Origin of the sequence: Pseudomonas sp. JDS08PS003, from assembly GCF_045013505.1 — a bacterium.
Classification (GTDB): domain Bacteria; phylum Pseudomonadota; class Gammaproteobacteria; order Pseudomonadales; family Pseudomonadaceae; genus Aquipseudomonas; species Aquipseudomonas protegens_B.
The window spans coordinates 4,735,371-4,791,595 of sequence record NZ_CP120724.1; the positions used below are offsets into that span (position 1 = coordinate 4,735,371).

A 56,225-nucleotide genomic window follows, 5' to 3' on the forward strand; every position below is an offset into this window, starting at 1 on the left:
AGGCGCGTGTCGTCGCGGGTTACTGCTGGCCATGGAGCAGCAAGAAAGACCCTAAAGCCAAAGACATTGAAATCGGTGAACACTACGCCCGCCAATGGAACCTGGATCAAGACGGCAGTCTGTGGATCATCGCGGATAAATCCGTGGATCAGGTCGGCTGTATTCACACCTGCCAAGGGCTAGAGGTGGATTACATCGGTGTGATCATCGGACCGGATTTGATCGTGCGCGATGGAAAGGTAGTGACATCCCCCAAAGCGCGAGACAAATACGACAAGACGATTCGTGGTTGGAAAAGGCTGATGAAGGAACAACCCGACTTCGCACAGCAAGAGATTGATCTCATCATCAAGAACACATACCGGACCTTGATGACCCGAGGGATAAAGGGCTGCTATCTGTACTGTACAGACCCAGAGACGGCGCAGTACTTCACCAGTCGAGTTTCGAAGAGTGCGTCGACCCTATAACTATATGACCAAAGTGGCATTGCAATCAGAGCCATCATTGGATGGATAAGCCAAACACACACAAATGCGATGCCCCTTCAGGTTCTTAAACTGAAATCTATAAAATACCGACCATAGGTAATCCTTTTCATACATGTGTAGAGTACTACCTTCTCCCACCTAAATATTCGATCTATGCACTGCGGCGAAAAATCATTAACCTTCCCATTTCTGTCAATCAGCAAACCAAATTTTTCTGGCATTTCGAAGTATTGCAAAATGCCATCATTAACCTGTATCTTCGTGAGCTATCAGGTTAGCGCCTTTGGGGCCAAGCTCTAGACACTATCCACCCTACAATGCGTGCCTGATTTTTGATCAAATACTCATTTTAACCTGGATAAAACCAAAAAATAAATAAATATCACAAGCATCAAAATATAAGATTTTATAATTTTAGATACTACCTGATAAAACTTTCATAGCCTTATGCGATTTTTAGAAACCATTAAAACCCACTTAGACAGCATAAAAAACTAGAACACGGATTGGTATATGAATTCTGAATTTGAACGTGCAAGAGCTCAGATTTTAGCTCGAGAACTTGACTTAAAAAAAAGAGAGCGACTGAGCCCATGCATCAAAGAATACGACTCTCTTCTAGGCAAATTAAAAATTGAGGGCCATCCCAAGGGAGAGATTGAGGCATTATCGCAAATAACATCCATATTTAGAGGAACCTATACAGACGTACTTGGACAGATTGAGCGATCTGGAAAATCTGGTATAGGAGCGATAAACGCAATAAAAAGGTCAGCAGGCACAAACTTTCAAGGATTATGTGAGTATGCAATTATCCAATGGCTAAAAACTACCAACATGCCGTTCAATATTGGACCTAACGCTCCCAAGTCAATGAAAAATGAGTTAACTATTTACGGGGAGGACGCTGATGGTGGCTCATTCTCTGTTGAGCCAGATATTGATATTTCTTTATGGTTGGAGGATGAAAACCCAATATCACCAGTTATTTTCATCTCCGCAAAAACATCCTTAGTTGATAGAGCGGGACAGGCAGCCAGATGGAAAATGTATCTCGACCTACACCAGACATCATGCATGCATATAAAGTCTGTGACTGACTGCCCGATAAATAGAACCAATATTCGAATCAGAACTCAACATCCGATTACACATTCCATCGTAACAGCAAATATATATAAGATTGACAGCACACAGCCTTTTGGAGAGCTGGAGTCAGGCCAATGCAGAAACAACACATATATGTTCAAACACAAATATACAACCCGGAATGACTCAATAGAACGCCGCCCGCAATCCTGGAAGAGCTTCTCTGAGTTCCCAGAACTAGTTAAGCAAGTATATTTTGAGTACAAGAAGATTCAGAATATACATTTACCACCTCATTGACTCCGGGAGCCCACTGGCGCTTAGCTCCAGTTTTCCCTGCAGCTTTCCAATTTACCAAATCAGGAAGGCCTAAGGTCTTAGGCTGAGCGTCATCAATTGGAAGACTAATAGATCTCCCATGCGTATCGTAAAGGCTGATACTACTAACAGAGTCAAGTGCATAACCAGTAAAGCCTGAGCTTCCACGAAGCCATTTATGGCGATTCCGACGCACAATTTTACTTCTAATATCAACATGATCCGCGCCCAGCAACTCTACTACTTGAAAGCCTATTGCCCTAGCCAAAAGAGGAGGTACTGCATTACCAACCTGAGTATATTGAGGTACGTCGTGTTTTCTATCCGTAAAGCCAGATGTTCGTTTCCCGATAAAGACGTAATCATCATCGAAAGATTGAAGCCTTGCCATCTCACGCACCGTTGGAATTCGATGTTGTGCGTAGTGAATCAAATCATCTGGCAATGCAAGTACAGTATTTGAAATATGCCTCCTATCTAACCTTGCCATTGTTTTTTTTGCACTCTTATACTCATCAGGCACATTACCAATGGTCCCCCCTTCCGGAATGTAGGAAAAGGTTAACTCGGCTTTTTCTCTGTGCTTAGTAGCAAGATGATTAAACAATCTCTGGTAATTTCCACGCCGCGCAACTTGATAGTCCGAGAGCGCACCCAACTTGTGCGCATGAGCCTCATAGCCGGGCTTAACAAAGCCCAGATCAGAGATAGCTTCTTCAACACTCACATGCTTTTTTAAACGAGGCCCAAAAATATCAGCTTCTACTTCAGGATTTTGGTGCGTAGGTTTCGGCCATTCGAACTTTAACTTAATATCTTCTCTTACACCAACCATGATAAAACGCTTTCTACGCTGAGGGACTCCATAGTCGACAGCATTCAATATACTGTCTACAACCTTATAACCAAGAGCACTGAAGCTATCAATGGCCTCTTCATAAATTCTGCCGTCATACATTTTTTTAAACCCTGTGACATTTTCCAATATCACAACCTTTGGTTTAAAATAACTTACAACATTACAAAAATTTTTAAACAACCCATTCCGAGGATCGTTTTCGTTTTTCTTTCCGGCAGTGCTGAACCCTTGACATGGCGGACCACCAACCACGACATCAATTTCCTGCCCTGGATATCTTTTACTAATCATTTCCTCCATAATATCCAAATCTAAACTTCGTATATCACCCACAACAACAGACGTATCTGGATGGTTAAACGCAAGTGTAAGAGCAGGTTGAGGATGAAGTTCTTGAGACAGAGCAACTCTAATTCCACTAGCCTCTAGACCCTCAGAGAAACCACCAGCCCCACTGAAAAGGTCAATTGCAAGTAGTGGCTTTTTTGAATCAGTTTCCATGCGAATATTTACCTAAGGGACTAAAAGCGTTATGCTGAGCAGCATTATACACAGCAACCAATGCAAAACAAGGAAAAGCAAGAAATAATGTCACTCAGGATGAAAAAAGGCTATGAATCGTGATAAAATGCCATCTTTCCAGGCTCATGGGTGAGCACAAAATGAATGTTACAGACGTTGCTCGAGCAACAGGGCTACACCGTAACACTATCAGTCTTCTATACAAAGAGACCGCCACTAGAGTTGATTTAGAGGCTATTGAGCTATTGTGCGAGCTCTTCTCCTGCACTATAGGAGAGCTTTTTGAAATAATCCCAAATAAACAATTAACTTTTTCTTAAAATCAAAAATCAAACACAGTTATAGTTAAAAAGAATTCCAGGTCATAGCAAAACAAGCAAAAAAACGATCCATCGACGTCATCTTTATCGGCACAACAAAAATACTATCTCCCATCAGAAAGTTTTATAAAAACCACAGCACAGATACTGCCTATCTTAAGCGCTAGACATTCTCAAAACCATAGAGATGGCATATCTTTATCGACAGTGCCTATTTTGCCTGAATTTGCTCCGACCAAATGCCAGGTCAGCGCACCTTCTAAAAAGGCCTCAATTGCGCACGCTCATGCGTTCCCCCGCGAACCACTCAAACCCCTCTGGATGCTGCTGCACCACATCCTCACGCGGGGTATTTGACGCCAACTCATGCAAAGTCGCCCTACTGCCATCGTGCTGTATCTGCAATAGGAACTCCATGGTCACGCTGCAAATCACCGAAAAGTCCCTTCCCATTAGACCAACAGCACCACCCGCCCTCCTTCCGACACGGGTTGTGGATTTCCTCCCTCATTGCGCCATTGGTGAAAGGCGTTCCCGACATGCTGGCTATAGAGCACAATGGGTCGACCAGCCCTAGCATCTTTTCAGTCACCCGTGGCAGCAACAGCCTCGGTGTAGGAATCAGCAGCGCATTACGTTATTGCTGCCCAGCCCCAGTTGTTCAAGCGCGGGGACCATCAGGAAGATCTGGCTGATGCGGGTGTTGTGCTCTCCGCCTTGGCGATGCACATCAGCCGGCCGATATTGGAGTTAAACAGACGGACGGCCTTGTATTGGTCCGAAATATGGGAACCCGCAGCCTAGGCGTGTTCCAAGGTCATGTGTTTGAACTCAAAGCCATCATTGTCCTTAAGAGTGGTGAATGAGTGGTGTTTGCCGGAGATTTGCAAGTTGACAAAGAAGGGTTGGTCCTTGGGTATGGCGCGCAGCAGGCGACCTCGCGATTTTGACATCTGCGGGCTATGGGACAAAGAACTGCACGCAGTCATGGATATCCAAAGTAGCGCAATTTCGGAGGAAGCGATTGTTAGCACTTTTCTAGGAGATCTGAGCCATGAAGTACCCCCACTCAATCATCAAAGCCCGCTTGATTAGTGGGGTAAGCTGCGATTGATATGGCTCCTTACTGTCGCCTTTATCGTCAATCGCGCAGTGCTTTTTTATGTAGGACAACCAATATCTAACCCTTATCTGCCGCCCAATTCACATTTCCGTGTAAGGCTAGTCCCTTTCTATTGAGCGACTTTTCCTAGAGAATCCAACCCGCTTGCGCCTGATACTTCGGCTGGCTAGGCTCGGTTCATCACTGCATATCAGTGATCGGGTTTAGCAGCTCGAAACATCACATTGGGCGCATCGACGTCACCTATTGGCAGAGTTTTTCTTCTGCTTTTTATGGTGGCTGTGCGCAGGGCACCTTCGGGTGCGCCGGTTTCCAATGTGACCGGTCTGCTAACCTGCGTACAGCTGCCACTCCTTCGTTTAGCAGCGATCGCTGGCAGCTCCATTCACATTGGAGATGCACCATGAAAAAGCTCGTTCCCGATCCACCCCTGTCCTTACCTGGACAGTTCAGAACCCCCGAACACGATATCGACACCCAGCGCATTCGCTTGGCCTTGGCGGCGAGTAACACTGAAACCTCGATCCTCAACAATCTGAAAGACACCGTACCTACGTCCGTAGGTCATCAATCCATGTTCAGCGTCCGCTCCGGCATCAATGCCGAAGAAGCCTTGGTGCATGTGTCGTTGCTGCTGGACTGTGCGGTACAGGTCAGCGATGAAATCACCGAGCGCGCCAGCGGTGTGGAGCGTGGGTTGATTTGGTCGATGATTCATTCGGTGGAGATGGCTAGAGCGGTGGTGGATTCGTTGCTGGATGCCAATAGACCGGCGCAGCCTCGGTAATCGACTAGATACTCAGAAGTCCGAAAAATATGGAAACGGGGTGAAGGATGATTTGCCCCGTTTCTGTTAGGCCTGCTTTCGCTGGCAAGCCAGCTCCTACAGATGCTGTAGCCCTTCGATATTGCTTAAGCTCTCTCACTGCCCAGCCACGGCCATAGACACGTGGTGAGAGGCAACGCGTCCCTCCCCTGCTACGTCCCCTTTCCTACTCATTGCTGAACTCCCAAACCTGTTGGGAAAAGAATATCCTTACGGCCTCTTACGCTGTTTCGTACAGCGAATCGGGAAACCTACGGATAGCCCCCCGCATGACCTCTGCACCTACCAGCAATCAATCCAACCCTGCTTGGAGCCGCGACGAGCTCGTTCTTGCCCTGAACTTGTACCTCCTTCACCGCAACGGTTTACCCGGTGTGAATCATCCGGATGTTTTGGCGTTATCGCAGTCTCTCAATCTCATCGGCAATGCCACCGGGGTGAGCAAGAATCAGAGCTTTCGCAATGCCAACGGTGTGTGCATGAAGCTCAACAACTTCCGGCGTTGGGACCCGAGCTACACCAACAACGGGCGTACGGGGCTTGCGAAAGGCAATAAGGATGAGCAGTTGGTGTGGCTGGAATTTGCCAATGACCCGGAGCGTCTTGCTGAGGTTGTGGCGGCGATCAATGCCAACGTTCAGACGATTCCAGCTAGCCCTATCGATTTAAGTGCAGCGGATGACCCGGGTTTCTTCGAAGCAGAGGAAGGTAAAGTGCTCACTCGGGTGCATCGGGTACGGGAAAGAGACAAGAAAATCGTTAAGCGTAAAAAGGAAAAGGCGCTGAAGCAGCATGGGGCACTGCAGTGTGAGGCGTGTGGTTTTAATTTCAGCCAAACCTATGGTGCAGATGTGGAGGGGGTGATTGATATACACCACACTAAACCTCTGCACACGCTCCAGCCGGGTGACAAAACTAAGCTCGCTGATTTGGCGTTGTTGTGTGCCAATTGCCATCGGGTGGTGCATTCGCAACGCAAGTGGCTGAGTGTGGCTGAAGTGAAAGAGCGGTATCAGGCCAATCTGAAGCAGATACAAATGTGATGGGGTGACTTCCTGGTTTAGGGAGTCAGAGTGGCTGGTTGGATGATTTGGTGGCGGTCTTGCGGCCGCCTTCGCTGGCAAGCCAGCTCCTACACGGGCCGGCGTCAACCGATGACTGTGCGGTGTCAGCGAACATTCCGATAAAACATCAACCGCGCCCCCTCATGCATCCCCCGCGTCAACTCCAACAACCGTTCAAACTCCTGCGGATGCTCCTGCGCCACATCCTCACGCGGTGTGTTTGACGCTAGGTCATGCAAGGTCGCCCCACTGCCGTCGTGCTGCATCTGCAACAAAAAGTCCTTGGTCACGCCGCCAATCACCGGAAAGGTCCCTTCCCTCAATACCAGCGGCACCACCCGCTCCCCCTCCGGCGCTGGCTGCTGAATGTCCCGCCCCATGGCGCCATTGGGGAAGGGCATCTCGGCCATACCGGCCACGGTGGGTAGCAGGTAGGCGAGGCCGACGGCTTCTTCAATCACCTTGGGCTGCAACATCCCCGGGGCATGAATCAACAGCGGTACGTTGTTGCTTTCCAGCCCTAGCTGTTCAAACGCGGGGGCCATGTGGGGGATCTGGCTGATACGGGTGTTGTGGCCGCCCAGCCGGCGTTGCCGCCGATCAGGTAGAGCTTGTGGTAGTCGATATTGCTTAAGCACTCTCGATGATCTGCCACACCCGTGGCCGCGTAGTGAGAGCATCCCGTCCCTCCCCTGCTCGTCCCCTTTCCTACTCACTGCTGAACTCCCAAACCTGTTGGGAAAAGAATATCCTTACGGCCTCTTACGCTGTGTCGTACAGCGAATCGGGAAACCTACGGATAGCTCCCGCATGCCCCCTGCACCTACCCGCAATCAATCCAACCCTGTTTGGAGCCGCGACGAGCTCGTTCTTGCCCTGAACCGGTATCTCCTTCACCGCAACGGTTTACCCGGTAAGCGCCAACCTGATTTGAAGATGGATACCTGCCCATCGTGACCGCCTGACGCCGACGTTGCTCGCTTGGTGCTCAGGTGCTGGCTTTCCAGCAACCCATTAGAGAAATCCATATGACCCCCAATCCGACAATCGATAACGTATTACGCGTCGCCTTGGTTACAGGATCCACTTCCGGTATCGGCGCAGCCATTGCACGTGTGCTAAGCCAGGCAGGCTATGCGGTGGTGCTCCATTCGCGAAATTCTGCGGATACGGGACGCGCTATGGCTGCCGAAATGCAGCAGGCTATTTACGTGCAAGCTGATCTTGCTGTCGAAGCTGACAGGGTCAGGCTGATTAACGAGGCGATCGCCGCGTGGGGGCAACTCGACGTATTGGTCAATAACGCCGGTATTAGCAAAGTGATTCCCCACGGCGACCTTGCCTCGGCCAACTCGACGGTGTGGCACGAACTTAACGAGGTGAATGTCGTGGCGCCGTTCCATCTCGTCACTTTGGCCGAGTCGGCATTGCGCAATGCCGCCCGTTACCGTCGAGCAGGTTGCGTCGTGAATATCAGTTCCCATGCCGGTATCCGTCCTAAGGGCGCATCGATTCCCTATGCGGTCAGTAAAGCCGCGCTTAATCACATGACCCGCTTGCTCGCGTTATCCCTGGGGCCAGATATTCGCGTAAACGCTGTGGCGCCTGGCTTGGTCGACACGCCTATGACCGCAGAGTGGACGGGGGCCCAAGAGCTATGGCGAACTCGCGCCCCTATGCGCAGGGCCGCTAGCCCAGACGACATCGCAAAAGCTGTTGTAATGCTGGTCGAGTCGGACTACTTGACCGGCGAGATACTCCTCTCAGACGGCGGGTTGAATCTGACCTAGGTTTAGCGTGCTCCGGTGTAGCGGATGAGTACCGGCAAGCCGGCTCCTACACATGAAATGACAATCAAGGAGATACCCATGGCCATGCCGGAACGGCTGAAACCAACACCCGCGACGCCAAAAATACGGGCGTTGATGAAGGCCTTGCTCAAGCAGATCCTCGATCAGATCTGGGACAACCAGGAACGGGAAAGCCCCGAGATCAGTGCGCTGATCGAGCAATGGAACAGCCACGCCGGCCGGCCTTTCGAGTTCCACGAATTTCGCGATATGCACAGCCATACCAGCGCGGCGAACTTTCTGCGCACGGCCTTTCATCAGCAGCGCTACGTTGACGACCTGAGCTTCGACGAGGCGTGCGCCGTGGCAGATTTCATCTGCCAGTGCGAGGGCACGGAGTCTGATACGGACTACGCTCTGGGCCTGCTGGAAACCAACTTCCCCGAGGCCAATGCCTCGGACCTGATCTTCTGGCCCAACGCGTGGTTCGGCGATGAAGGTCTGTTGCATATCGAGCTGAGCTCGGCGCAGGTCATTGGTTATCTGATGGCGAGGTCTTCGCGGCCTTTGCGGGACGCGCCGCCCATCACCCTGCCCTATGCCATTCCCCAGAACAGGTCATAGCGCCGCCGAGGCCGTCTCCACCCACTGTTCGGCTGTGGCCATTGGCTGCAGCGGCCTTAGTCTGCTTCATCCCCGGCTCTTTTTCTTCGATCGCCCCGCGCGCCCGTCGTACTCCGGGCGGCCCGACACCACCAGCCCGAAGAAGTAGGGATCAGCCCCTGGGTCTTCCAGCTGTCCGGCGGATTTGTTGTGCACTTCGATCACTGAAAACAGATCGACAAGACGGTCCTGGATCTCTTCGATTTCCGCCGCTTTGAGCGTGACCATCGCGCTGTACTTGAATGATCCGGATACGTTGAAATATTCGCTCTGCTCGGGCTTGGTCAACGATCGGTCGATCTCGTGACGCAGGAACCGGTCCTTGAGCGCCAGGGCCTCTGCGGTTCTGGGCATTCTCAAGGTGGGGGCATGGCGCACGAAGGGTGACTGCGGGGTGCTGCGCTCCTTGGCCACAAGGCTCAGGAAGGCTTCGGTACGCGCGTCGTAGGCCAGGCCGATCTGCTGGCACACCGCCTGGATTTCGGCCACCGAGGCGCTGTCCACCATGTACAGATAGGTCATCAACGGCAGCAGTTCGAAGTGTTCCTTGAAGGCTGCAATGATCTCTTCGGTGACGATGAACTCACGTTCGTAGCGGCTCAGGCTCAAGGCGCGACGCAGTAGCTTGGAGTCGTGCTCGCGCACCTCGAGCATGGCGGAAAGATCCTTGACCTCCACCCCTTTGCCAAACAGCATTTCATGCACGGGGGCCGGCAACAAATCACGAAAGTAATGCCAGTAGTAATCGAAACTCGACTTGCTGGAGGGGGCGATGCCCAGGTTGTCATGCAGCTCGACGGCCGAGTCGAGACTCAGGTGCTTGCGCCCTGCCTCGACGTCTCGGTAGTGGTTGGCGGAAAACGGAATGTTCACGCTGTCCAGGAAGGTTGAAATCTTCAGGTGGCCGCTTTCGAGGCGCAACTGGGTGAGAAACGCGCCAAAGGCCTGCTGGTTCTCCGACATTTATTCAGCCCCTGCAGCAAGCGTGACAGCGACCCGGGTGGTGTTTTTCCTGATTTTCATGCTGGCTGTGACGGCCCCTATCTCTCGCGTATTGCCGACATGCACGCCGCCACAGGGGATCGACCATTCGCCGCATTGCCACCAGCGATAGCCTGGTCCTTTGCCGGTATCGGCCTGGGTTCTGACGGCATGACCGGCCGCGCAGAAGCGATTCAGTTCTTGCGTGGCGCGCTCCAGGCTCTGTTCATCGAACTCGCCCATGAACTCATAGTGGTTTTCCCCGCCCTGGTCATTCAACGGCGAGCGGACCGGGTGTGGAATCGAGCGCCCCAGCGTCTGCTCCAGCAGGCAGTGCATCAGGTGCATGGCCGAATGAATGCGCATCTGCTGATAGCGCAGGGACCAATCCAGGGTCGCCGTCACCCCCTGCCCCGGCACAAGTGATTGCAGCTGGCCGAACCCGGCGTCCTCCAGCTTCAGGTAATGCCTGATCTCGTCGTCCTTCCTTTTGGTGGTGGTGATCTCGATCACCTGCGGCACATCACCGGCCCCGGGTTCGCTGAGGGTCAGCTGCCCCCGATCTCCCAGTTGGCCGCCGCCCTGGGGATAGAACACCGTCTCGCTCAATAGAGCGAAGGGCGCACCCGAATCGTCCCGTTCAAGCCGGTGGATCTGGCATTGCACGGTTTGCAGGTAGGGTTGCTGGTGAAACAAAGGAAGGGTTGGGTTCATGTGTGCCTCGCGTCCTTGAGCATTCACGGCCGGCCGGGGATTCCCATGAATAGCCGTTGCCTGTGCGATGTATTAAAAACCCTCTGCCGACAAAAATTCAACCTTTGGATTAATAATAAATCCACAGGATTAATTTTCAGCACGCACGATCCCCAACCTACCCCTCGTGCGAAAGCCAATCCAATACGTTTTTACCGTAGGAGTCGGCTTGCCGGCGAAGGCGATCTCGCGGACGCATTCGCCGGTAAGCCGGTTCCTACAGGTCGGTCATTCAGCAGGAGGTTGCCCCTCAGCCCTGGTCGCCACCGCCCACCGGCAGCACTGTGCCGGTGATGTAGGAGGCTTCGGCGGAGGCCAGAAACAGGATGGCTGAGGCTTGTTCGTCGACGTTGCCGTAGCGTTTCATCAGGCTGCTGTCGAGGGTCTGTTCGACGATCTGCTGGTACCAGACTTGCTCCACGGGACTTTGTTCAGCGCTGTTGCGCGGAATGCGCCGCGGCGGGGCTTCGGTGCCGCCGGGGGCGGTGGCGTTGACCCGCACGCCACGGCCGGCGGTTTCAAAGGCCAGGCACGCAGTGAGTGCGTTGATGCCGCCCTTGGCCGCGCCGTAAGGCACGCGATTGAGGCTGCGGGTGGCGATGGACGAGACGTTGACGATGGCGCCGCTGCCCTGCTCCAGCATCTGCGGCAAGGCGGCGTGGCAGCACCACAGGGTGGGGAACAATGAGCGGCGGACTTCGGCTTCGATTTGTGCAGGTTCGTAGTGCTCAAAAGGCTTGGCCCAAATGGTGCCGCCGACGTTGTTGATGAGGATGTCGAGGCGGCCGAAGTGGGCGATGGCCGCCGCCATGATCCGGCTGCATTCGCTGTACTGCTCCAGGTCGGCGGTGAGGGCCAGGACCGGGAACCGGGGGCTGAGTTCGGCGGCCAGCTCGAAGATCAGTTCGGAGCGGTCCACCAGCACCACCCGGGCGCCCTCTTCGGCCAGGCGTTCGGCAACGCGACGGCCAATGCCTTGGGCGGCACCGGTGACCAGGGCGACTTGGTTGTGGAAACGGTTCATGCAGACCTCGTGAATGCAAAAAGATGGGGAGGACGCTGCTCAACGTAGGAGCCGGCTTGCCGGCGAAGGGGCCCTTGAGCCCTGCAGCGCCCTTGTGGACGCCTTCGCTGGCAAGCCAGCTCCTACAACGTTATGCCTTGCCGTGCTGGGTTCAGTAGGAGCCGGCTTGCCGGCGAAGAGGCCCTTGAGCCTTGCAGCGCCCTTGTGGACGCCTTCGCTGGCAAGCCAGCTCCTACAGCGGTGAGGCGCTCTTCAGGCAGCGCTGGCGGCGAACTTCTCGTAATAAAAATTCGCCGGGGCGATGCCCTGTTCACGGATGAACTGGCTCACTGCCTCGACCATCGGCGGCGGTCCGCACAGGTAGACGTCCACATCGCCCTGGTTGAGGTGCGCCGGTTCGATGTGCTGGGTCACGTAGCCCTTGCGCGGGTACTGGCTCTCGGGGTTGGCCACGCAGGCGCTGAAGCTGAACTGGGGGATGCGCGCGGCAAAGTCTTCCAGGCGCTCCAGTTCCACCAGGTCGAAATCGTTGGTCACGCCATAGATCAAATGCAGCGGATGTTCGCTGCCCTGCTCGGCGATCTTCTCCAGCATCGCGGTGAACGGCGCCAGCCCGGTGCCGCCAGCCAGCAACAGTAAGGGCCGGCGAATATCCCGCAAGTAAAAGCTGCCCAGGGGCCCGGCCAGGCTCATGCTGTCGCCGGCTTTGGCGAGACGGGTGAGGAAGCTGCTCATCAGGCCGCCGGGCACGTTGCGAATCAGGAAACTGACCTCGCCATCACGCTGCAAGGAGCTGAAGGAATAGGCCCGGGTCTGCTCACTGCCGGGTACGCCGAGGTTGACGTATTGCCCCGGCAGGAACGCCAGCTGGCTCAGGGCTTCGCCTTTGATCGACAGGGCGATGGTGCTGGCGGACAGCTGGCGCACGGCGCTGATACTGGCCTGGAAAGTACCCTGCCCGGCGCGACAGACCTGGGACGAGGCCGGCACCCGCACCACGCAATCGCCGAGGGCGCGCATCTGGCAGGTGAGGACAAAACCCTGCTCGGCCTCAGCAGCGCTCAGGGCGTCTTCGATGTAGTCCTCCCCCAGCTCGTAGCGCCCGGCTTCGGCCAGGCACTTGCAGGTGCCGCAGGCGCCGTCCCGGCAGTCCAGGGGGATGTTGATGCCCTGGCGGTAGGCCGCATCGGCCACGGTTTCGCCCGGGTTGGCGTTGACGAAACGGGTCACGCCGTCTTCGAAATTGAGTGCGATTTGATGGCTCATGACAGTCGCCTCAGAGGTGGTAGATATCGACGACCTGGCGAACGTAGTCGTTCTTCAGGATGACTTTCTTGGCCAGAATCCGCGGGTTCTCGCCCCGCAGGTCGAGGGTGTAGAAGCTGCAGCCGAAGTAGCTGTCCACGGTCTTGTAGCGAAAGCTCAGGGTGTGCCAGTTGAAACGCAGCTTGCAGATGCCGTCGCCGTGCTCCAGCAGCTCGATGTTGCTCAGGTTGTGGGAGGTGCGGGTGTCGGGAATGCTGGCGCTGGAGCGCTCGGTCTTGATGCGGAACACCCGGTCTTCCAGGCCGCTGCGGTTGCCGTACCAGATCAGCGAGATTTCCCGCTGCGGGTCTTCGGTCAACTGGTCGCTGTCGTCCCAGGAGGGCATCCAGAAGGTCGCGTCCGGGGCATAGAGTTCCAGCCAGCTGTCCCACTCCTTGTCGTCCAGGTAGCGGGCCTCGCGGAACAGAAAATCCCGCACGGCATCGTAGGAAATGTTCATTGCACGGCCTCCACTGCTATCTGGCGTGAGGCTTCACGCTCCAGGGCCGCGAGCAGGGTTTGCTGCCAATACTTGTGCTGCATCACGAACAGGCCTTCGTCCTCGGTGCGCACGCCGCTGAGGAGCGGCTGCAGGTCGATTTCTTTCGCTGCGGCGTCCGCCCCCTGGACCCAGTGTTCGGCGCCGCGGGACATGTCGTTCCAGGCCGTGGTGCTGCCCTGATAGCCGAGCTGGCAGGAACGGAACTCCTCCAGGTCGTCCGGGGTGGCCATGCCGCTGACGTTGAAGAAGTCTTCGTACTGGCGGATGCGCCGGGCCCGGGCTTCGTCGCTCTCGCCCTTGGGCGCAATGCAGTAGATGGTGATTTCGGTGCGGTCCACGGAGATCGGCCGGGCAATGCGGATCTGCGAGCTGAACTGGTCCATCAGGTAGACGTTGGGGTACAGGCACAGGTTGCGTGAGTTTTCGATCATCCAGTCGGCGCGGGCCTGGCCGAAGTCCCGGGACAGCTCATCGCGACGCTCGTACAGCGGGCGGTCCTCGGGGTTGGACCAGCGGGTCCAGAGCAGCATGTGGCCCTTGTCGAAGGAGTAGAAACCACCGCCCTGCTTGGCCCAGGTGCCGGCGCTCATGGTGCGGATGTCTGCCCCGGCCTCGCGCTGCTTGCGCTGGTTCTGGGTGGCCGCGTAGTTCCAGTGCACCGAGCTGACGTGGTAGCCGTCGGCACCGTTCTCGGCGGTGAGCTTCCAGTTGCCTTCGTAGATGTAGCTTGAGGAACCGCGCAGTACTTCCAGGCCGTCGGCGGACTGGTCGACGATCATGTCGATGATCTTCGCCGACTCCCCCAGGTGTTCCACCAGGGGCAACACGTCGGGGTTGAGGCTGCCGAACAGAAAGCCACGGTAGGACTCAAAGCGCGCGACGCGGGTCAGGTCGTGGGAGCCTTCGCAGTTGAAGCTGGCCGGGTAGCCCGCGGCGGCCGGGTCCTTGACCTTGAGCAGCTTGCCGGTGTTGTTGAAGGTCCAGCCGTGGAACGGGCAGGTGAAGGAGGCCTTGTTGCCGGTCTTGTGCCGGCAGAGCATGGCGCCGCGATGGCTGCAGGCGTTGATGAAGGCGTTGAGCTCGCCGTTCTTGTTGCGGGCAATGAAGATCGATTGCCGGCCCATGGTGGTGCTGTAGTAGTCGTTGGGATTGGGGATCTGGCTGTCGTGGGCCAGGTACAGCCAGTTGCCTTCGAAGATGTGCTGCATCTCCAGGTCGAACAGCCGGGGGTCGGTGAACATCTCCCGCTTGCAGCGGTAGACGCCCTGGTCGGGGTCTTCTTCAAGCAGGGAATGCAGGTATTCGGGTCGCAGGGACATGGCCGCCGCCTCCATTGTTTTTATTCAGGCAGGGCCATGCTAGGACGGGGGTTGGCGGGGCAATAGCCGATGCGTGCAGACCTGTATCCGTATTCTGCAAAAGCGCCGACGGCGAGTTGTGTGGGAGCCGGCTTGCCGGCGAAGAGGCCCTTGGACGGGGCGCTGGGCCTGCCGGCCCTTTCGCTGGCAAGCCAGCTCCTACAAGAGGCCGATGCCTGAGGATCAGTGTCGACGCTTGAGGGTGTCGGAGGGCAGTTCGCCGTATTGCTGGCGGTAGCTTTGGGCGAAACGGCCCAGGTGCAGGAAGCCATAATCCAGGGCCAGTTCGGTGACGTTGCGCACCGGGCTTTGCGGGTCGCTGAGGCAGGCGTGCACCCGTTGCAGTTTCTTCTGGCGGATGTAGTGCTTCGGCGTGGTGCGGGCGTTACGTTCGAACAGGCCGTAAAGCGAACGCAGGCTCATGCGCGCCTGTTGCGCCAGTTCTTCGCAGCCGATGTCGTGCTTGAGGTTGCATTCGATGTAGTCGGCAATCCGTTCGAAGGTCGCCGCCGAGGCGCTCAGGGTGCCGCGCTGGACGTTGGTCTGCATCAGGCCCAGCAGTTTGCCCACCAGGATCTGTGCGTAGTGCTCCTGAACCTTGGGCATGGTCTCCAGGGCTTCGGCTTCCTGGCACAGCAAGCTCAGCAATGGCACAAAGCCTTCCAGCTCCTGCAGTTGGTAGCGCTGGCGCAGAAAGCGCACGCCCTGCCCCGGGTACTGCCAGCGCTGTTCCTGGCAGGCGTTTTCCAGCAGGCGGGTGGGAATCTTGATGATGAATTTTTCGCAGTCGTCGGAATAGGTCAGGTCCACCGGGTCGTCCGGGTTGATCAGCAGCAGTTCCCCCGGGGCGAAGGCGTGTTCCTGGCCCGGGCCGCGCCACTGGCAGTGGCCCCGCAGCAGCACTTGCAGGTGGTAGATGCTTTCCAGGGCCGGCGAGGTGACGCGCACGCTGCCGCCGTAGCTGAGGCTGCACAGATCAAGACTGGCCAGGGCCCGGTGGTTGAGGCTGGCCTGGAGGTGGCCGGCCCGGGGCAGGCGGATGCAGTGGCTGCCCACGTGCTGATTGACGTAAACGGACACGGCATAGGGATCGGCTTGAACAAACACGCGGCTGCGTTCACTCAACAGATGCATTTGCATAATCGGGTCACTCTGATTGTTCTTGTTGGGGCTGCACCGCGCGGTGGCAGGCCGCGCAGGCAGGCAATCACGCAAGGTCAAAAAGCCCAGGCCGACAACGACAAAAGCCACGGGCCGCACAAGGCGTCCGTGGCTCGGTCTTGCCGTGCTGGGGGTCAGGCCTCCAGGGCACGCACCCGTTCGTGGCGCTGCTGCTCTTGCGGCTGGGCCGAAGACTGCAGGGTGAAGTCGAAGTGAATTTCCGCGAAGCGGCCACTCACGCCCAGCGCCTTGGCCCGGGCCTGGTCTTCGCTGAAGGTGATCTGGGCGATCAGCTCGTCGCGGGTGGCGTAGGCGAAGTCGTCGTGCAGGTACTGATCGCCATCCAGGTTGATCTGGGTGGTCAGGTGGCGATGGTCATCGGCCGAGATGAAGAAGTGAATGTGCGCCGGGCGCTGGCCGTGGCGGCCCAGTTGGTCCAGCAGTTGCTGGGTCGGGCCATCCGGTGGGCAGCCGTAGCCGGACGGCACGATGCTGCGAAAACGGTAGCGACCCTCGGCGTCGGTGACGATGCGCCGGCGCAGGTTGAATTCCGACTGGCTGCCGTCGAAGTAGGAATAAGTGCCGCCGGTGTTGGCGTGCCAGACATCAACGATGGCGCCGGCCAGGGGTTCGCCGGCGGTGTTGGTCACCCGGCCCTGCATGAACAGCACCACGCCCGGGTCGAGGCCGTCGTCCAGGCGCGCTTCGCCCTGGCTCAGGGGCGCGCCGGCCACGTACAGCGGGCCTTCGATGGTGCGCGGGGTGCCGCCGGTCTTGCCGGCCTGCTCGTCGGCGGCGTCCATCAGCAGGTCAAGGTAATGCTCCAGGCCCAGGCCCGCAGCCAGCAGCCCGGCTTCCTGGCGGGCGCCAAGGACGTTGAGGTAGTTGACGGCCTTCCAGAACTCTTCCGGGGTCACGTCCAGGTCTTCGATGATGTTCACCGAGTCCCGCAGGATGCGGTAGATGATGGCCTTGGCCCGGGGGTTGCCGCCTTCGGTGAACTGGCCGCTGGCTTCTTCAAGAAACTGTTGGGCACTGGCAGTGTGGGAAATTCTGACGTTCATGACTAATCCTCATCTTGTATTTATTAGAGTGGTGAACGGGCTGGCACGGGCTCAGCGGTCATCCTCATGAATGGAAGAAGGATGCCTGCACATCGCATCAACTTCGATGGCCATGTACGGGTACAGCGGTAATTGCATCAGGGTGTCGTGCAGTTCCTGCACGCTGTCGACGTCGAACACGCTGTAGTTGGCGTACAGCCCGGCGATGCGCCACAGATGGCGCCACTTGCCTTCGGCCTGCAGGCGCTGGGCCAGGGCCTTTTCATCGGCTTTCAGTTGCGCGGCGCGCTCAGGGTTCATGTCGACCGGCAGGTTCACGGTCATTTTCACGTGGAATAGCATGCAGCCCTCCTCAGGTGTGGTGCAGCACGGGGGTGGTTTTGTCGCGACGGAAGAACGCCAGGCGCTCTTCGTCCAGGCTCAGGCCGAGACCCGGTGCCCGTGAAACATGCAGGTGGAAATCCCGGTAGACCGGCGCCTCGGCGAGGATGTCCTCGGTCAGCAGCAGCGGGCCGAACAGCTCGGTGTCCCAGCTCAGTTTGTTCAAGGTCAGGAAGGCGTGGGCCGAGGCCAGGGTGCCGATGCCGCCTTCGAGCATGGTGCCGCCGTACAGGCCGATGCCCGCCGCCTCGGCAATTGCCGCGGTGCGCAGGGTGGCGCGGGGGCCGCCGTTCTTGGCGATCTTCAGGGCGAACACCGAAGCCGCGCCTTCGCGGGCCAGGTTGAAGGCGTCTTCCACGCATTCGATGGATTCGTCGGCCATGATCGGCGCCGGGCTGATGGCGTTCAGGCGCACCATGCCCGCGCGGTTGTTGCGGGAGATGGGCTGCTCGATCAGGTCGATGCCGTTGCCGCCGAGGATGCGGCACGCGCGCAGGGCTACGGATTCGTCCCAGGCCTGGTTGACGTCGACCCGCACGCTGGCGCGCTCCCCCAGGGCCTTCTTGATGGCGATCACGTGGGCCAGGTCGCGGTCCACTTCACCGGCGCCAATCTTCAACTTGAAGATCCGGTGGCGGCGCAGGTCGAGCATTTTCTCGGCTTCGGCAATGTCCTTGGCGGTGTCGCCGCTGGCCAGGGTCCAGGCCACGGGCAGCGCATCGCGCACCCGGCCACCCAGCAGCTCGCTGACCGGCAGCCCGAGGCGCTTGCCCTGGGCGTCGAGCAACGCGCTTTCGATCCCGGACTTGGCGAAGGTGTTGCCGCGGATGCTCTGCTCCAGGCGCAGCATGGCGGCGTTGATGTTGCTGCTGTCTTGGCCAATCAGTAGCGGGGTGAAGAAGCGGTCGATATTGGTCTTGATGCTGTCCGGGCTTTCATTGCCATAGGCCAGGCCACCGATGGTGGTGGATTCCCCCAGGCCTTCAATGCCGTCGGCGCAGCGCAGGCGGATCAGTACCAGGGTCTGGTTCTGCATGGTGTGCATGGCCAGCTTGTGGGGGCGAATGGTCGGCAGATCGACGATGATCGTTTCGATCGACTCAATGGCAGAAGCGTGCATGTCCATACCCGTCAGGTTCTTGAAGTTCTGTGATCGATTCTGTCCCGGCTTTTTCCAGGGTTCCAATATAGAATTGGTCTGGCTTGATACCTTTAAGGTATGCACATCATCACAGGGGAGCTGTCATGGAACTGCGTCATCTGCGCTACTTCCAGGTGCTGGGGGAAACCCTCAATTTCACCCGCGCCGCCGAGCGCCTGCACATCGCCCAGCCGCCCTTGAGCCGGCAGATCCAGCAGTTGGAGGACGAGCTGGGGGTGCTGTTGCTGGAGCGTGGCCGGCCGTTGCGCCTGACCGCCGCCGGGCGGTTTTTCTATGAACATTCCAACCGGGTGCTGGAGCAATTGGGCAAGGTCTGCGACAACACCCGGCGCATTGGCCTGGGGCACAAGACCTGGCTGGGCATCGGCTTTGCCCCTTCGACTCTGTACGGCGTGCTGCCGCAATTGATCCGCCGCCTGCGCAGCAACGAGACCCTGGAGCTGGAGCTGGGATTGTCGGAAATGACCACCCTGCAACAGGTGGAAGCCTTGAAGGCGGGACGCATCGACATCGGCTTCGGGCGTATCCACATCGACGACCCGGCCATCGTGCAGAAGGTGCTGACCGAGGACCGGCTGGTGGTCGCCCTCCCCGCCGGCCACCCCTTGCTGGGACAAGCGGTGAGCCTTGAGCAATTGGCCAGCGAGCCCTTCGTGCTGTATCCGGCCAACCCGCGCCCGAGCTACGCCGACCATGTGATCGCGCTGTTCAACGCCCGCGGCCTGAACCTAAAGATCGCCCAGTGGACCAATGAACTGCAGACCGCCATCGGCCTGGTGGGCGCTGGGATCGGCATCACCCTGGTGCCGGCCTCGGTGCAGGTGCTGCATCGCGACGACATCGGTTTTTGCCCGCTGCAGGAACCCGAGGCCACCTCGCCGATCATCCTCAGCCGCCGGGTCGGCGAGCCGTCGCCGGGGCTCACCCACTGCCTGCACCTGATTGCCCAGTTGCGCAGCGAGATCGGTCGCGAACAGCCCGTGGTCAGCTGACTCGGTGCGGGTGTAGTAGGCCCCCGCCAAAACCACTGCTACACCTCGCCCTGCGGGGATTACACTGCGCCCGATGTGATGGAAAAACTTTGGAATCGACCATGGAAGTCTCAAGAACCCAACTGATCCTGCGCCGCGCCGCCGCCTTCATGCTCGACCAGGTGCTGGCGCTGGCGGTGTATTTGCTCCTGTCGCTGAGCCTGCACGAGGTGCTGGCGTTGCAACCGGTCAGACGCTTGCTCGACCTCGAGCAACAGACGGGGCTGGAGCCCTACCTCCATTCAATGCTGTTCATGCTGGTCTGGCCCTTGTACTTCGTGGCCTGGGAGTATTTCTTCAAGGGCCGCACGCCCGGCAAGTGCGCCCTGGGCCTGGTGGTGATCAACGCCGCCGGGACGCCGCCGACGCTGATCCAGGTACTGATCAGAAGCGCCACCCGCCATCTGGAGGCCGCGTTCGCCTTTGTCCCGCTGATGGCCTGTGCGGAATCAAGCCGCTGCCAGCGAATAGGCGATATGCTCGCCCGCACCTACGTGATCCCGCACAAGGATCTGCAGCAGATACGCAGTGAAATGCCAGAACATCCCCTGTCCCAGGCTTGATGCCTGAAGACTGCCCGTTCCCCTCAAGGAGCCCCGATGCCCGCCAATGCCCTGCACCACGAAATAGCCTTGGAAAGATTTCTCGCCGCCCGCCCCGAACTGCGCGAAGCCCTGGACAAGCTCAATCCGCTGGAGGCCCAGGCCAAGGGCGAGACGCCCGAGCAGTACCGCAATGAACGTCTGCATGAAGCCTTTGAAGCCGAAGCCGAACACCTGGGGCTGTTCGCCTGGGAACTGAGCCTGCAACTGACCGCCGCCAGCCCCGAGGAATTCCACGCCCAGCGCCTTGAAGTGCACAGGGAAGTCGCGGAAATGGCCGGCTTGCCCTGGGATGAATATTGCGCCCTGCATCCTCTCGATCCATAGCCTTGACCCGCACACGTCCCCCGCAGTCCCTGTTCAGGAGAACCGACGATGTTGCCTTCGACTTCCACCCAATCGGCCAGCGCCGCCCTGCAGCACACGCAGAAATGGCGCGGGCGGGTCGGCCTCGGGCTAGTGGCTTGCCTTTCGGTGCTGGCTGGCATGACCGACGCCATCGGCTTCATGGCCACCGGCGATTTCGTTTCCTTCATGAGCGGCAACACCACGCGCATGGCGGTGGCCATCAGCGATGGCGAGCTGGGCCTGGTGCTGCGCCTGCTGCTATTGGTGGCGACCTTTATCGTCGGTAACGCCCTGGGCGTGGTGGTCAGCCGCCTGGCCGGGCACCGCGCCCTGCCCTTGCTGCTGAGCATCGGCGCATTGCTCTGCGCCTCTGCCGCCTGGCCCTTCGAGCAGCATCTGCCGGCCCTGCTGGCGGCCATTATCGCCATGGGCATGCTCAATGCGGCAGTGGAGGAAGTGAACGGCCTGCCCATTGGCCTGACCTATGTCACCGGTGCCCTGTCGCGCTTTGGCCGTGGGCTGGGGCGTTGGATGCTCGGTGATCGGCGCAACGGCTGGCGAGTGCAACTGGTGCCTTGGAGCGGGATGTTCGCCGGGGCGGTGCTGGGAGCCCTGCTGGAACAGCACCTGGGACTCAAGGCGCTGTATGTCAGCGGGTTGTTTGCAGCCCTGCTGGGCATCGCGTCATTGAAGATCCCGCGACGCTGGCAACTGGGCTACAAGAACCGCTGACATCAGGCCCGGCGATCAGCTGAACAGACCGCCGCTGTCGGTATCGATGACGATGGATGACAAGCTGATATGCCGCGGTCGGGTCAGGGCAAAGACCACCGCTTCCACCACATCGCGGTTGGTGCCCTGCTCACCCTTCTGCCGCGCCGGAACTTGCTGCCAGGCCTCGTCCAGCGGCGAGACATCTTCCAGGTACGGTGGATGCACGCACAGCGAACGCACCGGCGTGCCCTTGAGCATTTGCCGCAGGCCGTCGGCCAGGGCCAGTTGCCCGTGCTTGGCCGCGTAGAACGGCAGCGACACGCTGTGCAGTGGTGCATTGGGCAAGCCGCTGATGGAACCGATGGTGACGATGTCCGGACGCTTGGAGGCCTTGAGCGCCGGCAGCAGGCCCTGGGTCAGGAGGAAGGTACCCGTCAGGGCCGCATCGATCACGCCCGTGACCTCGGCAGCGCTGTGGGGCTGCTCGCTGGCCTCCAGCCACATGGCGCCGTTGTTGATCAGGATGTCCACTTGCGGGTGACGGACGTGAATCTCCGCCAGGGCCGCCTTGACGCTGTCGCTGTTGGCCAGGTCCACCACTACGTGATCGGCGGGACTGCCGGTGCGCGCCTCGATGGCCGCGCTGACTTGCGCCAGGGCTTCGGGGTTGCGCCCACAGAGAATCATCTTGCAGCCCAGGTCCGCCAGACTGATGGCCAGTGCCGCTCCCAGCCCGCGACCGGCACCGGTGATCACCACCACCGCCGAATTCAAATCCATCATCCCTTGCTCCTTGTCCCAGGTTGAATGAAGGCGCGAGTCTATCCCTGGTTGCGGCTTCAGGGCCCGGGCAAAGCTTTACCCGATATGTCCTGGGCTCCCGGAGCCAGAGCCTTCGGGGCGAAAGGGGTTTAGCCGATCCACGGAGAAAGCTTTATCATGGCCGCAGTTTTATCCATCGAGTCCGTCATGAAGTTCGCCATCGCCCTGTTCTCCGCCGCTCACGCGCCTTCCTCGCGCCGCGCCCTGCTGTTCGCCCAGGCGGCGCTGGCGGGCGGGCATGAGATTGTCCGGCTGTTTTTCTACCAGGACGGCGTCTACAACGCTGCCAACAGCATCGTCACGCCCCAGGATGAGCAGAACCTGCCCCAGGAATGGCGCGACTTTGTCGGCCAGCATCAGTTGGATGGCGTGGTGTGCATCGCCGCGGCCCTGCGTCGGGGTGTGTTGAATGCCGACGAAGCCCAGCGCTATCAGCGCACGTCGGTGAGCGTCGAAGCCCCCTGGGAGCTGTCGGGGCTCGGGCAATTGCATGACGCGGTACAGGCCGCCGACCGCCTGATCTGTTTTGGAGGGGCGTGAGATGGCCAAATCCCTGTTGTTGATCAGCCGTCAGGCGCCCTGGTCCGGCCCTGGGGCCCGCGAGGCCCTGGATATTGTCCTGGCCGGCGGCGCGTTCGACCTGCCGATCGGCTTGCTGTTTCTCGACGATGGCGTGCTGCAACTGGCGCCGGGGCAACAGGCTTCATTGCTGCGGCAGAAGGACTTGAGCGCCAACCTGCAGGCGCTGTCGCTGTTCGGCGTCGACGAGCTGTTTGCCTGCAGCGCGAGCATCGCTGCTCGTGGTCTGGACCCGGCGGCCTTGAGCCTTGACGCGGTACAGCTGCTGGACGCCCCGGAACTGGCCGGGATCATCGACCGTTTTGACCAGGTGATTACCCTCTGATGTCGACCTTGCATGTGTTGTCCCACTCGCCCTTCACCGACACCCGCCTGAGCAGTTGCCTGCGTCTGCTGGGCAGCGCCGATGGCCTGCTGCTGTGTGGCGACGCCGCCTATGCCTTGCAGCCGGGCACCACTCTTTACGGCGAACTGGGCGCCCGTAGCGGCCTGAATCTGTATGTGCTGGAAGAGGACTTGCAAGCCCGGGGCCTGGAGCTGCCGGCCTGGGCCCGCGCAGTGGATTACCCGGGCTTCGTCGAGCTCTCGATTGAGCATGACAAGGTCAACACCTGGCTATGAGTACCCTGACTGTGGGCGCTCGCGCCATCGAACTGGACAAGGACGGTTACCTGGTCAACCTCGACGACTGGTCCGCCGACGTGGCCCAAGCCCTGGCCGCCAATGAAGCACTTGAACTGAGCCCGGAACACTGGGAAATCCTCGAGCTGCTGCAAGGCTTCTATAGAGAGTTCCAGCTGTCCCCGGCCACCCGCCCGCTGATCAAGTACACCGCCCTCAAGCTGGGCCCGGACAAGGGCAACAGCCTGCACCTGAACCGTCTGTTCAAAGGCACTCCCGCCAAACTTGCCGCCAAGCTGGCGGGCCTGCCGAAGCCGACCAATTGCCTATGAACGATTTCGCCCCCCTGCTCACCCAGACCCCGGAAGAACACCCTTTTGCCCAGTTCGTGCGCATCCTTGGCAAGGGCAAGCGCGGCGCGCGCAACCTGACCCGGGAAGAAGCCCGGGAAGCCATGGGCATGCTGCTGGACGGCAAGGTCGAGGACACTCAACTCGGCGCCTTCCTCATGCTGCTGCGGCACAAGGAGGAAAGCCCGGAAGAGCTGGCGGGCTTCACCGAAGCCTTGCGCGAACGCCTCAACACCCCGGCCATTGCCCTGGACCTCGACTGGCCGACCTACGCCGGCAAGAAGCGCCACCTGCCCTGGTACCTGCTGGCGGCCAAGTGCCTGGCGCAGAACGGCGTGCGCATCCTGCTGCACGGCGGCGGCGCCCATACGGCCGGTCGCCTGTACACCGAGCAGTTGCTGGAGCCCCTGGGGATTCCCCTGTGCCGTGACTGGCCATCGGTCAGCCAGGCACTGGATCAGGGCAACCTGGCCTTCATGCCGCTAGGCGACTGGGCGCCACAGCTGCAACGGATGATCGACCTGCGCAACATCCTCGGCCTGCGCTCACCGATCCACTCCCTGGCGCGCATTCTCAATCCCCTGGGCGCCCGTTGCGGCCTGCAGAGCATCTTCCACCCTGGCTATCAGGCGGTGCACCGCGATGCCAGCGGCCTGCTGGGGGACAACGTCATCGTGATCAAGGGTGACGGCGGCGAGATCGAGATCAACCCGGACACCACCAGCCATCTGTACGGCAGCACGGGCGGCGTCAGTTGGGACGAGGAATGGCCGGCACTGTCGGCACAACGCCATGTGAAACCGGCCAGCCTGGAACCCGAGCACCTCAAGGCGCTGTGGCGTGGCGAGGTGGAGGACAGTTACCCACAGTTGGCCCTGCTGGCGACCATGGCCCTGGCCTTGCGCGGCCTGGGCATGCCTCGGGAGCAGGCCTTCGAGCGCGCCCAACACTACTGGGACGCCCGGGACAGATCGATTTAATCGATCCTGATTGCCCAAGTTTTGCGCTTTTTGTTCGAACCCAGCGCAATAGACTGCACTCCAACGCAAAATCGCTGAGGAGCATTTCATGGGTCTGCTGATCGAAGGGCGCTGGCATGACCAGTGGTACGAAAGCGGCAAGGACGGCACCTTCCAACGGGAACAGGCGCAACGTCGCCACTGGGTCACCGCCGACGGCAGTCCGGGGCCCAGCGGCGAAGGCGGCTTTGCCGCCGAGGCCGGGCGCTACCACCTTTATGTATCGTTGGCCTGCCCCTGGGCCCACCGCACGCTGATCTTGCGCAAGCTCAAGGGCCTGGAACAGCTGATCGACGTCTCGGTGGTCAGCTGGCTGATGCGCGAGAACGGCTGGACCTTCGACAGCGCCTTCGGCTCCAGTGGCGATGCCCTGGACCCCTTCGACTTCATGCACCAGCGCTACACCGCCGAAAGCGCCGACTACACCGGTCGGGTCACCGTGCCGGTGCTCTGGGACAAACAGCAACAGCGCATCGTCAGCAATGAGTCGGCAGAAATCATCCGCATGTTCAACGGCGCTTTTGATCACTTGACCGGCAATGAGCTGGATTTTTATCCGCAGCCTTTGCGCGCACGCATCAACGAACTCAACGCACGCATCTATGCAGCGCTGAACAATGGCGTGTATCGCGCCGGGTTTGCCACGTCACAACAGGCCTATGAGGCGGCGTTCGATGATGTCTTTGCCGAGCTGGACGCTTTGGAAGCGTTGCTGGGTAAACAGCGCTACTTGGTTGGCGAGTATCTGACTGAAGCCGATGTACGGCTGTTCACCACGTTGATCCGTTTCGATGCGGTGTACTACAGCCACTTCAAGTGCAACCTGCGGCGGATTGCCGATTACCCGAACCTGTCGAACTGGCTGCGGGAGCTGTATCAGTGGCCGGGGATTGCCGAGACCGTGGATTTTGCCCATATCAAGGGGCACTACTACGCCAGCCATAGCACCATCAATCCAACGGGGATTGTGCCGAAGGGGCCGTTGCAGGACTTCAGCCGCGCACATGATCGGCAACGGTTGAGTGGGCAAGGGGTTTGGTGCAGGGGTTGAGGACGCTTTCGCTGGCAAGCCAGCTCCCACAGCGATCCTGTAGGAGCCGGCTTGCCGGCGAAGCTTTTCAGACCTCGGACTGAGCGCCTTCGAACCAGGCCAGCTTCTCGCGTAGCTGGACCACTTCGCCAACGATCACCAAGGTCGGGGCATGCACTTCGTGTTCCGCCACCAGGGCCGGCAGGTTGGCCAGGGTGCCGGTGAAGACTCGCTGGTTGCTGGTGGTGCCCTGCTGGATCAAGGCGGCCGGGGTATCAGCGCCGCGCCCGTGCTTGATCAACTGCTCGCAGATCGTCGGCAAGCCCACCAGGCCCATGTAGAACACCAGGGTCTGCGCTGGCGCCACCAAGTCGCTCCAGGGCAGGTTGCTGGTGCCGTCCTTAAGGTGGCCGGTGACGAAGCGCACCGACTGCGCGTAGTCGCGGTGAGTCAGGGGAATCCCGGCGTAGGCCGAGCAACCACTGGCTGCGGTAATCCCCGGCACCACCTGGAATGGAATACCGTGGGCCGCCAGCTCTTCGATCTCTTCGCCGCCCCGGCCGAAGATGAACGGATCGCCGCCCTTGAGACGCACTACACGTTTGCCTTGCTGGGCCAGGGTCACCAATTGCTGGTTGATCTGTTCCTGGGGCACGGCGTGATCGGCGCGACGCTTGCCGACATAGATACGTTCGGCGTCACGGCGGCACAGTTCGAGAATCGCCGGCGCCACCAGGCGATCGTAGAGCACCACGTCGGCCTGTTGCATCAAGCGCAGGGCGCGAAAGGTCAGCAGGTCCGGATCACCCGGGCCAGCCCCCACCAGATACACCTCGCCCGGCGCATGGGGCGCCTTGCCGGCAATCTTGGCCTGCAACAGACGTTCGGCTTCCGCTCCCTGCCCCGCCAGTTGGCGATCGGCGATGGGGCCCTGGAATACATCCTCCCAGAACGCCCGGCGCTGCTGCACATCCGGAAACAGGCCTTTGACCTGGGCGCGGAAACGCGCCGCCAACCCGGCCAGTTGGCCGTAGGTGGAAGGAATCCAGGTTTCCAGCTTGGCCCGGATCAGCCGCGCCAGCACCGGCGCATCGCCACCACTGGAAACTGCGATGACCAGTGGCGAACGGTCGACGATAGCCGGGAAGATCACGCTGCACAGGGCCGGCGCGTCCACCACATTGACCGGGACGCAACGCCGATGGGCATCGGCGGAGACTTGGGCATTGAGGGATTCATCGTCGGTGGCGGCAATGATCAGGGTGCAGCCGTCGAGGTCGGCCTCGACATACCCGCGCAACAGGGACTCACCGCCGCTGGCGACGATCAGCTCCTGCAATTGCGCTTCTATTTCAGGTGCAACCACTCGCAGCTGCGCACCGGCATCGGCCAGAAGACGGGACTTGCGCAAGGCAATCTCCCCTCCGCCGACCACCAACACACGACTGCCGCGAAGGTTGTGAAACAGCGGCAGATATTCCATTTAGCCGATGACCTCAAGGCCACCCATGTACGGCTTCAGCACGTCCGGCACACGGATCGAACCGTCGGCCTGCTGGTAGTTTTCCAGCACCGCCACCAGGGTACGGCCCACGGCCAGGCCGGAACCGTTGAGGGTGTGCACCAACTCCGGCTTGCCGGTTTCCGGGTTGCGGAAGCGCGCCTGCATGCGACGGGCCTGGAAGTCGCCGCAGTTGGAGCACGAGGAGATCTCGCGGTATTTGTCCTGGCTCGGCACCCAGACTTCGAGGTCGTAGGTCTTGACCGCGCTGAAGCCCATGTCGCCGGTGCACAGGGCCAGTACGCGGTACGGCAGTTGCAGCAGTTGCAGGACTTTCTCGGCGTTGGCGGTCAGGCCTTCCAGGGCCTCCATGGAAGTCGACGGCTCGACCACCTGGACCATCTCGACCTTGTCGAACTGGTGCTGGCGGATCATGCCGCGGGTGTCGCGACCCGAGGCACCGGCTTCACTGCGAAAGCACGGCGTGTGGGCGACGAACTTCAGCGGCAGTTGCTTCGGATCGAGGATCTCACCCGCGACGATGTTGGTCAGGGACACTTCGGCGGTCGGGATCAGGTACAGATCGGCTTCGCCTTCGCGAGTGATTTTGAACAGGTCTTCCTCGAACTTCGGCAGCTGGCTGGTGCCGACCAAGGCCGGAGCCTGCACCAGATACGGGGTGTAGGCCTCTTCGTAGCCGTGCTCGCCGGTGTGCAGGTTGATCATGAACTGCGCCAGGGCGCGGTGCAGACGGGCGATAGGACCGCGCAGCAGGGCGAAACGCGCACCGGACAGCTTGGCCGCGGTTTCAAAGTCCAGCCAGCCGTGGGTTTCGCCCAGGGCCACGTGGTCCTTGATCGGGAAGTCGAAGGTAGTCGGGGTGCCCCAACGGCGCACTTCGACGTTGCCGTCTTCGTCTTCGCCCACCGGCACAGATTCGTGAGGCAGGTTGGGAATGCCGAACAGGATCGAATCCAGTTCGTTCTGGATGTTTTCCAGCTCCACCTTGCCGGAGCTCAGCTCGTTCCCCATGCGCTCAACGTCGGCCATCAGCGGGGCGATGTCTTCGCCACGTTGCTTGGCCTGGCCGATGGACTTGGAGCGCGCGTTACGTTCAGCCTGCAGTTGCTCGGTGCGGGTCTGCACGGTCTTGCGCTGTTCTTCCAGCGCTTCGATGCGTGCCACATCCAGGGCAAAGCCGCGGGATGCCAGACGATCCGCTACGTCCTGGAGGTTGCTACGTAACAGTTTGGAATCGAGCATGTCGTTCTCTCGTTTATCAAAGTTTGGTCAAGGACAGGCCGGCCCAGGTAGCAAGCAGCCCGCCGAATACACTCAGTGCCGCATAACCCAGGGCCAGCGCCACTTGTCCGCTTTCCAGCAGACGCACGGTATCCAGTGAAAAGGATGAAAAAGTCGTCAGGCCACCGAGGAAGCCCACTATCAATCCGGCACGCACTTCGATCGGCACTTCCGGACGGATCAGGAACAGTCCGTACAACACGCCGATCAGCAGGCAGCCCACGATATTAACGGCCAGCGTCGCGGTATAGAAGTGCCGCGGCCAATTGGCGTTGATCCAGTTGCCCGTGGTGAAGCGCAACAGGGTGCCGGCCACGCCGCCGGCGGAGACTGCGAGGATCAGGGGGATCAAGGTTTTCTCCGCTGCAGGGGGCTGGCCCGGTCCAGGGCAGCCAGATGCTTGAGCTTCTCGCCGATCTTCAGCTCCAGGCCACGGGGCACCGGCTGGTAGAGCGGCAAAGGCTCGAGCTCTTCGGGGAAATAGTCTTCGCCGGCAGCGTAGGCATCCGGCTCGTCATGGGCGTAGCGGTATTCGTCGCCGTACCCCAACTGCTTCATCAGCTTGGTCGGAGCGTTGCGCAGATGGATCGGCACTTCCAGGGAACCGTGCTCGGCAGCGGCGCGCATGGCGGCCTTGAAGCCCATGTACACGGCGTTGCTCTTCGGCGCACAGGCCAGGTAGGTGATGGCCTGGGCCACCGCCAGCTCGCCTTCGGGACTGCCCAGGCGCTCCTGCACATCCCAGGCCGCCAGGCACAGGCTCAAGGCCCGCGGGTCGGCATTGCCGATGTCCTCGCTGGCCATGCGCACTACGCGTCGGGCCAGGTACAGCGGGTCGCAACCACCGTCGAGCATGCGTGCAAACCAGTACAGGGCGCCGTCGGGATTGGAGCCGCGCACGGACTTGTGCAACGCGGAAATCTGGTCGTAGAAGGCTTCGCCGCCCTTGTCGAAACGGCGGCGGGTATCCCCCAACAGGCTTTGCAGAAGATCGACGCTGATCTCGCCACCGTCCTCCGCCAGGTCCGAGGCGTTCTCCAGCAGGTTGAGCATGCGCCGGCCATCGCCATCGGCCGCCGACAGCAGCATCTGGAAGCCTTCGTCGCTGAGGCTCAGCTGACGCTTGCCCAGCCCCCGCTCTTCCGTCAGGGCACGCTGTACCAGAGTGCCCAGGGCCGCTTCATCCAGGCTCTTGAGCACATAGACCCGGGCCCGGGAGAGCAAGGCGTTGTTGAGTTCAAAGGACGGGTTTTCCGTGGTGGCGCCGATAAAGATCAGCGTGCCGTCTTCCACGTAGGGCAGGAAGGCATCCTGCTGCGATTTGTTGAAGCGGTGCACTTCGTCGACGAACAGAATGGTCCGCCGCCCGTATTGTCCGGCCTGCTGCTTGGCGATTTCCACCGCCTGGCGGATCTCCTTGACCCCGGCCAGCACCGCCGAGACGGTTTCGAAGTGGGCGTCCGAGACTTCCGCCAGCAGCCGCGCCAGGGTGGTCTTGCCGACCCCAGGCGGGCCCCAGAAGATCATCGAATGCAGGGCGCCCTGCTCCAGTGCCTCGCGCAGCGGCTTGCCCCGAGCCAGCAGGTGCTGCTGACCGACGTACTCGTCCAGGTTGGTCGCACGCAAGCGTGCAGCCAGTGGCTGGGCGATCGGGGCACTACGAAACAGGTCCATGGACTACCTTCGAAACCTTGCGGCTGCGGCTGCTTACTCTTGGATCACATCGGCACCCTTGGGGATGTCGAACTTGAACTTGGACGCCGGGATCGATTCGTTGGCCTTGACCCCGGTGAACAGGATATTGGTGCGCTGACCAACGCTGTCAATCAATTGCATGTCGTTGATCATGCCGTTGCGGAACGACAGGCGCAGGCTGTCGAACAGGGTGTCGCGGGTTTTCGGCTTGAGGGTGAAGTCCATCACGCCGCCGGCTTCCTTGGAGGTGATGTCGAAGCTTTCGCTGATCTTCGACACGTCACCGGACAGCAACAGGGCCGGAGTCTGGGTCAGACGCTGGTCGAGCTTCTTGATGGTCACCTGCTCCAGGTCCGGGTCCCACAGGGAGACTTTCTGGCCGTCGGACACCATCAGTTGTTCTTGCGGCGCGTCGGTGTGCCAGTAGAACAGGCCAGGACGCTGCAAGGACATCTCGCCGGCGGTTTCCTGCAACTGAGTGCCGCTGCCGTCGAGGGTCAGCTGGGAGAAACGCGCCGTCAGGGTCTGGGACTTTTCCAGCAACTGGGTCAGGCGTGCCACGTCTTTCGGGTCGGCGTGGGCCGACAGGGTGGTCACAGCCAATACCGGCAGCAGCAACATGCGAATCAGGCGCATGGAATTCCTCATAAATTGGATGGGTATGCGAGCGGCGTGACCTCACGCCGCTGAAAGCGAAACAGGGATCAGTCGCGCATCGGGCCCGGCGCCAGCACTTCGCGGGAGCCGTTGGTGTTCATCGCCGTCACCACGCCGGCCATTTCCATGGCCTCGATCATCCGGGCGGCGCGGTTGTAGCCAATCTTCAGCTTGCGCTGTACCGCCGAGATCGAGGCCCGGCGGCTTTCCAGGACGAACTGCACGGCTTCGTCGTAGAGCGCGTCGGCTTCCGGGTCATCGCCGTCGCCACCGCCGCTGCTACCTTCGAAACCACTGCCCGCCTCTTCGACACCGTTGAGGATGTCGTCGTTGTATTCCGGCGCGCCCCGCAGCTTCCATGCCTCCACCACGCGGTGCACTTCATCGTCGGAGACGAAGGCACCGTGGACACGAATCGGCAGGCTGGTGCCCGGTGGCATGTAGAGCATGTCACCGTGGCCCAGCAGCTGTTCGGCGCCGCCCTGATCGATGATGGTCCGCGAGTCGATCTTGCTCGACACCTGGAACGCCATGCGAGTCGGAATGTTGGCCTTGATCAGGCCGGTGATCACGTCCACCGACGGCCGCTGGGTCGCGAGAATCAGGTGGATACCGGCAGCACGGGCCTTCTGGGCGATACGGGCGATCAGTTCTTCAACCTTCTTGCCGACGATCATCATCATGTCGGCAAATTCGTCCACTACCACCACGATGGTCGGCAGCTTGGTCAGCAGCGGCGCTTCGTCGTGGATGCTTTCGCGGTTGTACAGCGGGTCCGCCAGCGGCGTACCGGCTTCAATGGCTTCCTTGACCTTGGCGTTGAAGCCCGAGAGGTTGCGCACGCCCATCTTGGCCATGAGCTTGTAGCGCCGCTCCATCTCCGCCACGCTCCAGCGCAGAGCGTTGGCCGCGTCCTTCATGTCGGTGACCACTGGGCACAGCAGATGCGGAATGCCTTCGTAGATCGACAGTTCGAGCATCTTCGGGTCGATCATGATCAGCTTGGCGTCTTCCGGGCCGGACTTGAACAGGATCGACAGAATCATTGCGTTGACCCCCACCGACTTACCGGAACCGGTGGTACCGGCCACCAGCAGGTGAGGCATTTTCGCCAGGTCGGTGATGATCGGTTTGCCGCCGATATCGTGGCCCAGGGCCAGGGTGACCGGGGATTTGAAGTTGTCGTATTCCGGGGTCGAGAGCACTTCGGAGAAGCGCACGATCTGCCGGTCTTCATTGGGAATCTCGATGCCCACGGTGGTCTTGCCGGGAATCACTTCCACCACGCGCACACTGGTCACCGCCAGGGAGCGCGCCAGGTCCTTGGCCAGGTTGGCGATACGGCTGACTTTCACCCCGGCCGCCGGCTGGATTTCGTAACGGGTAATCACCGGGCCGGGATGGATGGAATCCACCGCCACTTCGACGCCGAACTCCTTGAGCTTGATCTCCAGCAGGTGGCCGACAGCCGCCAGGGATTCGGGGGAGTAATTGAGCTGTTTCTTTTCCGCGGGATCGAGGATCGAGATCGGCGGCAAGGTGCCTTCCACCGCACTGTCGACGAACAGCGGTACTTGCTTCTCTTTCTGCACGCGCTTGCTCGGCTCAGGCGCCTTGGTGACCACTGGAGTGATCACCGGCGGCACCTGCTTCTCGCGCTCGGACATATGCTTGCTCAAGGCCTGCTCGCGCTCGATAAGACGCTCCTTGACCTTGGCCTGCTCGCGCTTGTCGGCGATGCTCGGGGACACCACCTCATCGACCCGGGCATCCACTTCGCGCAGTTGCGCCACCAGCTGTTTACGCTCGACGCGAGCGTCCCACCAACGATTGGCAGCGCCCTGGAACAGTTCGAACAGGTCGAGCGTGATCTTGCCAGTGACGTCCATCACCTTGAACCACGACAGGTCGGTGAACACCGTCAGGCCGAACAGGAACAGGGCAATGAACATCAGGGTGCTGCCCTGGACGTTCAGCGCATTCTTGGCCAGGTCGCCCAGGCTCTCGCCCAAAGCGCCACCGGCACCGGCCGGCAGGCCCGTGGCGGCATGGAAATGGATATGCGCCAGCGCCGCGCCGGACAACACCAGGAACACCAGACCGATCAGCCGCCAGGAAAACAGCCAGCCGCTCCACTGCCAGGGTTCATGCCGCTGACGGAAGATCTGGTAGGTCTTGATCGCCAACAGCAACGGGAAGATATAAGCGAAGTAACCCAACACCATAAACAGGATATCGGCGCTGTAAGAGCCAGCAGGACCGCCGAAGTTCTGCACATCTTCGATCTTGCTGTTATGGCTCCAACCCGGATCATCTTTACCGTAGGTCAGAAGTGCCATCATCAAGAACAGGCACAGGGCTCCAATGGCGATCAATGCACCTTCCTTGAGCCGGTAGTGCAATTGCTGACGCCAGAGCGGAACAACAGGTTTAGGTGCTGCGGTGGATTTCTTCAAAACGCGTCTTTTCCTGCGCCATAAGCGCGTCCAACGGGTGATTGACTACAAGATACTGCTCAATCCGAGCAGGTAAATAAAGTTGACCGGCGTAACTGGGGCTACTTTTAACACTCTGCCCCTTGCTTCTGAAACGGTGCAATTCTGAATAAGCCTGGTACATCGTCGTATTGTACGGGTTTGTTCACACCATGCCACGTCAGAACAGTCTGTTAAGCATAGCCAATTGCGTAATACGCACTGTTCAATTGGAGCATGCATTCTCTTTTGTGACAAAGGCTTATGAGGTGTTTTTATGAACCAAGCGAAGCATTCACGCCTGATCATTCTGGGCTCCGGCCCTGCCGGTTACAGCGCCGCCGTTTATGCCGCTCGTGCCAACCTCAAACCGACCGTGATCACCGGCCTGCAAGCTGGCGGCCAACTGACCACCACCACCGAAGTCGACAACTGGCCCGGTGACGTCGAAGGCCTGACCGGCCCGGCACTGATGGAGCGCATGCAAAAACACGCCGAGCGTTTCGACACCCAGATCGTCTATGACCACATCCATACCGCTCAGTTGCAGCAGCGGCCGTTTATCCTTATCGGCGACAGCGGCACCTACAGTTGCGACGCGCTGATCATTGCCACCGGCGCATCGGCCCAATACCTGGGCCTGCCATCGGAGGAGGCATTTGCCGGCAAAGGCGTTTCAGCCTGCGCCACCTGCGATGGTTTCTTCTATCGCAATCAGGTGGTAGCCGTGGTGGGCGGCGGCAACACAGCCGTGGAGGAGGCACTGTACCTGTCGAACATCGCCAAGGAAGTGCACCTGGTGCACCGCCGCGACAAGCTCCGCGCAGAGAAAATCCTCCAGGACAAACTGTTCGACAAGGCCGCCAACGGCAATATCCGCCTGCACTGGAACCAGCATCTGGACGAAGTACTGGGGGATGCCAGCGGCGTGACCGGCGCCCGCCTCAAGGACAGCCACAGCGGAGAAACCAGGGATCTGGCACTGGCTGGGGTGTTTATCGCCATCGGCCACAAACCCAATACAGACCTGTTCCAGGGGCAACTGGAGATGCGCGACGGCTACCTGCTGATCAAGGGTGGCAGCGAAGGCAATGCCACCGCCACCGGCATTCCGGGAGTATTCGCTGCTGGCGATGTGGCCGATCATGTCTACCGCCAGGCCATTACGTCCGCCGGCGCCGGCTGCATGGCAGCCCTGGATGCGGAAAAATTCCTCGACGACAACTAAGCCCTCGCCCTACGCTTGTGGCGGGCCATCATTGGCCTGCCACCGCCCTCCCCTGCCGTAAGTCTGGATGCCATGCTGACCTGGTTACAACGCAACAAACTTGATTTCCCCCCATTGGAAAAGGCCATGCGCGAGCCCAACGGGCTGCTGGCTGCGGGCGGTGATCTGTCCGCCGATCGCTTGATTCAGGCTTATCGCCACGGCTGCTTCCCGTGGTTTTCCGAGGGGCAACCGATCCTCTGGTGGTCTCCCGATCCACGCACCGTGCTGCTGCCGGACGAACTGCATGTCTCCCGCAGCCTGGGCAAGCTGTTGCGCAAACAGCGCTATCAAGTGACGTTCGACCAGGACTTCGCTGCGGTCATCAGCGCTTGCGCAGCACCTCGGGCTTATGCCGACGGCACCTGGATCAGCGAGGCGATGCAACAGGCCTATTTGCAATTGCATCAGCGCGGCTATGCCCACTCGGTGGAAGTCTGGGATCAAGGCACGCTGGTGGGAGGGCTGTACGGCCTGGCCATGGGCCAACTGTTTTTTGGCGAGTCGATGTTCAGCCGCGCCGACAACGCCTCGAAATTCGGATTCGCCACCCTGGTACAGCATCTGAAGGAATGGGGATTTGTATTGATCGACTGCCAGATGCCTACCGAGCATCTGCACAGCCTGGGTGCGCGCTCCATTTCCCGACCAGAGTTTGCCGGCTACCTCACGCGTCACCTGGATCAGCCGAGCCGCGCCATATGGGTTTCCTAGGCGGGTTTGACGGCAGTGGCTTACACTTAATTTCAAAGCTTATTCCGAGGGTTGACTCATGACCGAGTTGGCGCGCCTGAAGTTTTATGCCACTCAACCCCATTCTTGCAGCTACCTGCCCGACGAACAGGCCACTACCTTGTTCCTCGATCCCAGCCAGCCCATGGACGTGCATGTCTACGCAGATCTGTCGGAAATGGGATTTCGTCGCAGCGGCGATCACCTGTATCGGCCCCACTGCCAAAACTGCAACGCTTGCGTCCCGGCGCGCATTCCAGTGGCGCAGTTCCTGCCCAATCGTCAGCAAAAACGCATTCTCAAACGCAACAGCGACCTGAGCGTACAAGCGGCCAAACCTGGCTTTAGCGAAGAGTACTTCGACCTCTACCAACGCTACATCGAGCAACGCCACGCCGACGGCGACATGTTCCCCCCCAGCCGCGACCAGTTCTCGACCTTCCTGGTGCGCGACCTGCCGTTTTCCCGCTTCTATGAGTTCCGCCTGGAGGGGCGCCTGCTGGCGGTAGCCGTTACCGACCTGTTGCCCAACGGGCTCTCAGCGGTCTACACCTTCTATGAACCCGATGAAGAGCGTCGCAGCCTGGGGCGCTACGCGATCCTCTGGCAAATCGGCGAAACCCTGCGCCTGGGGCTGGACGCGGTGTACCTCGGCTACTGGATCAAGAACTGCAAAAAAATGAGCTACAAGACCCAATATCGCCCCATAGAGCTGCTGGTTAACCAGAGATGGGTGATCCTCAACTAGAAGGTCTTGGCTTAAACCCCACTTTTCGGGCACAATGCACGCCGCTTTTGCCTGGCGCAGTTGCACCGGGCCATTCATTGGACACCGAGGGCTTTACTGCATGTCGAAAGAAGACAGCTTCGAAATGGAAGGCACTGTCGTCGACACCCTGCCCAACACCATGTTTCGTGTGGAGTTGGAAAATGGGCACGTCGTAACCGCGCATATTTCCGGCAAGATGCGCAAGAACTACATTCGTATTCTTACCGGTGACAAAGTGCGCGTCGAGCTGACGCCCTATGACTTGAGCAAAGGGCGCATCACTTACCGCGCTCGCTAAGCAAGTCAATACAAGACGCCCGGTTATGCCGGGCGTTTTTGTTCGTCTGCAAAAAACTGTTCAAACCCCAGATAGCACAAAGGCACCCTCCGGTGCCTTTGGCGGTACTACTGCGTTACGCGGCCATCAAGCCATTTCCGCCGTGGTCTCGAAATCAAAGGTCAACTCGCCATCCTTGATGTCGATGTGTACCACACCGCCATGGTCGGACAATTCGCCAAACAGGATCTCCTCGGCCAGGGGACGCTTGATCTTGTCCTGGATCAAACGCGCCATTGGGCGTGCACCCATTGTCACGTCGTAACCACCGGCAGCCAGCCAGCTGCGAGCGGCATCGGTCACTTCCAGCTGCACGCGCTTGTCTTCCAACTGCGCTTGAAGCTCGGTAAGGAACTTGTCCACCACGCTCTTGATCACTTCATGACTCAGACGACCGAACTGGATAATGGTGTCCAGACGGTTGCGGAACTCCGGCGTGAAGCTCTTCTTGATTACTTCCATGGCATCGGAAGAGTGATCCTGATGAGTGAAACCGATAGAGGCTCGCGCCGCGGTTTCAGCACCGGCGTTGGTGGTCATGATGACGATTACATTGCGGAAGTCCGCCTTGCGCCCGTTGTTGTCGGTCAGAGTGCCGTGATCCATCACCTGCAGCAGCAGGTTGAAGACTTCCGGATGCGCCTTCTCGATTTCATCGAGCAGCAATACGCAATGCGGCTGTTTGGTGATCGCCTCGGTCAGCAAGCCACCCTGGTCGAAACCGACATAGCCGGGAGGCGCACCAATCAAGCGCGATACGGTGTGCCGCTCCATGTACTCAGACATGTCGAAGCGCACCAACTCGATCCCCATGGCCTTGGCCAACTGCCGTGCCGCTTCGGTCTTGCCGACACCGGTAGGACCGGCGAACAGGAACGAACCCACAGGCTTGTCCGGAGACTTCAGGCCCGCACGGGACAACTTGATGGCGGTAGACAGCGAATCAATCGCCGCATCCTGGCCAAACACCGTCAACTTGAGATCGCGCTCAAGGTTGCGCAGCAGCTCTTTGTCGGAGCTGGTGACATGCTTAGGCGGAATACGGGCAATTTTCGCCACGATGTCCTCAACCTGAGCCACTTCGATGCGCTTCACGCGCTTCTCGGCCGGCTGCAGACGCTGGTAGGCACCCGCCTCGTCGATGACGTCGATGGCCTTGTCCGGCATATGCCGGTCATTGATGTAGCGCGAGGCCAGTTCCGCTGCGGCGCGCAGGGCTTCATCGCTGTATTCGATGCTGTGATGCTGCTCGAAACGACCTTTGAGACCGCGCAGGATACCAATGGTGTCCTCGACCGAGGGTTCGGACACATCGACCTTCTGGAAGCGCCGAGCCAGGGCCCGGTCTTTCTCGAAGATGCCACGAAATTCCTGGAAGGTGGTTGAACCGATACAACGGATATCACCCGAGGACAGGAGCGGCTTGAGCAGGTTCGAGGCATCCATTACCCCACCGGAAGCCGCACCGGCACCGATGATGGTATGAATCTCGTCGATGAACAGAATTGCCTGAGGACGCTTCTTCAACTCTCCCAGCAACGCCTTGAAGCGCTTCTCGAAGTCGCCACGGTATTTGGTACCCGCCAGCAACGCCCCCAGATCCAGGGAGTAGACAACGCTATTGGCCAACAGATCTGGAACCTGATTGTCGACAATACGCTTGGCCAAGCCTTCGGCAATGGCGGTTTTGCCCACACCCGCCTCACCTACCAATAACGGATTGTTCTTGCGACGACGAGCGAGGATCTGCGCAACGCGCTCTACCTCCTGCTCGCGACCCACCAACGGATCAATCCGCCCTTGACGGGCCAGTTCATTGAGGTTGCTGGCATAGGCATCCAGAGGATTGCCCGAAGAAGACGACTCACCACCCTCTTCGTCCTGCATATCCTGTTCACCTTCAGAATGATCACCATGCCCAGGCACCTTGGAAATGCCATGGGCGATGTAATTGACCACATCGATACGGGCAACGCTCTGCTGTTTCAGCAGGAACACTGCCTGACTCTCTTGCTCACTGAAGATTGCCACCAGCACATTGGCGCCAGTGACTTCACGCTTGCCCGAGCTCTGTACGTGAAAGACAGCACGTTGCAGCACACGCTGGAAACCCAGGGTTGGCTGAGTCTCGCGATCCTCGTCATGCACAGGAATCAGCGGCGTGGTGGAGTCGATGAACTCCTGCAGGTCGTGCTTGAGTTTGTCGAGGTTTGCTCCGCAGGCACGTAAAACGGTGGCGGCGGCCTCATTATCCAAAAGAGCCAACAGAAGGTGCTCGACGGTCATGAATTCATGACGCTTCGAACGGGCCTCCTTGAAGGCGAGATTGAGGGTGACTTCGAGCTCGCGGTTTAACATAGCTTCACCTCATACCCAAGTGGTCGGCGTTAACCGTCCTTCTCGATTTCACAGAGTAGCGGATGCTGGCTTTCCCGGGCGTACTGGTTGACCTGCATGGCCTTGGTCTCGGCGATGTCGCGGGTAAACAATCCACACACTGCCCGTCCCTCGGTATGGACGGCCAGCATGACCTTGGTCGCCAGCTCGCGATTCAGGTTAAAAAACATCTCGAGCACTTCGACGACGAAATCCATCGGGGTGTAGTCATCGTTGAACAAAACCACCTTGTACATCGGCGGCGCCTGTAACGCAGGCTTAGCTTCCTGTACAGCCAAGCCAGCGGAATCGTCGTCGTGCAAGTCCGGGCGATCCTGATTGAATGTTAGTCGAATCTGGCTGATTGCATGCATGGAAAGAAAGGTTCGTCAGTTGTGCAAATACAGTGGTGGGGGCGCCCTGGATGGAATTCAACTCCGACCGCCGGGTCACCTTGACTATCGGCAAAACGGTGTTACAACCAATAGGGCCCACATTGGGTAATAAACGTCCGCGGCGTCAACCTTTTTACCAAGTTTGGCGGCGGATGAACTGGATGATACTCCAGTGATGGAGTCTGTTGCAGAGGGATATGAGTATGGCTAGCGGTAAGGTCAAGTGGTTCAACAATGCCAAGGGTTATGGCTTTATTAATGAGGAGGGCAAGACTGACGATCTCTTTGCCCATTACTCGGCCATCGATATGGATGGCTACAAGACCTTGAAAGCCGGACAGGCTGTGAGCTTCGAGATCATCCAAGGCCCCAAGGGGCTGCATGCGATCAAAATCAGCGCCTTGAAGGTGCCCGGCGAAATCGTCACCGCCGAGGTCCAGACTGAAAGCGCCCTGAGCTGATTGATACAACATCCAGTCATAAAAAAACCGGCCGACTCAAGGGATTGAGTCGGCCGGTTTGCTTTCAGCCCGGATTCGCTTACATGTGCGAGATCAGCGCATCACCGAATGCCGACGAAGACAGCAGGGTCGCCCCTTCCATCAGACGCTCGAAGTCATAGGTCACGGTCTTGGCCGAGATGGCGCCATTGGTGCCCTTGATGATCAGGTCGGCCGCTTCGGTCCAGCCCATGTGGCGCAGCATCATCTCCGCAGAGAGAATCAGCGAGCCTGGGTTGACCTGGTCCTTGCCGGCGTACTTGGGCGCGGTACCGTGGGTCGCTTCGAACATGGCCACGGTGTCGGACAGGTTGGCCCCCGGAGCGATACCGATACCACCGACTTCCGCCGCCAGGGCGTCGGACAGATAGTCACCATTGAGGTTGAGGGTCGCGATCACATCGTACTCGGCCGGGCGCAGCAGGATCTGCTGGAGCATGGCGTCAGCGATAGCATCCTTGACGATGACGTTCTTGCCGGTTTTCGGGTTCTTGAACTGCATCCAAGGGCCGCCGTCCAGCAAGGTTGCGCCGAACTCTTCAGCCGCCACTTCGTAGGCCCACTCTTTGAAGGCACCTTCGGTGAACTTCATGATGTTGCCTTTGTGGACGATGGTCAGCGAGTCGCGGTCGTTATCCACTACATATTGCAGCGCCTTGCGCGCCAGACGCTTGGTGCCCTGCAGGGAAACCGGCTTGACGCCGATGCCGCAGTTTTCGTCGAAACGGATCTTGGTGACGCCCATTTCTTCTTTAAGGAACTTGATGACCTTGGTGGCCTCTGCCGTACCGGCCTTCCACTCGATACCGGCGTAAATGTCTTCGGAGTTTTCACGGAAGATGGTCATGTCCACATCGCCAGGCTTTTTCACCGGGCTGGGCACGCCTTCGAACCAACGCACCGGGCGCAGGCATACATACAGGTCCAGCTGTTGACGCAGGGCCACGTTCAGGGAACGGATGCCACCACCGACCGGTGTGGTCAGCGGGCCCTTGATGGAAACCACGTAGTCCTTCACCGCGTCCAGGGTTTCCTGAGGCAGCCAGGTATCCTGGTCGTACACTTGAGTCGCTTTTTCCCCGGCATACACTTCCATCCAGGAAATCTTGCGTTCGCCGCCGTAAGCCTTCTTAACCGCAGCATCGACAACCTTGATCATGACCGGGCTGATATCAACACCAATACCGTCGCCTTCGATGAAAGGAATAATCGGGTTGTTAGGAACATTGAGAGAATGGTCTGCGTTGACGGTGATTTTGTCGCCGACTGCTGGAACCTGAATCTTCTTGTATCCCATGCTGAACTCCGTTGTGTGGATTGAACATCTGGCTGCGTTCGAGCGTAACCCAGTTGAATCTGGACGGGAACCTCATGTTCCACCCATATGCCGTGAAAGCTGCACAGTTCGCGGCCTACAAGCCTGAAAGCAAAGGGAAAAGTGCCAAAATCGAGCACCTCGAACGACTCTACGCCTGCACCCCGCCTGCGACCTTTAGACCAATGGACGAGAACGGGCACCTATGAAGCATCGGCGTTTTGCTAGCTACCTATGTATAATGCCGCCGCTGACCACAGAGTCACGACGGCCGAACGCTCTGCTACCGAATAAAACAAGCCGAGAATGGCCGCCCAAAGCCGGGTTGTTACCGCAGCCCACCCGCTTGACGCTCGACTGATGCACCCAACATCACCGCGAAGAAACCTCGACATTCGGCTCATGGATGACCTTTGAACGAAAGCGCTTACCCGGCGCACCTCGAGTTTCTGCGCACGCTTTAGCAAAGAAGAGAGTTAATCCGAATATGCCCACCCGCTCGAAGATCATCTACACCTTCACCGACGAAGCCCCGGCCCTCGCCACCTATTCCCTGCTGCCTATCGTAGAAGCCTTCACCGCTTCGGCTGATATCGCCGTGGAAACCCGCGACATCTCCCTGGCCGGCCGCATCCTCGCCAGCTTCCCTGAGCAGTTGGGTGCCAAAGCGGTACCGGACCACCTCGCCGAACTGGGCGAACTGGCGGTCACCCCGGAAGCCAACATCATCAAGCTGCCGAACATCAGCGCCTCGGTACCGCAACTGCAAGCCGCGATCAAAGAGCTCCAGGCCCTGGGCTATGCCCTGCCGGACTATCCCGAGACCGTCACCAGCGACGCCGACAAAGACGCCAAGGCCCGTTACGACAAGGTCAAGGGCAGCGCCGTGAACCCGGTCCTGCGTGAAGGCAACTCCGACCGCCGCGCCCCGCTGTCGGTGAAGAACTACGCGCGCAAGCACCCGCACAAGATGGGCGCCTGGGCCAAGGACTCCAAGTCCCACGTTGCCCACATGAGCAACGGCGACTTCTACGGCAGCGAAAAAGCTGCCCTGATCGAAGGCGCAGACAGCGTTAAAATCGAGCTGATTGCTCAAGACGGCACAGCCACCGTCCTGAAGGAAAAGACCACCGTGCAAGCCGGTGAGATCCTCGATTGCGCAGTCATGAGCAAAAAGGCCCTGCGTGCCTTCATCGCCGCCGAAATCGAAGACGCCAAGAAGCAAGGCGTACTGCTGTCGGTGCACCTCAAAGCCACCATGATGAAAGTCTCCGACCCGATCATGTTCGGCCAGATCGTTGCCGAGTTCTATCAGGACGCCCTGAGCAAGCACGCCGCCGTGCTGCAAGAAATCGGCTTCAACCTGAATAACGGCATCGGCGACCTGTACGCCCGCATCAAGGCCCTGCCAGCCGACCAGCAAGCTGCGATCGAAGCCGACATCCAGGCCGTCTACGCAGCCCGCCCTGCCCTGGCTATGGTCAACTCCGACAAAGGCATCACCAACCTGCACGTGCCGAGCGACGTGATCGTCGACGCTTCGATGCCGGCCATGATCCGTGACTCCGGCAAGATGTGGGGCACCGACGGCCAGCTGCACGACACCAAGGCAGTGATCCCGGACCGTTGCTACGCCACCATCTACCAGGCGGTGATCGAAGACTGCAAAGCCAATGGCGCATTCGATCCGACCACCATGGGCAGCGTGCCGAACGTTGGCCTGATGGCGAAAAAAGCCGAAGAGTACGGCTCCCACGACAAGACTTTCGAAATCAAGGCTGACGGCGTGGTTCGCGTCACTGACGGCAAAGGCAGCCTGCTGCTGGAGCAGAAAGTCGAAGCCGGCGACATCTTCCGCATGTGCCAGACCAAAGACGCGCCGATCCAGGACTGGGTCAAGCTGGCGGTCAACCGTGCCCGCGCCAGCAGCACCCCGGCCATCTTCTGGCTGGACCCGATGCGCGCCCACGACGGCGTGATGATCGAGAAAGTTCAGGCCTACCTGAAGGATCACGACACCAGCGACCTGGACATCCGCATCATGTCTCCGGTCGACGCCATGAAGTTCACCCTGGCCCGCACCCGCGACGGCAAGGACACCATCTCGGTGACCGGCAACGTACTGCGCGACTACCTGACCGACCTGTTCCCGATCATGGAGCTGGGCACCAGCGCCAAGATGCTGTCGATCGTGCCGCTGATGAACGGTGGCGGCCTGTTCGAAACCGGCGCCGGCGGTTCGGCCCCGAAACACGTGCAGCAACTGCTGGAAGAGAACTTCCTGCGCTGGGATTCCCTGGGTGAGTTCCTGGCCCTGGCCGCCTCCCTGGAGCACCTGGGCAACACCTACAACAATCCGAAAGCCCTGGTACTGGCCAAGACCCTGGACCAGGCTACCGGCCAGTTCCTCGACAACAACAAGTCGCCATCGCGCAAAGTCGGCAACATCGACAACCGCGGTAGCCACTTCTACCTGGCGCTGTACTGGGCCCAAGCCCTGGCCGCCCAGACCGAGGACGCCGCCCTGCAAGCGCAGTTCAGCACCCTGGCCAAGACCCTGACAGAGAACGAAGCGACCATCGTCGCCGAGCTCAACGCGGTACAGGGCAAGCCCGTGGACATCGGCGGCTACTACAGCGCCAACCCTGAGCTGGTGAGCAAGGCCATGCGCCCGAGCGCCACCCTCAACGCAGCCATCGCTGCGTTGGTGTAAGCAGGACCGTCCTACACAAACCCCGGCCATGTGCCGGGGTTTGTGCTTATGGATTGCGCAGGAGCCGGCTGGCCGGCGAAATGCACCCACGCCAAACAGGCGGTGCTCGCTTCGCCGGCAAGCCGGCTCCTACAATGCTTACCCCTTATAAAAGGAGAGGCTTTATGGAATGGCAACCTCACATCACCGTCGCCACCATCGTCGAAGATCAGGGGCGCTTCCTGTTCGTCGAGGAGTACTCGGGCGAACAGGCCGTGCTCAATCAGCCTGCCGGGCACCTGGATGCCAATGAAAGCCTGCTCCAGGCGGCCATCCGCGAAACCCTGGAAGAAACCGGCTGGGACGTGGAGCTAACCGGCGTGGTCGGCATCTACCTCTATACCGCCCCCAGCAACGGCGTGACCTACCAGCGCGTGTGCTTTGCCGCCAAGCCGCTGCGCCATCATCCGGACTATCAACTGGACGACGGCATCATCGGCCCCCGCTGGCTGACCCGCGAGCAACTGCTGGAACAACGGGCCAACTGGCGTAGCGAGCTGATCCTGCAGTGCCTGGACGATTACCTGGACGGCCAACTGCACAGCCTGGCGCTGATCCGACCAATGCTTTAACCGCAGTTTTAGCCTTGCAGGCCTCAGCCTGTTAGAATCGCGTCCTTTTTCAAGACACCCATTGAATTCCTATGCGTGATCCAGCCCCTTCTGACACCCAAAAGAAGCGCGTCATTGTCGGCATGTCCGGCGGCGTGGATTCTTCCGTTTCCGCCCTCCTGCTGATGGAGCAGGGATACCAGGTGGAAGGCCTGTTCATGAAGAACTGGGAGGAAGACGACGGAACCGAGTACTGCACCGCCATGGACGACCTGGCGGACGCCCAGGCCGTGTGCGACAAGCTTGGCATCAAGCTGCACACCGCCAACTTTGCCGCCGAGTACTGGGACAACGTGTTCGAGCACTTCCTGGCCGAATACAAGGCCGGCCGCACGCCGAACCCGGACATCCTCTGCAACCGCGAAATCAAGTTCAAGGCGTTCCTCGACTACGCCATGATGCTCGGCGCCGACTTGATTGCCACCGGGCACTATGTGCGTCGTCGCGACATCGACGGCCGCACCGAACTGCTCAAGGGCCTGGACCCAAACAAGGACCAGAGCTACTTCCTCCATGCCGTTGGCGGCGAGCAGATCGCCAAGACCCTGTTCCCGGTGGGCGAGCTGGAAAAACCCGAAGTGCGCGCCATCGCCGAGAAACACGACCTGGCTACCGCCAAGAAGAAAGACTCCACCGGCATCTGCTTTATCGGTGAGCGGCGCTTCAGCGACTTCCTCAAACAGTACCTGCCAGCCCAGCCCGGCGAGATCAAGACTACCGAAGGTGAAGTCATCGGCCGCCATCACGGCCTGATGTACCACACCATCGGCCAGCGCCAGGGCCTGGGCATCGGCGGCCTGAAAGATGCCGGCGAAGAGCCGTGGTACGTGCTGATCAAGGACCTGGAGCACAACGAACTGATCGTTGGCCAGGGCAACGATCATCCCTGGTTGTTCTCCCGCGCCCTGCTGGCCTCCGACATCTATTGGGTCAACCCCATCGACCTGAACCAGCCACGACGCCTGACCGCCAAGGTGCGCTACCGCCAGAGCGACCAGGCCTGCACCCTGGAAAAGACCGCCAACGGCTACCGCGCCACCTTCGACGATCCACAGCGCGCCGTGACACCCGGCCAGTCCGTGGTGTTCTACGACGGTGAAATCTGCCTTGGTGGCGGCGTCATCGAAGTGGCCGAACCCTGGAGCAGCAAGGACGTCCGTCCATGAGCCCGATTCAGGAGCAATTGACGGCGCTGGGTGGTGTATTCCTCGCAGCGGTGCTGGTGGACCGCATCGCCAAGACCGGCCAGGTCAGTGAAGCTGCCTTGAGCTGCATGCTCGGTAGCCTGCTGATTCGCGACCCGAAAGACACCCTGGAAGTCTACGGCGGCGACGACATCAACCTGCGCGAGGGCTACCGCGCCCTGATCGGCGCCCTGGAGCGCGACCCCAGCACCCTGCAACGCGAGCCCTTGCGCTACGCGCTCTCGATGCTCGGCCTGGAGCGTCAGCTGGCCAAGCGCGACGACCTGCTGGAAACCATTGGCAAGCGCCTGCCGCAGATCCAGTCCCAGGTCGAACACTTCGGCCCGGCCCACGAAAACGTCATTGCCGCGTGCGGCGGGCTGTATCAGGACACCCTGAGCACCCTGCGCCAGCGTATCCAAGTCCACGGCGACATGCGCAACCTGCAGCAACCGAGCAACGCCTCGAAGATCCGCGCCCTGCTGCTGGCCGGCATTCGTTCGGCGCGCCTATGGCGCCAGTTGGGCGGCCATCGCTGGCAACTGGTGATCAGCCGGCGCAAATTGCTTAAAGAGCTGTATCCGTTGATGCGCAGCAGCTGAGCTGCGCCTGATTTTTCAAGAGCTGCGCGTAAGACGCTGGTCAGTTGGCAACGGACCTGCGGATATTTTCATGTATGATACGCGCCCCATTTCGTTGCCCGACTGTCCGAGAACACCCCATGCAGCTCTCTTCGCTCACTGCGGTTTCCCCTGTTGACGGCCGCTACGCCGGCAAAACCCAGGCCCTGCGCCCCATTTTCAGCGAATACGGCCTGATCCGTGCTCGCGTCCTCGTTGAAGTGCGCTGGCTCCAACGCCTGGCCGCCCATAGCGCCATCAGCGAAGTGCCGGCGTTCTCCGCCGAAGCCAACGCTGTCCTCAATGCCCTGGCAGAGAACTTCTCCCTGGAGCACGCCGAGCGCGTCAAAGAGATCGAGCGCACCACCAACCACGACGTCAAGGCCATCGAGTACCTGCTCAAGGAACAAGCCGCCAAGCTGCCTGAGCTGGCCAACGTCAGTGAATTCATCCACTTCGCCTGCACCAGCGAGGACATCAACAACCTGTCCCACGCCCTGATGCTGCGCGAAGGCCGTGATGAAGTAATGCTGCCGCTGATGCGCCAGACCGCCAACGCCATCCGTGAACTGGCGATCCGTTTCGCCGAAGTGCCGATGCTCTCGCGTACTCACGGTCAGCCGGCCTCCCCGACCACCCTGGGCAAAGAACTGGCCAACGTCGTGTACCGCCTGGAGCGTCAGATCGCTCAGGTCGCTGCCGTGCCGCTGCTGGGCAAGATCAACGGCGCCGTGGGCAACTACAACGCCCACCTGTCGGCCTACCCGGACATCGACTGGGAAGCCAACGCCCGCGCCTTCATCGAAGACGAACTGGGCCTGGCCTTCAACCCCTACACCACGCAGATCGAGCCGCACGACTACATCGCCGAGCTGTTCGACGCCATCGCCCGCTTCAACACCATCCTGATCGACTTCGATCGCGATATCTGGGGCTACATCTCCCTGGGCTACTTCAAGCAGCGCACCATTGCCGGCGAAATCGGTTCCTCGACCATGCCGCACAAGGTCAACCCGATCGACTTCGAAAACTCCGAAGGCAACCTGGGGATCGCCAACGCCCTGTTCCAGCATCTGGCGAGCAAGCTGCCGATCTCCCGCTGGCAGCGCGACCTGACCGACTCCACCGTACTGCGCAACCTGGGCGTGGGCTTTGCTCACAGCGTGATTGCCTACGAAGCCAGCCTCAAGGGCATCAGCAAACTGGAGCTCAACGCCCAGAAGATCGCTGAAGACCTGGACGCTTGCTGGGAAGTCCTGGCCGAGCCGATCCAGACCGTGATGCGTCGCTACAACATCGAAAACCCTTACGAAAAACTCAAGGAACTGACCCGCGGCAAGGGCATCAGCCCTGAAGCGCTGCAGACTTTCATCGACGGGCTGGACATGCCTGCCGCGGCCAAGGCCGAGCTGAAGAAGCTCACCCCGGCCAGCTACATCGGCAATGCCGTGGCCCAGGCCAAGCGTATCTGACCGATTGCTCGACCTTTTGACGCCCGGCCGCGCCGGGCGTTTTTATTCCTGCTAGAAAAGTACACTTTTTCAATAGGTTACACATGAATCCTGATATTCCACTTCAACTTCTGGGCGGCATCACTGCACGGGAATTTCTGCGTGACTACTGGCAGAAGAAGCCCCTGCTGATCCGTCAGGCCCTGCCTGACTTCGAAAGCCCGATCGAACCCGACGAACTGGCCGGCCTGGCCCTGGAAGAAGAAGTCGAATCGCGCCTGGTGATCGAGAACGGCGAGCGCCCCTGGGAACTGCGTCGTGGCCCCTTCGCCGAAGACGAGTTCAGCAAACTGCCGGAACGCGACTGGACCCTGCTGGTCCAGGCCGTGGACCAGTTCGTACCGGAAGTCGCCGAGTTGCTGGAACACTTCCGCTTCCTGCCGAGCTGGCGCATCGACGATGTGATGATCAGCTTCGCCGCACCTGGCGGTAATGTCGGTCCGCACTTCGACAACTACGACGTGTTCCTGCTGCAGGGCCACGGTAAGCGCAACTGGAAGATCGGCCAGATGTGCGACTCCGAAAGCCCGCTGCTGCAGCATGCGGACCTGCGCATCCTCGCCGAATTCGAAGAGACCGAAAGCTGGGTCCTGGAGCCGGGTGACATGCTCTACCTGCCACCGCGCCTGGCTCACTACGGCGTCGCGGTGAATGACTGCATGACCTACTCGGTGGGCTTCCGCGCTCCAAGCGCCGCCGAAGTGCTGACCCACTTCACCGACTTCCTCGGCCAGTTCCTGCCGGACGAAGATCGCTACACCGATGCCGACGTGCAGCCGGCCAGCGACCCGCACCAGATCCAGCAGGACGCCCTCGATCGCCTCAAGGGCCTGCTGGCCGAGCACATGAGCGACGAGCGCCTGCTGCTGACCTGGTTCGGCCAATTCATGACCGAGCCACGCTACCCGGAACTGGTGGTCGGCCCGGAACTGGAAGAGGACGACCTGCTGGGCAGCCTGGAACAGGGCGCTATCCTGATCCGCAATCCAAGCGCGCGCCTGGCCTGGTCGGAAGTGGATGAAGACCTGCTGCTGTTCGCCAGCGGCCAAAGTCGCCTGCTTCCCGGTAAACTGCGCGAGCTGCTGAAAATGATTTGCGCCGCTGACGCCCTGCATATCGACAACCTCGGCCCCTGGCTGGCGGATGAAGATGGGCGCGGCCTGCTGTGTGAACTGGTCAAGCAAGGGAGCCTGGGGTTTGCCGATGAATAAGATTCACGTACGTGTCGCAGACTGGCAAAAGGATAACGCCGAGATCCGGCGCATTCGTGAAGCAGTGTTCATTGCCGAACAATCCGTTCCACCCGAGCTGGAGTGGGACGCCGACGACGACAGCGCCGTGCACTTCCTGGCCTTCGAGGGTGATTTCCCTATCGGAACCGCACGCTTGCTGCCGGACGGCCATGTCGGCCGGGTATCGGTGCTCAAGGACTGGCGCGGCCTCAAGGTCGGCGATGCGCTGATGCGCGCAGTGATCGACGAAGCCGAGAAACGCGGCCTGAAGCAACAGATGCTCAGCGCCCAGGTCCAGGCCACGCCGTTCTACGAGCGCCTGGGCTTCTCGATTGTCAGCGAGGAATTCCTCGAAGCGGGAATCCCCCACGTCGACATGGTTCGCGGCGCCTGACCGACCAGCCCTAGCGGCAATCGCCAGAACGAACGCCCCGCCATCCCCTTGCGCCCACCCGGCGCAAGACCAGGATGCCGGGGCGTTTTGCCGTCTAGGATTCAACTTGCCCCACCCAAAGCCGACAAAGTGTCAAACTCAAGGCTTTACGCCAGCTACTCGCGGAGATAACGGATATGTCCCTACGCACCTTGCTCACGACGCTGCTGCTGACCTTCAGCTGCTCGGTCATGGCCGCCACCGAGATCGTGCCCCTCAACAACCGCACCAGCGCCGATCTGCTGCCGGTGGCGCAGAACTTTCTTGGCAAGGACGGCAAGGTCAGCGCCTATGGCAACCAACTGATCGTCAATGCCGAACCGGGCAAGATCGCCGAACTGCGGGCTTTCATTGCGCAATTGGATACGGCGGCCAAGCGCCTGCTGATCACCGTCGACACCAATGAAAACAACTTCCAGGACAATCAGGGCTATTCGGTCAACGGCGCGCCTCAGACCCGAATCATCAATCGCAGCACCGAGAGCCGCGATGGCGGCATCCAACAGGTCCAGGCCAGCGAAGGCGTGCCGGCGCTGATCCAGGTAGGTCAGAGCGTCCCCCTGACCACCACCCAGACCGATCCCTACGGTCGCCTGCAAAACCAGACTCAATACCGCAACGTCACCCAGGGCTTTTACGTGACGGCCAGCGTGACCGGCGAGACCGTGCACCTGAGCATCAGCACCAACCGTGACCGCATGAGCCAGGAACGTCCCGATGTAGTGAACGTGCAAAGTACCGACACAACTGTCAGCGGGCGCCTCGGCGAGTGGATCACCCTGGCCGGGGTCAATCGCCAGACCCAGGCCGACAAACAGGCCCCGGGCCGCAGCTACTCGACTCAAGGGCGGGATGACATGACCTTGCGAGTCAAGGTCGACGCCTTGGACTAAAGCACCAAAAACTGACTGATTAGTCGTATTAGACCAAAGATGTAGTGCCATAAAAAAAGCACTACAAAACATTTGACGAGCCCAAAAACCGCGGGCATGATGGCCTCGCTCCCGCTAATCAGGGGCCCTGGCAAGGGCCTTCGGATCGCCGCTCTAACCTACCCACCTGAGCCGATTCGTGTCTGTACTGCCCACAAGGTGTGTTTGACGAGATTGCGACTGGAACGAAGTTGTCCCGAGGGACGGAAGCGTAATTAGGTCGATCGGCAACACACTGATGGAACGCACCAAGGCCCACGACGCCCGCATGCGCACCGCAGCTCGCCTTCACCTGCTCACTTTCCCCTCGAGCCCATCGTTCACCCGTCGCCATCCCCGCCAGACCCGACTTGACCACCTAAGCTTCCTGGTCAGCGAGCAGCCTTCCACGCAACGTTATGCTGCGTGATCGGCGGAGCCGGAATTTTCCAACCAAGAACGACTTTTTACACAAGACGCGACGAGGTTTATCTCCATGGCACTGACACGCGAACAGCAAATTGCAGCCCTTGAAAAAGACTGGGCTGAAAACCCGCGCTGGAAAGGCGTGACTCGCACTTACTCCGCTGCCGACGTGGTCCGTCTGCGTGGCTCGGTCCAACCCGAGCACACCCTGGCACGCATGGGCGCCGAGAAGCTCTGGAACCTGGTCACCCAAGGCGCCAAGCCGTCCTTCCGTCCTGAGAAAGATTTCGTCAACTGCATGGGCGCCCTGACCGGCGGCCAGGCTGTACAACAAGTCAAAGCGGGGATCCAGGCGATCTACCTGTCCGGCTGGCAAGTGGCTGCGGACAACAACTCCGCCGAATCCATGTACCCCGACCAGTCGCTGTACCCGGTGGACTCGGTTCCGACCGTGGTCAAGCGCATCAACAACTCGTTCCGTCGTGCCGACCAGATCCAGTGGAAAGCCGGCAAGAACCCGGGCGACGACGGCTACATCGACTACTTCGCACCGATCGTGGCTGACGCTGAAGCCGGTTTCGGCGGCGTGCTGAACGCTTACGAGCTGATGAAGAGCATGATCGAAGCAGGCGCCGCTGGCGTTCACTTCGAAGACCAGCTGGCTTCCGTGAAGAAGTGCGGCCACATGGGCGGCAAGGTACTGGTTCCGACTCAGGAAGCCGTACAGAAGCTGACCGCTGCCCGTCTGGCGGCCGACGTTGCCGGCGTACCGACCATCATCCTGGCCCGTACCGACGCCAACGCTGCTGACCTGCTGACTTCGGACTGCGACCCGTACGACCAGCCGTTCGTGACTGGCACCCGCACCCAGGAAGGTTTCTACAAAGTAAAAGCCGGCCTGGATCAAGCGATCGCCCGCGGCCTGGCTTACGCTCCGTACGCCGACCTGATCTGGTGCGAAACCGCCAAGCCGGACCTGGACGAAGCCCGTCGTTTCGCCGAAGCGATCAAGAAGGAATACCCGGACCAGATCCTGTCGTACAACTGCTCGCCTTCCTTCAACTGGAAGAAGAACCTGGACGACGCAACCATCGCCAAGTTCCAGCGCGAACTGTCCGCCATGGGTTACAAGCACCAGTTCATCACCCTGGCCGGCATCCACAACATGTGGCACAGCATGTTCAACCTGGCGCACGACTACGCCCGCAACGACATGACCGCCTACGTGAAACTGCAAGAGCAGGAATTCGCTGACGCCGCCAAAGGCTACACCTTCGTGGCTCACCAGCAGGAAGTGGGCACCGGCTACTTCGACGACATGACCACCGTGATCCAGGGTGGTTCGTCCTCGGTAACCGCTCTGACCGGCTCCACCGAAGAAGAGCAGTTCCACTGATTCCAGGCCTCGTGCCTTGATCGAGCGGCCAATGCAGACCCGCTAAAAACAACTGCATTGCTGTAAAGCTGACGCCCCGACCTGGTTCGGGGCGTTTTTTTTGCAAACCCACCCGTAGGAGCCGGCTTGCCGGCGAAGCGGGCTCCCCGCAACACCCACCCTCCCACTGGCCGGAAAATTCAGCGTCAAGCCGACTGCTGCGCAAAAGCCGACAAAAAATTGATCCAGAGCGGTGTTACCCGTAGCGAAACAGGTTAAAAGGTGCGCCCCTGCTACTTGCAGTAACAGGGATATAACAAGCAACTTTCCCACTCCCCGAAGGAAAGCAGATTAAAGCAACCTCTAAACAATATTGATTATCATTTAGACGCTGTAACTTTCGTTGCCGCAGCAACAAAACATAATTAACAAAACCTCCCCTAATGCCCACAGGCCGCGGCTTACGGGGCTACAGGGGTGAGCTATGTCCTTATTACGATAAACAATTTCGCTTTAGAAATTTTACTTGCCCGGTGTTTAGCCATAAAATCAGCGCGATTGATTGCGCTGCGACATATCGTCACTGCTTTATTTCTTTATCAAGCTCAGAGACTCTTGCTCTCTGTTAAGGATTACCAGCATGCCCGAAGCGACAGGACTCATGGCCCACAACTGGGGCTTTGCCATTTTCCTTCTGGGTGTTGTCGGCCTTTGCGCCTTCATGCTCGGCGTCTCCAGCCTCCTCGGGTCAAAAGCCTGGGGCCGCAGCAAAAACGAACCGTTCGAGTCCGGCATGCTACCTACCGGTGGCGCCCGCTTGCGGCTCTCAGCCAAATTCTATCTGGTCGCGATGCTCTTCGTGATCTTCGATATCGAAGCCCTATTTCTCTTTGCCTGGTCTGTGTCCGTCCGCGAAAGCGGCTGGACCGGATTCGTCGAAGCTCTCGTTTTCATAGCAATTCTGTTGGCAGGTCTTGTCTACCTTTGGCGAGTGGGGGCTCTTGACTGGGCTCCGGAAGGTCGTCGTAAGCGGCAGGCGAAGCTAAAACAATGAGGCTTTGGCGATGCAATACAATCTCACCAGGATCGACCCCGATGCTCCTAACGATCAGTACCCGATCGGCGAACGGGAAACCGTTTCCGATCCGTTAGAGGATCAGGTCCACAAAAACATCTTCATGGGCAAGCTGGAAGACGTGCTGAGCGGCGCGGTCAACTGGGGGCGTAAGAACTCCCTGTGGCCGTACAACTTCGGTCTGTCCTGCTGCTACGTGGAAATGACCACTGCCTTCACGGCGCCCCACGACATCGCGCGCTTTGGCGCCGAGGTTATCCGGGCATCGCCGCGTCAGGCAGATTTCATGGTTATTGCCGGCACCTGCTTCATCAAGATGGCGCCGATCATCCAGCGTCTCTATGAGCAAATGCTCGAGCCAAAATGGGTTATCTCCATGGGTTCGTGCGCCAACTCCGGCGGCATGTACGACATCTACTCCGTAGTTCAGGGGGTGGACAAGTTCCTGCCCGTGGACGTCTACGTACCTGGCTGCCCGCCCCGCCCTGAGGCATTCCTGCAAGGCTTGATGCTCTTGCAAGAGTCCATTGGCCAGGAGCGTCGCCCACTTTCCTGGGTCGTCGGTGATCAAGGCGTGTACCGCGCCGAAATGCCGTCGCAAAAGGAGCAGCGCCGCGAACAGCGTATTCAGGTCACCAACCTGCGCAGCCCTGACGAAGTCTGATCCAGATCTGTTCTCACGAAGAAACGACACTGGTTTCACTCTTTACGTTGACCGAAAGCGATAAAAAACCATGACTACAGGCAGTGCTCTGTACATCCCGCCTTATAAGGCTGACGACCAGGATGTGGTCGTCGAACTCAATAACCGTTTTGGCCCTGAGGCGTTCACCGCCCAGGCCACCCGCACCGGCATGCCGGTGCTGTGGGTTACTCGCTCCAAACTCGTTGAAGTCCTGACCTTCCTGCGCAACCTGCCCAAGCCGTACGTCATGCTCTATGACCTGCATGGCGTAGACGAGCGCCTGCGCACCAAGCGCCAAGGCCTGCCGGGTGCCGATTTCAGCGTGTTCTACCACTTGCTGTCGATCGAACGTAACAGCGACGTGATGATCAAGGTGGCCCTGTCCGAAGGCGACCTCAGCCTGCCGACCGTGACCGGTATCTGGCCCAACGCCAACTGGTACGAACGTGAAGTCTGGGACATGTTCGGCATCGACTTTGCCGGCCACCCTCACCTTTCGCGGATCATGATGCCGCCGACCTGGGAAGGTCACCCGCTGCGCAAGGACTTCCCGGCCCGCGCCACCGAGTTCGACCCGTTCAGCCTGACCCTGGCCAAACAGCAGCTGGAAGAGGAAGCCGCGCGCTTCCGTCCGGAAGACTGGGGCATGAAGCGTTCCGGTGCCAATGAGGACTATATGTTCCTCAACCTGGGCCCGAACCACCCTTCAGCCCACGGTGCCTTCCGCATCATCCTGCAGCTGGACGGTGAAGAGATCGTCGACTGTGTACCGGACATCGGCTACCACCACCGTGGTGCCGAGAAAATGGCCGAGCGTCAGTCCTGGCACAGCTTCATCCCTTACACCGACCGTATCGACTACCTCGGCGGGGTGATGAACAACCTGCCGTACGTGCTGTCGGTCGAGAAGCTGGCCGGCATCAAGGTACCGGAGAAGGTCGACGTCATCCGCATCATGATGGCCGAGTTCTTCCGCATCACCAGCCACCTGCTGTTCCTGGGTACCTACATCCAGGACGTCGGTGCCATGACCCCGGTGTTCTTCACCTTCACCGACCGTCAGCGTGCCTACACCGTGATCGAAGCCATCACCGGCTTCCGTCTGCACCCGGCCTGGTACCGCATCGGCGGCGTCGCCCACGACCTGCCCCGCGGCTGGGAAAAACTGGTCAAGGACTTCGTCGAATGGCTGCCCAAGCGCCTCGACGAGTACACCAAGGCTGCCCTGCAGAACAGCATCCTCAAGGGTCGGACCATCGGCGTTGCCGCCTACAACACCAAGGAAGCCCTGGAGTGGGGCGTCACCGGTGCCGGCCTGCGTTCCACCGGTTGCGATTTCGACCTGCGCAAGGCTCGTCCGTACTCCGGCTACGAGAACTTCGAGTTCGAAGTGCCGCTGGCTGCCAACGGCGACGCCTATGACCGCTGCATGGTTCGCGTCGAAGAGATGCGCCAGAGCATCAAGATCATCGACCAGTGCCTGCGCAACATGCCGGAAGGCCCGTACAAGGCGGATCACCCGCTGACCACGCCGCCGCCGAAAGAGCGCACCCTGCAGCACATCGAAACCTTGATCACGCACTTCCTGCAGGTTTCGTGGGGCCCGGTGATGCCGGCCAACGAATCCTTCCAGATGATCGAAGCGACCAAGGGCATCAACAGTTATTACCTGACGAGCGATGGCGGCACCATGAGCTACCGCACCCGGATTCGCACCCCAAGCTTCCCGCACCTGCAGCAGATCCCTTCGGTGATCCGCGGCAGCATGGTCGCGGACTTGATCGCGTACCTGGGTAGTATCGACTTCGTTATGGCCGACGTGGACCGCTAAGCATGAACAGCACGCTTATCCAGACAGACCGTTTCGCCCTGAGCGAAACCGAGCGCTCGGCCATCGAGCACGAGATGCATCACTACGAAGACCCGCGCGCGGCGTCGATCGAAGCCCTGAAGATCGTCCAGAAGGAACGTGGCTGGGTGCCGGACGGCGCGGTCTACGCCATCGGCGAGATCCTTGGCATCCCCGCCAGCGACGTTGAAGGTGTGGCGACGTTCTACAGCCAGATCTTCCGTCAGCCAGTGGGCCGCCACATCATTCGCGTCTGCGACAGCATGGTCTGCTACATCGGCGGCCACGAGTCCGTGGTCAGCCAGATCCAGAGCGAGCTGGGCATTGGCCTCGGCCAGACCACCGCCGACGGCCGCTTCACCCTGCTGC

Annotated in this window: 56 protein-coding genes and 1 pseudogene (2 of these 57 cut by a window edge); 35 read left to right on the forward strand and 22 right to left on the reverse strand. The window is 59.7% G+C overall.

Features of this window, described 5'->3' with window-relative positions:
- Positions 1-470: the end of a DNA/RNA helicase domain-containing protein gene (locus P7C00_RS20950; RefSeq protein ID WP_404937285.1), read on the forward strand. 1,405 nt of this gene lie to the left of the window's left edge; 470 of the gene's 1,875 nt are visible here — the last part of the coding sequence; its start codon lies off the left edge, out of view; it ends in the stop codon at positions 468-470.
- Positions 471-1,004: 534 nt separating this feature from the next.
- On the forward strand, positions 1,005-1,880 hold the full coding sequence (locus P7C00_RS20955) for a BsaWI family type II restriction enzyme (protein WP_404937286.1): 876 nt from the start codon (positions 1,005-1,007) through the stop codon (positions 1,878-1,880).
- Here P7C00_RS20955 and P7C00_RS20960 read toward each other — a convergent pair.
- The gene (locus P7C00_RS20960; RefSeq protein ID WP_404937287.1) at positions 1,822-3,258 is read right to left on the reverse strand and encodes a DNA cytosine methyltransferase; all 1,437 of its coding nucleotides are present in this window, start codon (positions 3,256-3,258) and stop codon (positions 1,822-1,824) included. The genes P7C00_RS20955 and P7C00_RS20960 overlap by 59 nt on opposite strands.
- Positions 3,259-3,377: 119 nt before the next feature.
- Between P7C00_RS20960 and P7C00_RS20965 the strand changes: the two genes are divergently transcribed.
- The 3 genes from P7C00_RS20965 to P7C00_RS20975 all read left to right on the forward strand — a co-directional run bounded on the left by P7C00_RS20965 (position 3,378) and on the right by P7C00_RS20975 (position 6,591).
- Entirely contained in the window at positions 3,378-3,599 is a 222-nt protein-coding gene (locus tag P7C00_RS20965) for a helix-turn-helix domain-containing protein (protein ID WP_404937288.1), read from the forward strand.
- 1,526 nt (positions 3,600-5,125) lie between these two features.
- The gene (locus tag P7C00_RS20970; protein ID WP_404937289.1) at positions 5,126-5,509 is read left to right on the forward strand and encodes a DUF6124 family protein; all 384 of its coding nucleotides are present in this window, start codon (positions 5,126-5,128) and stop codon (positions 5,507-5,509) included.
- 308 nt (positions 5,510-5,817) lie between these two features.
- Positions 5,818-6,591, forward strand: a complete 774-nt coding sequence (locus P7C00_RS20975) for an HNH endonuclease (RefSeq protein WP_404937290.1) — start codon at positions 5,818-5,820, stop codon at positions 6,589-6,591.
- A 125-nt stretch (positions 6,592-6,716) separates the two neighbouring features.
- On the opposite strand, the pseudogene P7C00_RS20980 reads toward P7C00_RS20975, so the two are convergent.
- Positions 6,717-7,193, reverse strand: a pseudogene (locus P7C00_RS20980) (sulfatase); the annotation flags it as partial.
- Between the two features lie 447 nt (positions 7,194-7,640).
- On the opposite strand from P7C00_RS20980, the gene P7C00_RS20985 reads away from it, so the two are divergent.
- Together P7C00_RS20985 and P7C00_RS20990 are read left to right on the forward strand one after the other, a co-directional pair.
- Complete coding sequence (locus tag P7C00_RS20985; RefSeq protein WP_404937291.1) at positions 7,641-8,402, forward strand: SDR family NAD(P)-dependent oxidoreductase; 762 nt, start codon at positions 7,641-7,643, stop codon at positions 8,400-8,402.
- Between the two features lie 78 nt (positions 8,403-8,480).
- Entirely contained in the window at positions 8,481-9,026 is a 546-nt protein-coding gene (locus tag P7C00_RS20990) for a hypothetical protein (RefSeq protein WP_404937292.1), read from the forward strand.
- A gap of 66 nt (positions 9,027-9,092) precedes the next feature.
- Here the strand turns inward: P7C00_RS20990 and P7C00_RS20995 are convergent, their stop codons facing one another.
- The 10 genes from P7C00_RS20995 to P7C00_RS21040 form a co-directional block, all read right to left on the reverse strand.
- Positions 9,093-10,028, reverse strand: coding sequence for a hypothetical protein (locus P7C00_RS20995; protein ID WP_404937293.1), 936 nt, complete (start codon positions 10,026-10,028; stop codon positions 9,093-9,095).
- Entirely contained in the window at positions 10,029-10,760 is a 732-nt protein-coding gene (locus P7C00_RS21000; RefSeq protein ID WP_346635062.1) for an alanyl-tRNA editing protein, read from the reverse strand. It abuts the gene before it with no gap.
- A 289-nt stretch (positions 10,761-11,049) separates the two neighbouring features.
- Positions 11,050-11,823 carry a 1,6-dihydroxycyclohexa-2,4-diene-1-carboxylate dehydrogenase gene (locus tag P7C00_RS21005; RefSeq protein ID WP_404937294.1) on the reverse strand — a complete coding sequence of 258 codons (774 nt, stop codon included), beginning with the start codon at positions 11,821-11,823 and terminating at the stop codon, positions 11,050-11,052.
- 252 nt (positions 11,824-12,075) lie between these two features.
- The gene (benC, locus tag P7C00_RS21010) at positions 12,076-13,089 is read right to left on the reverse strand and encodes a benzoate 1,2-dioxygenase electron transfer component BenC (RefSeq protein ID WP_404937295.1); all 1,014 of its coding nucleotides are present in this window, start codon (positions 13,087-13,089) and stop codon (positions 12,076-12,078) included.
- Between the two features lie 10 nt (positions 13,090-13,099).
- Entirely contained in the window at positions 13,100-13,588 is a 489-nt protein-coding gene (gene benB / locus P7C00_RS21015; protein WP_404937296.1) for a benzoate 1,2-dioxygenase small subunit, read from the reverse strand.
- Positions 13,585-14,949 (reverse strand): benzoate 1,2-dioxygenase large subunit, encoded by a 1,365-nt coding sequence (benA, locus tag P7C00_RS21020; protein ID WP_404937297.1) that lies wholly within the window; start codon positions 14,947-14,949, stop codon positions 13,585-13,587. The genes benB and benA overlap by 4 nt, the downstream gene beginning before the upstream one ends.
- Before the next feature lie 222 nt (positions 14,950-15,171).
- A complete protein-coding gene (locus P7C00_RS21025) occupies positions 15,172-16,128 on the reverse strand; it encodes an AraC family transcriptional regulator (RefSeq protein WP_404937298.1) in 957 nt (318 codons plus the stop codon).
- A gap of 155 nt (positions 16,129-16,283) precedes the next feature.
- Positions 16,284-17,213 (reverse strand): catechol 1,2-dioxygenase, encoded by a 930-nt coding sequence (catA, locus tag P7C00_RS21030; protein ID WP_402887110.1) that lies wholly within the window; start codon positions 17,211-17,213, stop codon positions 16,284-16,286.
- 51 nt (positions 17,214-17,264) lie between these two features.
- Complete coding sequence (gene catC / locus P7C00_RS21035) at positions 17,265-17,555, reverse strand: muconolactone Delta-isomerase (RefSeq protein ID WP_011062149.1); 291 nt, start codon at positions 17,553-17,555, stop codon at positions 17,265-17,267.
- Between the two features lie 10 nt (positions 17,556-17,565).
- Positions 17,566-18,714 (reverse strand): muconate cycloisomerase family protein, encoded by a 1,149-nt coding sequence (locus P7C00_RS21040; RefSeq protein ID WP_402887108.1) that lies wholly within the window; start codon positions 18,712-18,714, stop codon positions 17,566-17,568.
- Between the two features lie 125 nt (positions 18,715-18,839).
- Here P7C00_RS21040 and P7C00_RS21045 point away from each other — a divergent pair, with 125 nt between their 5' ends.
- The 4 genes from P7C00_RS21045 to P7C00_RS21060 all read left to right on the forward strand — a co-directional run bounded on the left by P7C00_RS21045 (position 18,840) and on the right by P7C00_RS21060 (position 21,469).
- Entirely contained in the window at positions 18,840-19,748 is a 909-nt protein-coding gene (locus tag P7C00_RS21045) for a LysR family transcriptional regulator (protein ID WP_402887106.1), read from the forward strand.
- Positions 19,749-19,849: 101 nt separating this feature from the next.
- On the forward strand, positions 19,850-20,350 hold the full coding sequence (locus P7C00_RS21050; protein WP_404937299.1) for an RDD family protein: 501 nt from the start codon (positions 19,850-19,852) through the stop codon (positions 20,348-20,350).
- A 36-nt stretch (positions 20,351-20,386) separates the two neighbouring features.
- The gene (locus P7C00_RS21055; RefSeq protein ID WP_123727947.1) at positions 20,387-20,716 is read left to right on the forward strand and encodes a DUF6388 family protein; all 330 of its coding nucleotides are present in this window, start codon (positions 20,387-20,389) and stop codon (positions 20,714-20,716) included.
- 48 nt (positions 20,717-20,764) lie between these two features.
- Complete coding sequence (locus P7C00_RS21060) at positions 20,765-21,469, forward strand: YoaK family protein (protein ID WP_123727946.1); 705 nt, start codon at positions 20,765-20,767, stop codon at positions 21,467-21,469.
- Positions 21,470-21,484: 15 nt separating this feature from the next.
- Here the strand turns inward: P7C00_RS21060 and P7C00_RS21065 are convergent, their stop codons facing one another.
- Positions 21,485-22,234, reverse strand: a complete 750-nt coding sequence (locus P7C00_RS21065; protein WP_404937300.1) for an SDR family oxidoreductase — start codon at positions 22,232-22,234, stop codon at positions 21,485-21,487.
- Between the two features lie 186 nt (positions 22,235-22,420).
- On the opposite strand from P7C00_RS21065, the gene tusD reads away from it, so the two are divergent.
- The 6 genes from tusD (at position 22,421) to P7C00_RS21095 (ending at position 25,893) form a co-directional block, all read left to right on the forward strand.
- Positions 22,421-22,813 carry a sulfurtransferase complex subunit TusD gene (gene tusD, locus P7C00_RS21070; protein ID WP_123727944.1) on the forward strand — a complete coding sequence of 131 codons (393 nt, stop codon included), beginning with the start codon at positions 22,421-22,423 and terminating at the stop codon, positions 22,811-22,813.
- Position 22,814: 1 nt separating this feature from the next.
- A complete protein-coding gene (tusC, locus tag P7C00_RS21075; RefSeq protein ID WP_123727943.1) occupies positions 22,815-23,177 on the forward strand; it encodes a sulfurtransferase complex subunit TusC in 363 nt (120 codons plus the stop codon).
- Complete coding sequence (gene tusB, locus P7C00_RS21080) at positions 23,177-23,473, forward strand: sulfurtransferase complex subunit TusB (protein WP_053159429.1); 297 nt, start codon at positions 23,177-23,179, stop codon at positions 23,471-23,473. The genes tusC and tusB overlap by 1 nt, the downstream gene beginning before the upstream one ends.
- On the forward strand, positions 23,470-23,805 hold the full coding sequence (locus P7C00_RS21085) for a TusE/DsrC/DsvC family sulfur relay protein (RefSeq protein WP_019092901.1): 336 nt from the start codon (positions 23,470-23,472) through the stop codon (positions 23,803-23,805). Before tusB ends, P7C00_RS21085 begins: the two co-directional genes overlap by 4 nt.
- Complete coding sequence (locus tag P7C00_RS21090; protein ID WP_404937301.1) at positions 23,802-24,803, forward strand: glycosyl transferase family protein; 1,002 nt, start codon at positions 23,802-23,804, stop codon at positions 24,801-24,803. The genes P7C00_RS21085 and P7C00_RS21090 overlap by 4 nt, the downstream gene beginning before the upstream one ends.
- A gap of 88 nt (positions 24,804-24,891) precedes the next feature.
- Positions 24,892-25,893, forward strand: a complete 1,002-nt coding sequence (locus P7C00_RS21095) for a glutathione S-transferase family protein (protein ID WP_404937302.1) — start codon at positions 24,892-24,894, stop codon at positions 25,891-25,893.
- Positions 25,894-25,960: 67 nt separating this feature from the next.
- On the opposite strand, the gene cysG is transcribed toward P7C00_RS21095, so the two are convergent.
- From cysG to P7C00_RS21125, 6 genes are all read right to left on the reverse strand, one after another.
- Positions 25,961-27,355 (reverse strand): siroheme synthase CysG, encoded by a 1,395-nt coding sequence (gene cysG / locus P7C00_RS21100; RefSeq protein WP_346635077.1) that lies wholly within the window; start codon positions 27,353-27,355, stop codon positions 25,961-25,963.
- Positions 27,356-28,636 (reverse strand): serine--tRNA ligase, encoded by a 1,281-nt coding sequence (serS, locus tag P7C00_RS21105; protein ID WP_404937303.1) that lies wholly within the window; start codon positions 28,634-28,636, stop codon positions 27,356-27,358.
- A gap of 16 nt (positions 28,637-28,652) precedes the next feature.
- Positions 28,653-29,027 (reverse strand): fluoride efflux transporter CrcB, encoded by a 375-nt coding sequence (crcB, locus tag P7C00_RS21110; RefSeq protein WP_016966951.1) that lies wholly within the window; start codon positions 29,025-29,027, stop codon positions 28,653-28,655.
- Entirely contained in the window at positions 29,024-30,349 is a 1,326-nt protein-coding gene (locus P7C00_RS21115) for a replication-associated recombination protein A (RefSeq protein ID WP_011062166.1), read from the reverse strand. The genes crcB and P7C00_RS21115 overlap by 4 nt, the downstream gene beginning before the upstream one ends.
- 33 nt (positions 30,350-30,382) lie before the next feature.
- The gene (gene lolA, locus P7C00_RS21120) at positions 30,383-31,006 is read right to left on the reverse strand and encodes an outer membrane lipoprotein chaperone LolA (protein ID WP_123727938.1); all 624 of its coding nucleotides are present in this window, start codon (positions 31,004-31,006) and stop codon (positions 30,383-30,385) included.
- A gap of 68 nt (positions 31,007-31,074) precedes the next feature.
- Entirely contained in the window at positions 31,075-33,483 is a 2,409-nt protein-coding gene (locus tag P7C00_RS21125) for a DNA translocase FtsK 4TM domain-containing protein (protein ID WP_346635080.1), read from the reverse strand.
- 295 nt (positions 33,484-33,778) lie between these two features.
- Between P7C00_RS21125 and trxB the strand changes: the two genes are divergently transcribed.
- The 4 genes from trxB to infA all read left to right on the forward strand — a co-directional run bounded on the left by trxB (position 33,779) and on the right by infA (position 36,567).
- On the forward strand, positions 33,779-34,729 hold the full coding sequence (trxB, locus tag P7C00_RS21130) for a thioredoxin-disulfide reductase (protein ID WP_404937304.1): 951 nt from the start codon (positions 33,779-33,781) through the stop codon (positions 34,727-34,729).
- 72 nt (positions 34,730-34,801) lie between these two features.
- The gene (gene aat / locus P7C00_RS21135; protein WP_404937305.1) at positions 34,802-35,482 is read left to right on the forward strand and encodes a leucyl/phenylalanyl-tRNA--protein transferase; all 681 of its coding nucleotides are present in this window, start codon (positions 34,802-34,804) and stop codon (positions 35,480-35,482) included.
- A 58-nt stretch (positions 35,483-35,540) separates the two neighbouring features.
- A complete protein-coding gene (locus P7C00_RS21140) occupies positions 35,541-36,248 on the forward strand; it encodes an arginyltransferase (protein ID WP_346635083.1) in 708 nt (235 codons plus the stop codon).
- A 100-nt stretch (positions 36,249-36,348) separates the two neighbouring features.
- Positions 36,349-36,567, forward strand: coding sequence for a translation initiation factor IF-1 (infA, locus tag P7C00_RS21145; protein WP_002553999.1), 219 nt, complete (start codon positions 36,349-36,351; stop codon positions 36,565-36,567).
- Between the two features lie 126 nt (positions 36,568-36,693).
- Here infA and clpA read toward each other — a convergent pair whose 3' ends face one another.
- Positions 36,694-38,964 (reverse strand): ATP-dependent Clp protease ATP-binding subunit ClpA, encoded by a 2,271-nt coding sequence (clpA, locus tag P7C00_RS21150; RefSeq protein ID WP_346635084.1) that lies wholly within the window; start codon positions 38,962-38,964, stop codon positions 36,694-36,696.
- 29 nt (positions 38,965-38,993) lie between these two features.
- On the reverse strand, positions 38,994-39,356 hold the full coding sequence (gene clpS / locus P7C00_RS21155; RefSeq protein ID WP_011062173.1) for an ATP-dependent Clp protease adapter ClpS: 363 nt from the start codon (positions 39,354-39,356) through the stop codon (positions 38,994-38,996).
- A 224-nt stretch (positions 39,357-39,580) separates the two neighbouring features.
- On the opposite strand from clpS, the gene cspD reads away from it, so the two are divergent.
- Positions 39,581-39,838 (forward strand): cold shock domain-containing protein CspD, encoded by a 258-nt coding sequence (cspD, locus tag P7C00_RS21160; RefSeq protein WP_102864728.1) that lies wholly within the window; start codon positions 39,581-39,583, stop codon positions 39,836-39,838.
- Positions 39,839-39,917: 79 nt separating this feature from the next.
- On the opposite strand, the gene icd is transcribed toward cspD, so the two are convergent.
- On the reverse strand, positions 39,918-41,174 hold the full coding sequence (icd, locus tag P7C00_RS21165; protein WP_102864727.1) for an NADP-dependent isocitrate dehydrogenase: 1,257 nt from the start codon (positions 41,172-41,174) through the stop codon (positions 39,918-39,920).
- Between the two features lie 505 nt (positions 41,175-41,679).
- On the opposite strand from icd, the gene P7C00_RS21170 reads away from it, so the two are divergent.
- The 13 genes from P7C00_RS21170 to nuoE all read left to right on the forward strand — a co-directional run.
- On the forward strand, positions 41,680-43,905 hold the full coding sequence (locus P7C00_RS21170; protein WP_346635085.1) for an NADP-dependent isocitrate dehydrogenase: 2,226 nt from the start codon (positions 41,680-41,682) through the stop codon (positions 43,903-43,905).
- 164 nt (positions 43,906-44,069) lie between these two features.
- Positions 44,070-44,516: an NUDIX hydrolase gene (locus P7C00_RS21175; protein WP_346635086.1), complete on the forward strand. Its 447-nt coding sequence runs from the start codon at positions 44,070-44,072 to the stop codon at positions 44,514-44,516.
- 71 nt (positions 44,517-44,587) lie between these two features.
- A complete protein-coding gene (gene mnmA / locus P7C00_RS21180) occupies positions 44,588-45,721 on the forward strand; it encodes a tRNA 2-thiouridine(34) synthase MnmA (protein WP_404937306.1) in 1,134 nt (377 codons plus the stop codon).
- Positions 45,718-46,341 (forward strand): high frequency lysogenization protein HflD, encoded by a 624-nt coding sequence (hflD, locus tag P7C00_RS21185; protein ID WP_011062179.1) that lies wholly within the window; start codon positions 45,718-45,720, stop codon positions 46,339-46,341. Before mnmA ends, hflD begins: the two co-directional genes overlap by 4 nt.
- A 119-nt stretch (positions 46,342-46,460) precedes the next feature.
- Positions 46,461-47,831 (forward strand): adenylosuccinate lyase, encoded by a 1,371-nt coding sequence (gene purB / locus P7C00_RS21190; RefSeq protein ID WP_110723301.1) that lies wholly within the window; start codon positions 46,461-46,463, stop codon positions 47,829-47,831.
- 83 nt (positions 47,832-47,914) lie between these two features.
- Positions 47,915-49,081 (forward strand): cupin domain-containing protein, encoded by a 1,167-nt coding sequence (locus P7C00_RS21195; RefSeq protein WP_346635087.1) that lies wholly within the window; start codon positions 47,915-47,917, stop codon positions 49,079-49,081.
- Positions 49,074-49,496, forward strand: a complete 423-nt coding sequence (locus P7C00_RS21200) for a GNAT family N-acetyltransferase (RefSeq protein WP_016964775.1) — start codon at positions 49,074-49,076, stop codon at positions 49,494-49,496. The genes P7C00_RS21195 and P7C00_RS21200 overlap by 8 nt, the downstream gene beginning before the upstream one ends.
- 176 nt (positions 49,497-49,672) lie before the next feature.
- Positions 49,673-50,428: a secretin N-terminal domain-containing protein gene (locus P7C00_RS21205; protein ID WP_346635088.1), complete on the forward strand. Its 756-nt coding sequence runs from the start codon at positions 49,673-49,675 to the stop codon at positions 50,426-50,428.
- A 514-nt stretch (positions 50,429-50,942) separates the two neighbouring features.
- A complete protein-coding gene (gene aceA, locus P7C00_RS21210) occupies positions 50,943-52,268 on the forward strand; it encodes an isocitrate lyase (protein WP_025126589.1) in 1,326 nt (441 codons plus the stop codon).
- A gap of 619 nt (positions 52,269-52,887) precedes the next feature.
- A complete protein-coding gene (locus P7C00_RS21215) occupies positions 52,888-53,301 on the forward strand; it encodes an NADH-quinone oxidoreductase subunit A (RefSeq protein ID WP_011062185.1) in 414 nt (137 codons plus the stop codon).
- Between the two features lie 10 nt (positions 53,302-53,311).
- Positions 53,312-53,986 carry an NADH-quinone oxidoreductase subunit B family protein gene (locus P7C00_RS21220; protein WP_011062186.1) on the forward strand — a complete coding sequence of 225 codons (675 nt, stop codon included), beginning with the start codon at positions 53,312-53,314 and terminating at the stop codon, positions 53,984-53,986.
- 70 nt (positions 53,987-54,056) lie between these two features.
- Entirely contained in the window at positions 54,057-55,838 is a 1,782-nt protein-coding gene (gene nuoC / locus P7C00_RS21225; protein WP_346635089.1) for an NADH-quinone oxidoreductase subunit C/D, read from the forward strand.
- 2 nt (positions 55,839-55,840) lie between these two features.
- On the forward strand, positions 55,841-56,225 hold the 5' portion of the coding sequence (gene nuoE / locus P7C00_RS21230) for an NADH-quinone oxidoreductase subunit NuoE (RefSeq protein WP_011062188.1). It continues 113 nt past the right edge of the window; 385 of the gene's 498 nt are visible here — the first part of the coding sequence; it begins with the start codon at positions 55,841-55,843; its stop codon lies beyond the right edge, outside the window.

Excerpts from the sequence above, each read along its gene's own strand:
- catA (WP_402887110.1), bottom strand. The coding sequence starts at position 17,213 with ATGAACGTCAGAATTTCCCACACTGCCAGTGCCCAACAGTTTCTTGAA.
- P7C00_RS20985 (WP_404937291.1), top strand. The coding sequence starts at position 7,641 with ATGACCCCCAATCCGACAATCGATAACGTATTACGCGTCGCCTTGGTT.
- mnmA (WP_404937306.1), top strand. The coding sequence starts at position 44,588 with ATGCGTGATCCAGCCCCTTCTGACACCCAAAAGAAGCGCGTCATTGTC.
- P7C00_RS21095 (WP_404937302.1), top strand. The coding sequence starts at position 24,892 with ATGGGTCTGCTGATCGAAGGGCGCTGGCATGACCAGTGGTACGAAAGC.
- P7C00_RS21005 (WP_404937294.1), bottom strand. The coding sequence starts at position 11,823 with ATGAACCGTTTCCACAACCAAGTCGCCCTGGTCACCGGTGCCGCCCAA.
- P7C00_RS21050 (WP_404937299.1), top strand. The coding sequence starts at position 19,850 with ATGGAAGTCTCAAGAACCCAACTGATCCTGCGCCGCGCCGCCGCCTTC.
- nuoC (WP_346635089.1), top strand. The coding sequence starts at position 54,057 with ATGACTACAGGCAGTGCTCTGTACATCCCGCCTTATAAGGCTGACGAC.
- P7C00_RS21205 (WP_346635088.1), top strand. The coding sequence starts at position 49,673 with ATGTCCCTACGCACCTTGCTCACGACGCTGCTGCTGACCTTCAGCTGC.
- catC (WP_011062149.1), bottom strand. The coding sequence starts at position 17,555 with ATGCTATTCCACGTGAAAATGACCGTGAACCTGCCGGTCGACATGAAC.
- infA (WP_002553999.1), top strand. The coding sequence starts at position 36,349 with ATGTCGAAAGAAGACAGCTTCGAAATGGAAGGCACTGTCGTCGACACC.
- cspD (WP_102864728.1), top strand. The coding sequence starts at position 39,581 with ATGGCTAGCGGTAAGGTCAAGTGGTTCAACAATGCCAAGGGTTATGGC.
- lolA (WP_123727938.1), bottom strand. The coding sequence starts at position 31,006 with ATGCGCCTGATTCGCATGTTGCTGCTGCCGGTATTGGCTGTGACCACC.
- benB (WP_404937296.1), bottom strand. The coding sequence starts at position 13,588 with ATGAACATTTCCTACGATGCCGTGCGGGATTTTCTGTTCCGCGAGGCC.
- P7C00_RS20990 (WP_404937292.1), top strand. The coding sequence starts at position 8,481 with ATGGCCATGCCGGAACGGCTGAAACCAACACCCGCGACGCCAAAAATA.
- P7C00_RS20975 (WP_404937290.1), top strand. The coding sequence starts at position 5,818 with ATGACCTCTGCACCTACCAGCAATCAATCCAACCCTGCTTGGAGCCGC.
- P7C00_RS21040 (WP_402887108.1), bottom strand. The coding sequence starts at position 18,714 with ATGCACGCTTCTGCCATTGAGTCGATCGAAACGATCATCGTCGATCTG.
- clpA (WP_346635084.1), bottom strand. The coding sequence starts at position 38,964 with ATGTTAAACCGCGAGCTCGAAGTCACCCTCAATCTCGCCTTCAAGGAG.
- P7C00_RS21215 (WP_011062185.1), top strand. The coding sequence starts at position 52,888 with ATGCCCGAAGCGACAGGACTCATGGCCCACAACTGGGGCTTTGCCATT.
- P7C00_RS21060 (WP_123727946.1), top strand. The coding sequence starts at position 20,765 with ATGTTGCCTTCGACTTCCACCCAATCGGCCAGCGCCGCCCTGCAGCAC.
- P7C00_RS21000 (WP_346635062.1), bottom strand. The coding sequence starts at position 10,760 with ATGAACCCAACCCTTCCTTTGTTTCACCAGCAACCCTACCTGCAAACC.
- P7C00_RS21090 (WP_404937301.1), top strand. The coding sequence starts at position 23,802 with ATGAACGATTTCGCCCCCCTGCTCACCCAGACCCCGGAAGAACACCCT.
- icd (WP_102864727.1), bottom strand. The coding sequence starts at position 41,174 with ATGGGATACAAGAAGATTCAGGTTCCAGCAGTCGGCGACAAAATCACC.
- P7C00_RS20955 (WP_404937286.1), top strand. The coding sequence starts at position 1,005 with ATGAATTCTGAATTTGAACGTGCAAGAGCTCAGATTTTAGCTCGAGAA.
- P7C00_RS21065 (WP_404937300.1), bottom strand. The coding sequence starts at position 22,234 with ATGATGGATTTGAATTCGGCGGTGGTGGTGATCACCGGTGCCGGTCGC.
- aat (WP_404937305.1), top strand. The coding sequence starts at position 34,802 with ATGCTGACCTGGTTACAACGCAACAAACTTGATTTCCCCCCATTGGAA.
- aceA (WP_025126589.1), top strand. The coding sequence starts at position 50,943 with ATGGCACTGACACGCGAACAGCAAATTGCAGCCCTTGAAAAAGACTGG.
- cysG (WP_346635077.1), bottom strand. The coding sequence starts at position 27,355 with ATGGAATATCTGCCGCTGTTTCACAACCTTCGCGGCAGTCGTGTGTTG.
- P7C00_RS21200 (WP_016964775.1), top strand. The coding sequence starts at position 49,074 with ATGAATAAGATTCACGTACGTGTCGCAGACTGGCAAAAGGATAACGCC.
- benA (WP_404937297.1), bottom strand. The coding sequence starts at position 14,949 with ATGTCCCTGCGACCCGAATACCTGCATTCCCTGCTTGAAGAAGACCCC.
- trxB (WP_404937304.1), top strand. The coding sequence starts at position 33,779 with ATGAACCAAGCGAAGCATTCACGCCTGATCATTCTGGGCTCCGGCCCT.
- hflD (WP_011062179.1), top strand. The coding sequence starts at position 45,718 with ATGAGCCCGATTCAGGAGCAATTGACGGCGCTGGGTGGTGTATTCCTC.
- benC (WP_404937295.1), bottom strand. The coding sequence starts at position 13,089 with ATGAGCCATCAAATCGCACTCAATTTCGAAGACGGCGTGACCCGTTTC.
- purB (WP_110723301.1), top strand. The coding sequence starts at position 46,461 with ATGCAGCTCTCTTCGCTCACTGCGGTTTCCCCTGTTGACGGCCGCTAC.
- P7C00_RS21085 (WP_019092901.1), top strand. The coding sequence starts at position 23,470 with ATGAGTACCCTGACTGTGGGCGCTCGCGCCATCGAACTGGACAAGGAC.
- P7C00_RS21055 (WP_123727947.1), top strand. The coding sequence starts at position 20,387 with ATGCCCGCCAATGCCCTGCACCACGAAATAGCCTTGGAAAGATTTCTC.
- P7C00_RS20970 (WP_404937289.1), top strand. The coding sequence starts at position 5,126 with ATGAAAAAGCTCGTTCCCGATCCACCCCTGTCCTTACCTGGACAGTTC.
- P7C00_RS21140 (WP_346635083.1), top strand. The coding sequence starts at position 35,541 with ATGACCGAGTTGGCGCGCCTGAAGTTTTATGCCACTCAACCCCATTCT.
- tusB (WP_053159429.1), top strand. The coding sequence starts at position 23,177 with ATGTCGACCTTGCATGTGTTGTCCCACTCGCCCTTCACCGACACCCGC.
- P7C00_RS21115 (WP_011062166.1), bottom strand. The coding sequence starts at position 30,349 with ATGGACCTGTTTCGTAGTGCCCCGATCGCCCAGCCACTGGCTGCACGC.
- P7C00_RS21195 (WP_346635087.1), top strand. The coding sequence starts at position 47,915 with ATGAATCCTGATATTCCACTTCAACTTCTGGGCGGCATCACTGCACGG.
- tusC (WP_123727943.1), top strand. The coding sequence starts at position 22,815 with ATGGCCAAATCCCTGTTGTTGATCAGCCGTCAGGCGCCCTGGTCCGGC.
- clpS (WP_011062173.1), bottom strand. The coding sequence starts at position 39,356 with ATGCATGCAATCAGCCAGATTCGACTAACATTCAATCAGGATCGCCCG.
- P7C00_RS21025 (WP_404937298.1), bottom strand. The coding sequence starts at position 16,128 with ATGCAAATGCATCTGTTGAGTGAACGCAGCCGCGTGTTTGTTCAAGCC.
- P7C00_RS21170 (WP_346635085.1), top strand. The coding sequence starts at position 41,680 with ATGCCCACCCGCTCGAAGATCATCTACACCTTCACCGACGAAGCCCCG.
- serS (WP_404937303.1), bottom strand. The coding sequence starts at position 28,636 with ATGCTCGATTCCAAACTGTTACGTAGCAACCTCCAGGACGTAGCGGAT.
- P7C00_RS20960 (WP_404937287.1), bottom strand. The coding sequence starts at position 3,258 with ATGGAAACTGATTCAAAAAAGCCACTACTTGCAATTGACCTTTTCAGT.
- P7C00_RS21220 (WP_011062186.1), top strand. The coding sequence starts at position 53,312 with ATGCAATACAATCTCACCAGGATCGACCCCGATGCTCCTAACGATCAG.
- P7C00_RS21045 (WP_402887106.1), top strand. The coding sequence starts at position 18,840 with ATGGAACTGCGTCATCTGCGCTACTTCCAGGTGCTGGGGGAAACCCTC.
- P7C00_RS20995 (WP_404937293.1), bottom strand. The coding sequence starts at position 10,028 with ATGTCGGAGAACCAGCAGGCCTTTGGCGCGTTTCTCACCCAGTTGCGC.
- P7C00_RS21175 (WP_346635086.1), top strand. The coding sequence starts at position 44,070 with ATGGAATGGCAACCTCACATCACCGTCGCCACCATCGTCGAAGATCAG.
- tusD (WP_123727944.1), top strand. The coding sequence starts at position 22,421 with ATGAAGTTCGCCATCGCCCTGTTCTCCGCCGCTCACGCGCCTTCCTCG.